The organism is Aeromicrobium sp. CF4.19 (genome assembly GCF_051262555.1).
GTDB lineage: Bacteria > Actinomycetota > Actinomycetes > Propionibacteriales > Nocardioidaceae > Aeromicrobium.
The window spans coordinates 279,921-335,513 of sequence record NZ_JBIMEU010000004.1; the positions used below are offsets into that span (position 1 = coordinate 279,921).

Sequence of the window (55,593 nt, forward strand, 5' to 3'; positions counted from 1 at the left end):
CGGCAGCCAGCCGAGCCCGAAGAAGAAGCCCAGCACCGGCGCGATGCCCACGCCCACGGCGGGGACCGCGTGGATGCGGACCTCACGCTGCAGCACCGGGACGAGCCCCATGAAGACCAGGCCCAGCACGATGACCACGAGGCCGAGCACGACGGAGATCTCACGCCGGTACTGGAACAGCGACTGGCCGATCGCGCCGAACAGGGTGCCCCCGAGGACGAAGACGACACTGAAGCCCAGGACGAACAGCACCGATCCGGCGAGCATCCGACCCCTGCCGGCGGTGTCGAGGTCCTGCACGCCGACACCGGTCACGTAGGAGAGGTAGCCCGGAAGCAGTGGCAGTACGCACGGGGAGAAGAACGACACGAGTCCGGCGACGAGGGCCACGGGAACCGCGATCAGGAGGGATCCGGAACCAGCCGCGTCGGCGAACCAGTCACCCATCGACCCCATCCTCATCCATGCTGTCCATCACGTCGTCCAGCACTCCGGTCAGCGTGGAGAGCCGCAGCTCCGGGTCGATGATGCGTGCGGCGACGCGACCCTCTGCGTCGATCACCCAGGTCGTGGGGATGGCTTGGGACGGCAGGGAGTCGGCGAAGCCCAGCTGCTGGCGGCCGTCGGCGTCGACGATGCTCGGGTACGGCGTGTCCTGCTTGCGCTCGAAGGCCCGCGCGGCGGCCGGGTCGTCGCGCACGAGCAGCCCCAGGAACTGCACGCCCGAGTCGGCGTAGGTGCGGGCGGCCTCGTTGAGCACCGGGGCCTCGGCCCGGCACGGAGGGCACCACGACCCCCACACGTTCACGACGATGGTCTGGCCCTCGTGCTCCTCGCTGGAGATCGGCTCACCCTCCAGGTCCTCACCGGAGAGGACCGGAGCGTCCTCACGGTCCTCCGGCTCGACGTACGTGACGAACCGGCTGCCACTGACGTAGCCGCCCGTGGAGCCCTCGGTCCCGACGCCGGCGCACCCGGCGAGCAGCATCAGGCCGGACAGCACCGCGACCGCGGTGTGGCGTGACGTCACGACTCAGGCGCCGCCGACGAACTTGCCCTTGAGGGCGTCCGGCAGCAGGTCGGCGGCGGGCTCGGCGTAGGAGTAGCCGACGTACTCGTCCCCATCGAAGGTCAGGCTGGTGATGCTGGCCAGGGTGCACTGGCGCCGGCGCGGGTCGTGCACGTAGCGCTTCTGCTCATAGGCCTGGCGGGCGATCCAGACCGGCAGCTGGTGCGACACGATGACGGCCTCGTGCCCACGGGCCAGCTCCCGGGCGTCGGCCACGGCAGCCTGCATGCGCGCCGCGATGTCCCGGTACGGCTCACCCCAGGACGGGCGGAACGGGTTGCGCAGCGTCCACCAGTTCTTGGGGTGCGCGAGTGCCTTGGGCTCGGCGCCGACCGTGCGGCCCTCGAAGAGGTTGTCGGCCTCGATGACCCGGGCGTCGGTGGTCACGGGAGCATCGAGCAGGACCCGCAGGGGCTCGACCGTCTGCTGCGCCCGCTCCAGCGGCGAGGAGACCAGGTGCATGATCTCGTTCTTGGAGAGGTGGTCGGCCGCACGCTTGGCCATCTCGTGGCCGAGGTCGGACAGGAAGTACTCCGGGAGCCGCCCGTAGAGCACGCCCTCGGGGTTGTGGACCTCGCCGTGGCGCATCAGGTGGACGATCGTGCGCTCGCTCATGCGGTGTCCTCCTGGGCTCGGGCGGCGGCCCGTGCGGCGGCGGGCAGGGCCTCGGCCATCCTAGAGAGTGCGTGGTCGTCGTGCGCAGCCGAGACGAACCACGACTCGTAGGCGCTCGGCGGCAGGTAGACACCGGCCTCCAGCATCGCGTGGAAGAACGGGCCGTACCTCCACGCCTGCTGCTGCTGCACGTCCGCGAAGCTGCGAGCCGGGGTGCTGGTGCCCCACAGGACGCTGAACATGTTCCCGGCGGTCTGGATCACGTGCTCGACACCCTCGGCCGCGAGCGCGTCCCCGATGAGCCCCTGCGCCGTGGCCGACCAGGCGTCGATGCTCGCGTAGACGTCGGCGTCGGCCAGGCGCAGGGTGGTCAGGCCGGCCGTCGTGGCCACGGGGTTCCCCGACAACGTCCCGGCCTGGTAGACGGGACCGCTCGGGGCCAGGTGGTCCATCACGTCGGCGCGACCGCCGAAGGCCGCCGCGGGGAAGCCACCGCCCATGACCTTGCCGAAGGTGAGCAGGTCCGGGCGCCAGCCCTCCGCGGCGCCGTCGACGCCCCAGTAGCCCGAGCGGGTGACGCGGAAGCCGGTCATCACCTCGTCGCTGATCATCAGGGCTCCGTGCTCGCGGCAGGTCCGGGCGAGGAGCTCGTTGAAGCCCGGCTCGGGGGCGACGACCCCCATGTTCCCGGCAGCGGCCTCGGTGATGACGCACGCGATCTCGTCGCCCAGCTCGGCGAATGCCGCCGCAACCGCGTCCGGGTCGTTGTAGGGGAGCACGATCACGTCGTTCGTGACGTGGGCAGGCACTCCGGGCGTGCCCGGGATGGCGAGCGTCACCAGGCCCGAGCCGGCCTCGGCGAGCAGGGCGTCGACGTGACCGTGGTAGCACCCGGCGAACTTCACGATCCGGTCTCGGCCGGTGAAGCCGCGAGCCAGCCGGATCGCCGACATGGTCGCCTCGGTGCCCGAGGAGACCAGCCGGACGCTCCGCACCGGGGCGCGACTGACGATCTCCTCGGCCAGCTCCACCTCCGGCAGGCTCGGCGTGCCGAAGGACGTGCCCCGGGAGGCGACGTCCTGCACGGCGGCGATCACCTCGGGGTGGGCGTGGCCGAGCAGCATCGGCCCCCAGGAGCCGACGAGGTCCAGGTAGCGGGTCCCGTCGGCGTCGGTCAGCCACGCCCCGTCGCCCTCCACCATGAAGCGCGGTGTGCCCCCGACGGCACGGAAGGCACGGACCGGGGAGTTGACCCCGCCCGGCGAGACGGCCTTCGCACGGGAGAACCACTGGTCAGAGACAGGTGTGGGGGCAGCCATGCCCCCATTGTCCCAGCCGATGCGTCGGGCGGCCCGACCGCCGTAACCCCGCCCGGGCGACGTCGTTTCCCCGGGTGGGAAGCGGATCGCTTTGCTCGGGGAGCGGTCCGCAGGTAACATGCGTTTACCGTGGCGTGGGTCACGTGCGCCCACGTTGGAGGGAACTCGATGGCAGTCCGAACGCTGAGTCGTTGGCAGAAGGCCAGTGCGCTCGTCCCGATGAGCGTCCTGCTCGTCGCCTGGGGAGCCGCCCTGACCAACTCCGGCCTCGCGACCGCCGACGACCGCGTCAGCTCCGACGAGATCCCCGACGTGCCCAGCACCGCCCTGGAGCAGCCGGCGAGCGTCCAGGACACGCCGGCCGGCATCGACCCCAAGGCCGGCCCCGACGGCGCCGTCGCCACCCTCTCCACCAACGGCATTCCTTCCTCCGCCCTGAGCGCCTACCGCCGCGCGGAGACCCTGCTGGACAAGGCCGACGAGAGCTGCCAGCTCCCGTGGCACCTCGTCGCCGCGATCGGTCGCGTGGAGTCCAACCACGGCCGCTTCGGCGGCAGCGCCCTGAGCTCGGACGGCACCGCCACGCCGGGCATCTACGGCATCCCGCTCGACGGCACCAACAGCACCGCGCGGATCACCGACACCGACGACGGCGCCCTGGACAAGGACCGCGTCTACGACCGTGCGGTCGGCCCCATGCAGTTCATCCCCGGGACGTGGAGTTCCGTGGGCGTCGACGCCGACGGTGACGGCGAGAAGAACCCCCAGAACATCAGCGACGCCGCCACGGCCGCCGGCATCTACCTCTGCTCCGGCGAGGGCGACCTCAGCACCGCCGGTGACGTCTCCACGGCGGTCAAGCGCTACAACCGCTCCGACGAGTACGTCGCCCTGGTCATGGAGATCTCCGAGGCCTACGCCGACGGCGACTTCTCCCAGACCCCGAACGGCACGTCGTCGGGCCCCGTGCTCACCAGCAGCTCGCTCGACCAGACGATGACCCAGGGCGAGCGCAACGATGCCGGCGCGTCGCAGCGCTCGGCCGAGAAGAAGGCAGCGGCTCGGGAGAAGCGTGAGCGCGAGGAGGCCCGATCCGGCGGCTCTGGCAGTGGCAGCGGGTCGTCCACCGGTGGCGGAGGATCGTCCTCCGGCGGCACCGGCGGGGGTGGCTCGACCGGCGGTACTGGCGGATCGGGTGGCTCAGGAGGATCCGACGGCGGTTCCTCTTCAGGTGGTTCAGGCAGCGGAAAGCCCGTGGGGGGCACCGTTCAGAACCTTGTCAAGGACACACCCCTCGCCCCAGTGACCAAGCCGGTCACTGACATCGTGGACCTGCTTCTGGGCTGCAACCTCAAGTATCCCATCGGCCCGAAGTCCAAGATCGACGCTTGCAAGGCCGCCGTCCGCGCCAACAACTGAACTCTCAAATCAGAAGTTGCTCGACGAGCTCGGCGGCCCAGTAGGTCAGCACGATGTCGGCGCCCGCGCGGCGGATGGACGTGATCGACTCCGCGATCGCGCGGTCCCGATCGATCCAGCCGCGCTCGGCGGCCGCCTCGACCATGGCGTACTCACCGGAGACCTGGTAGGCCGCGACGGGGACGGTGACGTGGTCGCGCACGAGCGGCAGCAGGTCCAGGTAGCCCATCGCGGGCTTGACCATGGCGATGTCGGCACCCTCCTGCACGTCGAGAAGCGCCTCCCTCAGCGCCTCGCGGCGATTCGCGGGGTCCTGCTGGTAGGTGCGCCGATCACCCTGCAGGGAGGAGTCCACCGCCTCGCGGAACGGTCCGTAGAACGCCGAGGCGTACTTCGCGGCGTAGGCCAGGATCGCGACGTCCTGGTGGCTCTCGGCGTCCAGCGCCGACCGCACCGCCGCCACCTGACCGTCCATCATCCCGCTCGGACCGACGAGGTGGGCACCGGCCCGAGCCTGTGCCACACCCATCCGGGCGTACAGCTCGAGCGTCGCGTCGTTGTCGACCCGGCCCGCGTCGTCGAGGACTCCACAGTGCCCGTGGTCGGTGAACTCGTCCAGGCACAGGTCCGACATCACCAGCAGGTCGTCGCCGACCTCCTCGCGGGCGTCGGCGATCGCGACGTTGAGGATGCCGTCGGGATCCAGCGCCCCGGAGCCCGTCGGGTCCTTGTGCTCGGGAACGCCGAAGAGCATGACGCCACCGAGCCCCAGCGCCGCGGCCTCCCGGACGGCGTGCCGCGCGCTCTCGCGGCTGTGCTGGACGACACCGGGCATGCTCGAGATCGGGCGCGGCTCGGTCAGGCCCTCGGCCACGAACATCGGCAGCACGAGCTGCCGAGGCTCCACCGAGGTCTCGGCCACCAGGCGTCGCATCGCCGGCGACGAGCGCAGCCGGCGTGGTCGATGGGCGGGGAATCCGGTCATGGCCGCTCTCCGTTCTGTCGCTGAGTGTGACGTTCCGGCCCCGCATCGCTCAATCTCGGGGCCGGAACGTCACACTCAGCGGTGTCGGGGTGTCAGGCTTTGCGGCGCGAGGAGGGCCGCTTGTAGGACGGCTTGGTGACCGGCTCCCCGGCCTCCAGGAACGCCAGCCGGCGAGCAGCCCCGAACTCCGCCAGGGCGTCGGCGAGGACCTCCACCGACGGCTGGTCGGCGAGGACGTCGACCCGCAGCCCGTGCTCCTCGGCCGTCTTGGCCGTGGCCGGCCCGATGCACGCGATGATCGTCGAGGTGTGCGGCTTGCCCGCGATGCCGACGAGGTTGCGCACGGTGGAGCTCGAGGTGAACAGCACGGAGTCGAACTTGCCGCTCTTGATCGCCTCGCGCGTCGGCGCCGGCGGCGGGGCGGCACGGACGGTGCGGTAGGCCGTGACGTCGTCGACCTCCCAGCCCAGCTCGAGCAGACCGGCCACGAGCGTCTCCGTGGCGATGTCGGCCCGGGGCAGGAAGACCCGGTTGATCGGGTCGAGCACCTCGTCGTAGGGCGGCCAGTCGTCCAGCAGCCCCCGCGCCGACTGCTCGCCGCTGGGCAGCAGGTCGGCCTTGATGCCCCAGGTCGCGATGGCCTCGGCGGTCTTGTCGCCGACGGCTGCGATCTTCAGGCCGGAGAAGGCCCGGGCGTCCAGGCCGTACTCCTCGAACTTCTCCCGGACGGCGCGCACGGCGTTGACGCTCGTGAAGGCCACCCACTCATAGCGCCCCTCGACGAGACCGCGGACGGCCTTGTCCATCTGCTGAGGGTTGCGGGGCGGCTCCACCGAGATCGTGGGGACCTCCTCCGAGAGCGCGCCGTAGGAGCGCAGACGGGCCGCCAGGCCGGCCGACTGCTCCTTGGTGCGCGGGACGAGGATGCGCCAGCCGTAGAGCGGCTTCGTCTCGAACCACGAGAGCGTGTCGCGCATCTCGACCACGTCGCCGACGACCGTGATGGCCGGGGAGGCCATGGCCGCGGCCCGGGCGTCGTCGGCGATCGAGCCGAGCGTCGAGACGACGGTGGACTGCTCGGTGGTGGTGCCCACCCGGGTCATCGCCACGGGCGTCTGCGGCGACCGGCCGGCCTCGACCAGCCCGGCCGAGACCTCCCCGATGCGCCCGACGGCCGAGAGCAGCACGAGCGTGTCGTCGCCGGCATAGTCGGGCCAGCTGATCGTGGACTCCCCCACGCTGACGACCCGGAACTGGTGGTTGGTCTTGTTGGTCAGCGGGACGCCGGCGTAGGCCGGGACGGCGTTGACCGAGGAGATGCCCGGGACGATCTCGAAGCCGATGCCGGCCTTGGAGCAGGCGGCGGCCTCCTCCGGGGCGGTGGCGTACGTGAACGGGTCCCCGGAGACCAGTCGGACGACGTGCGCCCCGGTCTTGGCGTGGCGGACCACGAGCCGACCGAGTGCGGCGTGCGTCAAGGCGGAGCCGTCCTCCCCGAAGCCGTCGACGATCTCGGCCTCGGTGGTGACGAGGGCAGCCTGCTCGGGCTGCTCGACGATGACGACGTCGGCCTGGGCCAGCAGCTCAGCCGCCCTGACTGTCAGCAGACTCGCATCTCCCGGGCCGGCACCCACGAAGCTGACGTGGCCCAGGGCCTTCTTCGGCTTCGTGCTGGTTGCGGCGGGAGTCTCACGGGTCGCGGTGGTGGTGCTCACAGTGGTGCTCTTCTTCCTGTTCTGCCGTGGGGTCATGAGGCGCTCTCGGCCCGTGGAAGTCCCACGAGGTCGGCGGCGCCCTCGGCGAGCATCTCGGCAGCGAGACGTTCCCCGATCGCGGCGGGCTCATCGAGCGAGCCTGACGCGGACAGGCGGATGGTGGGCGAGCCGGAGGGGTCTCCGACCACGGCGCGCAGCCAGATCTCGTCGCCGTCGTCTCCCCAGACGACGTCGGCGAGGGCTCCGACGGGCGCACTGCAGCCTGCCTCGAGGGTGGCGAGCAGGCTGCGCTCAGCGGTCACGGCGGCCCGGGTGTCCGGGTCGTCGAGCACGGCGAGCAGGCGAGCGGTCGCGTCGTCGTCGACACGGCACTCACAGGCGAGGGCTCCCTGACCGGGAGCGGGGAGGACCTGGATGGGGTCCAGGGTCTCGGTGGTCTCATCGGCGCGGCCCAGCCGGAGCAGGCCGGCACGAGCCAGCACGACGGCGTCGAGCTCACCGCTGGCGACCTTGCCCAGGCGGGTGTCGACGTTGCCACGGACACCGACGATCTCCAGACCGAGGCCGAGCGCGTTGATCTGCGCCTCACGCCGCGGGGAACCGGTGCCGACGCGCGACCCGGGAGGGAGCTCGCCGAGCGTCAGCCCGTCACGGGCCACGAGGGCGTCGCGCGCGTCCTCCCGCTGTGCGATGGCCGCGAGGGCCAGGCGCGGGTCCTGGGCGGTGGGCAGGTCCTTGAGCGAGTGGACGGCGAAGTCGACGGTGCCGTCGACGACGGCCTCTCGCAGAGCAGCCACGAAGACACCGGTCCCGCCGATGTCCCGCAGGGCGGAGGTCTGGTCACGATCGCCCTCGGTGCTGACGGTCACCAGCTCGACCGGGGTGCCGGTGAGCTCGGTGAGGCGCTCGGCCACGTGCCCGGACTGGGTGGTGGCGAGGGCGCTGGCACGCGTGCCGAGCCGCAGGGGTGACGTCACGCCTTCTCCCTCCCCACCCGGGTCACGGCGTCGACGGCGGCCGGGTCGAGGGCGAAGAGGTCGGAGAGCGCGTCGGCGTAGGTCAGGTTGCCGGGAGCATCCATGAGCTGCTGGACGCGCACGGTCGGGGCGTGGATGAGCTTGTCGGCGACCCGCTTGAGCGCATGGCGGACCTCGGCCACCTGGGTCTCGTCCAGCCCGGAGAGGCGCGAGGAGAGGCGCGCGGTCTCCGCCTCGACGATCTCGGTGGCCATGCCGCGCAGCGCGACGACGGTGGGGGTCACCTGGGAAGCGGACTTGGCGGCGAGGAAGCTGCGGACCTCGTCGTCGACGATGCCGCGAACCTGCTCGACGTCACCGGCGAGCTCGGCGTTCTCCGACCGACCGGCCAGGACCACGAGGTCGACGAGGGTGACGCCCACGAGCTCGGCGACCTCGGGGGCGACGTCGCGCGGCAGGGCGAGGTCGATCAGGACCATCTCACGTCCGCCGGTCGCGGCACGGGCGATCCGCTCGGCGTCGAAGACGTAGCCCGCGGCGCCGGTGCAGCTGATGACGACGTCGGCGGCGGCGAGCTCCACGTCGAGCGACTCCCAACGGACCGCGCTCACGCCGAAGGCGGCGACGAGCTCATAGGCGCGCTGGAACGTGCGGTTGGCCACCATGATGCGGTGCGGGGCGACACCCCGCTCCACCAGCGTGCGCACCGCGAGGTTCGCCATCGTGCCTGCACCAGCCACGAGGTAGCGAGACGTCGGGTCGCCGATGACGGCTCCCGCGGCGTCGAGGCCGGCGGTGACGGTGGAGGGCGCCAGGCGGTCGATGCCGGTCTCGGCATGGCCACGCTTGCCGATGCGCAGCGCCTGCTGGAAGAGGGCGTTGAGCGAGGACCCGACGGTGGACTCGGCCTGACCGGTGTGCAGCGCGGCACGCACCTGCCCCAGGATCTGGCTCTCACCGAGGATCATCGAGTCCAGGCCCGCAGCCACCGCGAACAGGTGGGCGACCGCCGAGTCGTCGTAATGGACGTAGGCGTTCCTGGCCAGCACCTCGCGGTCCAGGCCCGCGTGCTCGCCGAGCAGCAGAGTGACGTCCTCGACCGCCCCGTGGAAGCGCTCGGCCTCGACGTACACCTCGACGCGGTTGCAGGTGGAGATGACGGCGGCCTCGGAGACGGCGTCCGTCTCCAGGGCGCGGTGCGAGAGCTTGACCGCGGCCTCGGTGTCGAGCGAGGCGCGCTCGAGCAGCTCGATGGGGGCGCTGTGGTGGGACATGCCCACGACCAGAATGCTCATCCTGCGACCTCCTCATCAGTGTGGCCGTCGTCGGCCACGCCCTTGCGCTGCTCGTGGTAGGCCAGGATCTGCAGCTCGATCGACAGGTCGACCTTGCGGACCTGGACGTGCTCGGGGACCTGCAGGACGGCCGGGGCGAAGTTCAGGATGCTGGTGACGCCAGCAGCGACGAGCGCGTCCGCCGCCTCCTGGGCCGCCTCACCCGGAGTGGCGACGACGGCGATGGAGATGTCGTGCTCACCGACCACGCGGCCGAGCGCCGTGAAGGGCTCGACCCGCACCCCGGCCAGCTCGGTACCGATCCGCTGGGGATCGGTGTCGACCACCGCCGTGACGTTGATGCCGCGCGAGCCGAAGCCCTGGTAGGTCGACAACGCCGAGCCGAGGTGTCCGGCACCGACGATCACGACGTCCCAGCTCTGGGTCTGGCCCAGCTCACGGGCGATGTGGTAGCGCAGCAGCTCCACGTCGTAGCCGACCCCCCGCGTGCCGTAGGACCCCAGGTACGAGAGGTCCTTGCGCAGCTTGGCGGAGTTCACGCCGGCCGCGGCGGCGAGCTCCCCGGACGAGCACGTCGTGGTCCCGGCGTCGGCGAGCGCGCCAAGAGCCCGCAGGTACACGGGCAGGCGGGCGACGGTGGCATCGGGGACGCCACGGACGGCCTGCCCGTTGCCGGGCGGGTCGGTGCTCAGAAAGGTCACGGTGCTCCATCACGCCGCAACAGGATGGGTCCCTGGTGGACAGTCGCGGCGACACGTCAGTTTACGAGTTTGTGAACGGGTTAACAAAATCGAGACCCGGGCCGGGTGCGACATCTCACAGGTCCCGTGGTAGAGCGCAGCGCCGATCAGGGTTCGAGGGCCTCGCGCAGACGCGCCGGGTCGACCCGCCAGAAGTCGTGCTGCCGGCCGTCGACGAAGGTCACGGGGACCTGGTCGGTGAAGGCCTCGACCAGCTCCGCGGAGCCGGAGATGTCCACCGTCGTCCACGGGTCGCCGGACTCGGCGCACACGGCGGCGACGATGGTCTCGGCCTCCTCGCACAGGTGGCAGCCGGGCCGCGTGTACAGGACGACCCGCGCGTCCTGCGCGTGCGGGACGCGAGGGCGACGCCGTCCGATCATGCGGGAGCCCTCACGTGTCTCCGGTGGCGCCGAGTCCGAGAGCGTCGCTGCGCGCCAAGGCACGCAACCGACCCTTGGCGACCTTGCCCGTGGCCGAGTACGGCAGGTCGTGCACGACGACGATGCGACTGGGCTGCTTGAAGCGGGCCAACCGGGACGTGGCGTGCTCGAGGGCCCGGCTCCGCACGTCGTCGTCCGAGGCGCCCTCGGCCGCCACCACGAACGCCACGACGGCCTCGCCGGTGCGCTCGTCCGGGACGCCGACCACGCCTACCTCCACCACGACGTCGAGCCCGGCGAGGACCTCCTCGACCTCGGAAGGGTAGACGTTGAACCCCGAGACGATCACGAGCTCTCGGAGCCGGTCCACGAGCACGAGCTCCCCGGCGTCGTCGACGTAGCCGACGTCTCCCGTGGGGTACCAGCCGTCGTCGCGCGGGCCGTCGGCCCCGTCCGGCCAGTAGCCGGAGAAGACGTTGTCGCCGCGCACCCAGATCTCCCCCGGGTCCCCGACGGCAGTGTCCCGCGCGCCGTTCTCGACGATGCGGATCTCCACCCCCGGCAGCGGGCGCCCCACTGTTCCCGCCCGTGGTCCCTCGTCGGGGGCACGGTCGGCCATCCCGACGAGGCTGAAGGAGATGACCGGCGCGGTCTCGGTCTGCCCGTAGCCCTGCTCGACGTGGTGCCCAGAGGACTCCCAGAAGGTCCGGGCGAGGTCGGGGTCCAGGGCCGACGCACCGGAGATGACGCGTCGTACGCCGGCGAGCGCCTCCCGCAGGTCGTCACGCCCGGCCCACGCCGCGACCACCGGCGGTGCGATCGGGACGTTGGTGATGCCCTCCTGGGCAACCAGGCGCAGCAGCGACTCGGGGTGGAACCCGTCCACCAGCACCAGACGGGCTCCCTGGCGCACCGCCTGACCCAGCACAGCGTTCAGGCCGTAGACGTGGAACAGCGGCAGCAGGCCGAGGACCACGTCGTCTGCCTGCAGCGGCGCGGGGTGGATCGCGGCAGTCTGCTCGATGTTGCCCAGCAACGCCCGGTGGGTGAGCACCGCCCCGCGCGGCGTGCCACTGGTCCCGGAGGTGTAAAGGATGACGGCTCGCGCCTCGGGGTCCGGGGGAGCGATCGGCGCGCTCGTGGCGGCCTCGGCCAGGAAGGACCCGAAGGCGGTCTCGCCGGCCTCGGGCGCAGTGCCGTCGACCACGACCTGCACGATCGGGCCGGAGTCGGCCGCGGCGGCGGAGCGCACCGCGTCGGCGCCCGTCTCGTCGCACAGCACGAGCCGGACTCCGGCGTCAGCGAGCATCCGTCCGACCTCGGTGGAGGTGGCGCGAGGATTGACCGGCACCGCGACCATGCCTCCACGCAGGACCCCGAAGTAGGCGATGGCGAGATCGATCCGGTTCACCATCACCAGCGCCACCCGGTGCCCGGCCCGCAAGCCCCGGCCGGTCAGGCCGCGTGCGACGGCGTCGACGGCCTCGTCGAGCTCGGACCACGTGAGCTCACGTCGGGCGTCGCGGTGCTCCACGAGAGCCACGGCGTCCGGGCGTTCCCGGGCCGTCCGGCTCAGCACGTCGCTCACGTTCGTCACCCTCACGAGTCAACCACAGGCAGTGGACTCCGGGCAGCGGCTAGTCTCGGACCATGACGAGCGAACGCGTCGGCTCCTCGACGCGGAACCTGCGATCTCGCTCGGTGCTCGCGGGCCAGGCGGCCGCGGCCACCGCGGAGGTCGAGCACGCTCTGGCGCCCCGACCGGACCCCCTCGCCGCGGCCTTCTTCGACGTCGACAACACCCTGATGCAGGGCGCCTCCATCTTCCACTTCGCCCGGGGCCTGCACCGTCGGGAGTTCTTCACCACCTCCGACATCATGCGGGCCGCCTGGCAGCAGATGTACTTCCGTGTGGCCGGTGTGGAGGACCCCGAGCACATCGCCAAGGCTCGCTCGTCGGCCCTCGCCTTCATCGCCGGGCACCGCGTGAGCGAGCTGCAGGAGATCGGCGAGGAGATCTTCGACGAGCAGATGGCCGGGCGCATCTGGCCCGGGACGCGCGCGATCGCGCAGCAGCACCTCGACCGCGGCGAGCGCGTGTGGCTGATCACGGCGGCGCCCGTCGAGGTCGCCAGCGTCATCGCCCGGCGATTGGGCCTGACCGGTGCCCTCGGCACCGTTGCCGAGCACGTCGACGGTGTCTACACCGGTGAGCTCGTCGGCGAGATGCTGCACGGCGAGGGCAAGGCCGTCGCCGTTCGCGCCATCGCCGAGCGAGAGGGCCTGGACCTCGCCCGCTGCTCGGCCTACTCCGACTCCAGCAACGACCTGCCGATGCTCTCCCTCGTCGGGCACCCGTGCGCGGTCAACCCCGATGCCCGGCTGCTCGCCCACGCGAAGGCGAACGGCTGGCAGATCCGCGACTACCGGACCGGCCGCAAGGTCGCCGTCGCCGGCACGAAGGCGGCCGCGACCGGTGTCCTGGCGGTCGGGGCGTGGCAGCTCGCCCGCGCTGCCTCACGGCGCGCACGCTGACCTCGTCCGCTCTGCGGACCTGACCGAACGGCTGACAGCAGGGGCTCCGCAGGGATACGATCCTCACGATCGTGTGAGGGGAGCAATGACGATCAACACGGGAGCACTGCGCGCGGCGCTGCACCACGCGCTGATGACTCCCGACGACGCCGTCCTCGCGATGGCCCTCACGACGACCGGCCCGTCGCGTGGCACTGACTCCGTTGGGCCCGGCTCCGCCCCACCCGACGCCGGTGGCGACCCCGACACGCTGCGCATCCAGGCACTCGTGGACCTCGCCCGCGAGGGCGACACCGAGGCCTTCGGCCAGCTCTACGACCACTACGTCAGTGGCATCTACCGGTTCATCTACTACCGAGTCGGCTCAGCCCACCTCGCCGAGGACCTCACGAGCGAGACGTTCGTGCGCGGCCTGCGCGCCGTCCAGCGCTTCAACTGGCAAGGCAAGGACTTCGGCGCCTGGCTCACGACGATCGCCCGCAACCTCGTGGTCGACCACTTCAAGTCCAGCCGCTCCCGGCTGGAGATCGTCTCCGACGAGATCCCCGAGGGACGAAGCACCGAGGACGGCCCCGAGGACGGGGTCCTGGAGCTGCTCACCAACGAGATCTTGTTCGAGAGCGTCGGGTCCCTGCCCCCGGAGCAGCGAGACTGCATCCTGATGCGCTTCATCCAGGGCCTGAGCATCGCCCAGACCGCTGCCGCCCTGGGCCGCAGCGAAGGCGCCATCAAGCAGCTCCAGCTTCGCGCGGTGCGCAACCTCGCCAAGAAGATTCCCGCGGACCTGCGATGAACCAAGAACGCTGCGACGGCAGCCGTAACCAGAACCTCTCACCGGTCGTTGACCTCGGTAGAAGTCCTGAGAGGAAGACCCCATGATCCGCCGACGTCGCGACGACGCCCACGCCTTCCACGAGGCGTGGGAGCGTGGCCTGCCCGCGCACGGCGAGGTGGCCGACCTCGTGCAGACCGCTGAACAGCTGTGCCTCGGATCGTCGGCCCAGCCGTCGCCGGAGTTCCTCGTGTCGCTGCGCGAGCGAGTCATGGCCGAGGCCGAGACCGTCCTCATCCCCAACCCGGCCGCCTGGCGCGACCCGGCGCCCTCCCAGGACGTCCGCGTCGTGCCGCAGCGTCACCCTGCCCGGCGCCGCCTCGCCGGCCTGACCGCCGCTGCCCTGGCCACCGCCGGCACGGTCTCCCTCGTCTCCACCAGTGCGCAGGCGCTGCCCGGCGAGATGCTCTACCCCGTCAAGACGAGCGTGGAGAGCGTCCAGCTCGCCATGAAGGACGACGGCAACGAGCGCGGTGCCTACCAGCTCGATCGAGCCACCGAGCGGCTCCGGGAGGCCGAGGTCGTCGCGAAGGATGCGCCGTCGGACGACCAGCTGGCCGGTGTCCTGGACACGTTCACCCAGCAGGCTCGGGACGGCTCGGTCGCGATGTTCGACGAGTACGCCCGTTCCGGGGACCCGCAGTCCATCGACCTCGTCAGCGACTTCGCCACCAAGGCGACCCGGACCCTGTCCGGGTTCAGCTCCGACGCCCTGCCGTCCGACGCCAGGGCGGCATGGGAGTCGGCCGCCGAGGCGATCAGCGCGATGGCCCTGGAGTCGACCCGCCTGTGTGGCTCGTGCGACGAGGCGAACGTCGATGACCTGGTGCGGTCCGTCGCGGCAGCCGCTGAGTCCACCGAGCCCGAGCCCGAGCGGCCCGCCTCCGATGAGCAGAGTGCCTCCCGCGACGAGCGCTCGTCCTCACAGCCCCCCGCGACCACCCCTGAGCGCGCCACCCCGCGCCCGACCGGGTCGGCGACGCGCAGCCCCGCGCCGAGCCCCGCCCCCACGCAAGCACCGACGCGCCTGCGCGACGTCACCGATCCCCTGATCGGCGGCCTGCTCGGCGACGACGACCAGGAGGGCCTGGTCCCGGGCCTGCTCGGCGGCCTGCTCGGCGGCGGCCGGTAGCAGCAGCGCGGGCCCGCTCAGAAGTAGGCCCGGTCAGAAGAAGGCATTGCCCCGGTCGACGAGGAGCGCGTACAGCGTCTGCTGGATCGTCTCTCGCACCTGGTCGGTGACGTTGAACAACAGCATCGGGTCGTCAGCCTGCTCCGGCGCGTAGGCATCGGTGCGGATCGGTTCACCGAACTCGATGATCCACTTGCTCGGCAGGGGGATGAGACCCAGCGGGCCGAGCAGCGGGAAGAACGGCGTGATCGGCAGGTACGGCACCCCGAGCAGGCGCGCGAGGGAGGGCACGTTGCCGATGAGCGGGTAGATCTCCTCGGCCCCGACGATCGAGACCGGGACGATGGGGACCTGGGCGCGCATCGCGGACGAGACGAATCCGCCACGGCCGAAGCGCTGGAGCTTGTAGCGCTCCGCGAACGGCTTCCCGATGCCCTTGAAGCCCTCGGGCCACACACCGGCGATCTCGCCGGTCGCCAGGAGCCGTTCGGCGTCCTCGGTGCACGCCAGTGTCGCGCCGACCTTGCGGGCCATCTGGCCGATGAACGGCAGCGCGAAGACCAGGTCGGCACCCAGGGGTCGCAGGTCCCGGCCGCTGTACTTCTTGACGGCGTACCCGGTGACGATGCCGTCGATCGGCACGGTCCCGGAGTGGTTGGCCACCAGCAGCGCCCCGCCCTCGGACGGGATGTTCTCCGCGCCGCGCACCTCCAGCCGGAACCAGCTCTCGGCGAGCGGCTCGACGGCGCCGGTGAGGATCTCGGTGATCTGCGGGTCGAACCCGAACTCGTCCACGTCGTAGTCTCCGGCGATGCGGTGACGCAGCGAGGACAGGAGCGTGGCGAGCCGGTCCTCCCAGTCCGAGCCCAGCACTCGCTGGGCGGCACCGAGGAAGGCCTGCAGCAGCTCCTCCACCGGGATGCCCGGCATCGATGCCGAGCCGGCGGTCCGGGTCTCGCGGGCCGCCTCCTCGGCGGCCGCGGCAGCGGCGGCAGTCGCGTCGTCGTCCGTGACGGCCCGCAGGCGCGGACCAGCGCCGGCTGCGGTTCTCGTGGTCGAAGCCGATCCGGGGCTCGCTCGCTTCTTGGTCGCCGTCGACTTCTTCTTCGCTCCTGCCGTCGAGGCGCCGGTGGACTTCTTGGGCGTCGCGGTTCCCGTCTCGGTCTTCTTGCGCGGTGCAGCCTTCTTGGGCGGCGCCTTCTTGGCTGCCGCCCCCGAGACCAACGAGCGGGACGTCGACGACGGGGACGAGCCCCGGCTGCCGCGGCCGGCCTCGCCGGTGGAGCCGATCGTGCGGCGATCATCGCTCATGCCGTGGCCCCGATCCCTGAGAGGATGCCCGGCCGCACGCGGCGGCGGTACTCCTCGAAGGTGTCCTCGGTGGTGTGCTGGGGGTCGTACCCGAAGATGTCCCGCAGCGCCGTGGTGTCCAGGACGCGACCGTAGGTGAGCAGACGGTGCAGGTCCGGGGAGAGGTCGCCGCCCATGACCCGGGTCACCCGAGCCGCTGCCGAGGCGAAGCCGAGCGACGGCAGGGGCAACATCGGCTTGGCGAGGCGCCGCGCGGCCTGCGACAGCAGGACCACGCCGTCCCCGGCGAGGTTGAACGTGCCGGGACGATCGTGGGTGACGGACTCGGTGAGCACGGCCAGGGCATCGTCGAGGTGACAGAACTGGAGCCGAGGGTCGAAGCCGAAGGCCATGGGCAGCAGCGGGTTCTGGAAGTAGTCGCGCAATGGCGTCTCGATGTCGGGGTGCAGCACCTGGGCGGCACGAACCGTGGTGATCAGGACGTCAGGACGGCGGCGGGAGAAGCCCCGGACGTAGGACTCGACCTCGACCACGTCCTTGGGAAAGCCGCTGCGCGTCCCACCTCGAGACGACAGCGACTCCGTGAACATCGCCGGGTCACGCGGCGACGACCCGTACACGGCCGCCGAGGATCCGACGACGAGCTTGGTCACGATGCTGGAGCGCTGGCACGCCGCGAGGAGCTGCATCGTCCCGATGACGTTGCGCTCCTTGGTCCCCGCACGCTCTCGGGCGGGCGGGGCGACGTCGAGGTGCACCACCGTGTCGACGTCCTCGACGGCCATCACCTTGGCAATGACGGGCGTGCGAATGTCGGCGCGCACGAACTTGACCCCACCGAGGTCCCCTTCGGGAGGTCTCAGGTCGATGCCGACGACGCGGCTGATCCCGAGGGCTTCGCCGCGCTCGGCGAGATGCCTGGAGAAACGCGCGGCGAACGAGCCGGCGACACCCGTGACGAGGACGACCCGGCCCATGGGCCTACTTGCCGAGCTTGCGGCGCTGGACCCGCGTGCGCTTGAGCATCTTGCGGTGCTTCTTCTTCGACATCCGCTTGCGACGCTTCTTGATGACTGAACCCACAGGAGACCCTTTGCAGTGCGTTGTACGACAGAAGTCCCAGCCTAGCGGGCTGGGCCACGCCGTCGGTCAGCCGGCCTCGAAGAACGACTTCTCGAGGTACCTCTCGACGGCCCCCTCCGGGACCCTGAAGCTGCGACCGACACGGATGGCCTCGAGCTCGCCGGCGTGGACGAGTCGATACACGGTCATCTTCGACACCCGCATCTGCGCGGCCACCTCAGCCACGGTCAGGAACGTCGCTCCCGCTGCCATGCGCACACCTGCTTCCTCAAGGGCACGCGCGCTCCCCGGCTTCCCCACCGGGGAGTGAACGCGCGTGCTTGGTGTTGACCCTAGTGCCTCGTGGGGCACGAGGGATAGGTTTTGCCCACCCAACGGACGCCTGGGGTTCACCCGGCCGCACGGGCGCGGGGCCAGCGGACCTCGTGGCTCAGAGTGTGGGGTCGATGCCCCACGACGGGAAGCACTCCACCCGGGCGGCCTGGATCGATCGGTCCAGCCAGCTGGCGGGGTCGAAGCCGAGCTCCCAGGGTCGGTAACCGGCCGAGCGGCCGTCGCCCATGCGGTGCGGGGGGTCCGTCCCGCGCAGTCGGTGCACCTCGGCGCGCCAGTCGTCGGGCGTCGCCGTCGCAGGATCAACGTCGACGTCGGCCACGACAGCGAGCAGGTGCGTCCAGGCACGCGGCACCACGTCCGTGACGGCGTAGCCGCCACCACCGGTGACCACCCACCGTCCACCGGCCACCTCCTCGGCGAGGTCGCGCAGAGCCTTGTACGTCGCCAGCTGGCCATCAACGCTGAGCATGAGGTTGGTCAGCGGATCGTCCATGTGGGAGTCGCAGCCGTGCTGGGTGATGAGCACGTCGGGCTGGAACTCGCGCAGCACCTGCGGCACGACGGCGTGGAAGGCGCGCAGCCAGCCCGCGTCGGAGGTGCCCGGGGGCAGGGCGACGTTGACGGCCGACCCCTCGGCTCCCGGCCCACCCGTCTCTGTGGACCAGCCCGTGCCCGGGAACAACGACTGCGGACCTTCGTGCACCGAGATGGTCAGGACGCGCGGGTCGTCGTAGAACATCTGCTGAACGCCATCGCCGTGGTGGGCGTCGACGTCGACGTAGGCGACCTTCTGGGCACCGTTCGCGAGGAGCCAGGCGATGGCGACACCGATGTCGTTGTAGATGCAGAACCCGCTGGCCTGGCCGGGCATGGCGTGGTGCAGGCCACCGGCGATGTTGACGGCTCGACGGTTCTCCCCGGTCCAGACACGACGCGCGGCCTCGACGGTCGCGCCCGCGATGAGCGTGGAGGCCTCGTGCATGCCGGCGAAGACCGGGTTGTCCTCGGTGCCCAGACCGATCGACGGGTCGGCGTGGGTGGGGTGGCTGGAGAGCTTGCGCACCCGCTCGACGTAGCCGGACGTGTGCACGGCGAGCAGCTCCTCGTCGGTGCACGGATCGGCGCCGACGACGTCCAGGTGGTCCAGGACACCCAGGCCACGGGCCAGTGCCATCGTCAGCTCGACCCGCACGGGCGCCATCGGGTGGGTCTGGCCGAAGTTGTAGGCGGTGAGCCGGTCGTCGAAGACCAGGCACGCTCTCTCGGGCATGAGCGTCAGCCTACGGTCACCGGCGTGGCGGGGCTCACGCACCCGCAGTCAGGAACCGGAGAGCTCCGCCGAACGTCGTGCGGCGGCGCGGACGCCTGCTGCCACGCCTGCACCGACGCCTCTCTCGTCGAAGGTCTCGATGGCGGCTGCCGTCGTGCCGTTCGGCGAGGTGACCCTGCGCCGCAGCTCGGCGGGCGTGTCCTCGGAGGTCGCGAGGAGCTTGGCCGCCCCGACGAGCGTCTGGGTCGCCAGGGCTCGGGCGGTGGCCTCGTCCAGACCGGCCTCGACGCCGCCGGTGATCATCGCCTCGGCGAGGTAGAAGACGTAGGCGGGCCCGGACCCGGACACTGCCGTGAGGGCATCCTGCTGCCCCTCGGGCACGACGACGACCTCGCCGCCGGTGGAGAGCAGATCGACCACGACGTCGAGCTGCGCTGCGGGACACGCGGCCCCGGCGGAGACCCCGAACATGCCCTCCCCGACCACGGCCGGGGTGTTGGGCATCGCGCGGACGACCGCGACGCCGTCCGGGACTGCGGCCTCGATGGTGTCCGTGCGGACGCCGGCCGCGAGCGAGACCACCACGGCCGACGGCTCGAGAGACCCGGCGACCTCCGCGAGCACCGAGGCGACGTCCTGCGGCTTGACCACCACCAGGACGACGTCGGCGCCCACGACCGCGGCGGCGGAGTCCAGGACCTCGACCCCGTGTTTCTCGCGGAGCTCTCGGGCCCGCTCGGGGAACTTCTCAGCGACCACGACGTCGTCGTGACCGGCGGAGCGGATGGCCGACAACAGGGTCTCGCCCATCACGCCACCCCCCAGGACAGCGATGCGCAGCGACATGGCAGCCAGCCTAACGTCCACGCGAACCTGGGCGGCCCCATGCAGCGCGGACGAGGCGCGCTCGGGCAGAGCTCTCCCCGGGGTGTCAGCTCTGGTGTCTGAAGCGGTCGTGCAGGCGAGGTCGGCGTCGGGGGTCGAGCGTGGGTGGCGGGACGAGGGCGGGGTGTCCGCGAGTGTTGAAGGTGATGTCCCAGCCGTCGGCGTGCAGGATGCGGTGGTGGTGGGGACAGAGCAGGACGCCGTCCTGAAGGTCGGTGCCTCCACCGTCGGCCCAGGTGCGTCTGGCGTGGTGGGCGACGCACCAGCCGGGTGGTCGATCACATCCGGGAAACACACATCCGCGGTCGCGCAGGGCGAGGCCTTGGCGCTGATGCAGCGTGAACAGTCGTCGATCGCGTCCCAGGTCCAGTGGGAGCGACTCACCGCCGAGGACCGCGGGCAGGAGCCGGTGTTCACAGGCCATGCGCCGGGCCTGGCCGGCGGAGACACGTTCTCCGGTGGAGAGGGTCGCCACCTTGAGTTGTTCGAGCAGGCTCTGGTGGTCGAGGTTGATGGTCAGGATGGGGCCGAGGTTGTTGGTCTCGGGGAGCTTCTCGGTGGGCAGGAGCTCGCACAGGTAGGTGAAGGCCCAGCCCTGACGCGTCCGGTAGCTCGGTCGCTCGTCCAGGAGCACCTCGCCGGTCCTGCGGGACAGGCTGGAGGGTCCGGTGATCTCCACCTGTGGTGCGCACAGGGCGTCCATCGCCACGCGGAGCTGGGCGGCTTGGGCTTCGGGGATGGTGAATCCGCCTTTGACCAGCCCGTCCACGGCCGACCCCATCCAGAACTCGGCGTTGTCCCAGGCTCGCTTCTCCCGCGCCGCGACCAGGTCGTTCTCCGCAGCATCCAGGTCGGACTCATCGGAGTCGGTCTCGCTATCGGTGGTGGTGAGGAAGTGGCCCACGACCCGGTCGGCGTGACGCTCGAACAGCTTCAGGTCCATCCGGGGTGCGTCCTCGACGAGCTGCGTCTCACACGCCTCACGCTGGGCGGCGGTGACGGTCTTCGGGAGCTGGTCCAGGGCCCGGCCGATCGCCTTCACCTGACGAGCGGACAGTTGACCTTTGGCCATCGCCTGGTGGGTCTGAGGGGTCGTGGTGATCCGCTTGGCCTGCTTGACCGTCGCATCAGCACCACGACGATCGCCACCGAAGTCACCAGCGATCAAGGAGCCGGTCGAGGAAGCGCCTTCACGGCGCGCCTCACCCGAGGACTCCACCGCCGCGACAGCCGAGAGCTTCAACGCCACCACCCGGGCCTCGAGCCGGGCCAACGACGCCGCCGCCTCGCGCTGACGCCCCCCGGACAACCCGACGAACCCGCCGACGCCGACCGAGTCCAGCAGCGCATGCACCCGCGCGAGCGTCGCGACCGCGTCACCAGCGGTGACGGGCTGCTGCTCCAGCAGGGGTGCGGCCATCGGGCTCTGCCTCCAACATCTTCTATCGAGTAGATGTTCCCATCATAGAACCCACCACCGACACCCACCAAAGACACGAGACCGACCTGTGGACGAGCCTTCCGGTGGCCTGCTGAGGAGTCCGGGGAGTCATCGCTCGGACCGGGCGCCTAGGGTCGGCGGGTGCGTCTGAGGCCCGACCCGTTCATCGTCATCCTGCTGCTCGCAGCGGTCGTGGCCACGTTCCTGCCGGCCACCGGGACGGCGTTCGAGGCGCTGCGCGTGGTGATGGCGATCGCCATCGGGCTGCTGTTCTTCCTCTACGGGGCCCGGCTCTCCACGGCCGAGACCGTGGCCGGGCTGCGGAACTGGCGCCTGCAGCTGGTGATCCTGCTGACGACGTTCGCGGTCTTCCCGGCCCTCGGGCTGCTCACCGGCCTGCTGCCGGCCTCGGTCCTCACCCCCGGCCTCGCGGCCGGCGTGCTGCTGGTGTGCGCCGTGCCGTCGACCATCCAGGGCTGCGTCGTCTACACGCGCATCGCCGGTGGCACCACCGCGGCGGCCATCGTGAGCGCCTCGCTGTCCAACCTGGTCGGCGTCTTCCTGACCCCGGCACTCGTAGCCCTGCTGATGACCGCCGAGGCCCGGGTCGACGCCGGGGCGGTCCTGCGGATCGTGCTGCAGCTGCTCGCCCCCTTCGTGCTGGGCCAGCTCGTGCGGCCGCTCGTCGGCGCGTGGGTCGAGCGGCACGACGTCCGCCTGCGGCGCTTCGACCGCTCCAGCATCGTCCTCGTCGTCTACGTCGCGTTCAGCGAGGGCGCCCAGGCCGACGTCTGGGACTCCGTCTCGCTCGTCGACGCCCTGGTCGTGACGGTGGTGTGCGTGGCGCTCTACGTCGCTGTCGTCGGCTGGATCCTGGGCGTCGGGCGGGTGCTCCGGCTGTCTCGGGGCGACCGGGTCGCGATGCTCTTCTGCGGCTCCAGCAAGAGCCTCGCGAGTGGGCTCCCGATGGCCACGGTGCTGTTCTCCGGAAGCGACGTCGCGCTGCTGGTCCTGCCGCTCATGCTGTACCACCAGATGCAGATCGTGGCCGGAGGCGTGATCGCGGGCCGGCTCGGGCGAGGCGGCGCGGGAGTCAGCGCCGGTGGTCCGTGACGGCCGGTCTCGAGGACCGGGTCAGCGGGACGTGTGCAGGCGCGTGAAGGCGAGCGCCTCCAGGATGTCGGTCTCCCGGGCCGACTGGTCGGCTGCCCGGCGGGTGTTGATCTCCACCACCACGTCGCCGGAGTAGGGGGAGTCCGCGACGAGCCGCAGGAACTCCGCGCACGGCTGCGACCCGCGCCCCGGCACCATGTGCTCGTCCTTGGGTGAGCCCATCGAGTCGGCGATGTGCACGTGCGCGAGGCGGTCCCCGAGCTCGCGTGCCATCTGGACCGGGTCGTCACCGGCCGTCGCGCTGTGCGAGAGATCCAGCGTCACGTGGGCGTAGTCCTCGTCGACCGGGTTCCAGTCGGGCAGGTAGGCGTGGAACTCCCGCTTGCCGGTGCGCCAGGGGTACATGTTCTCCACCGCGAAGACGACGTCGTGCTGACGCTCCAGGTCGGCGATGCCCTCCACGAAGCCCCGCGCGTAGTCGCGCTGCCACCGGAACGGCGGGTGGACGACGACCACGTCGGCGCCCACGTCGTCGGCCATCTCCGCGCTGCGATGCAGCTTTCCCCAGGGGTCGGTCCCCCACACCCGCTGCGTCAGCAGCAGCGTCGGAGCGTGCACGGACACGATCGGGATCTCGTGGAACTCCGAGAGCGACCGGCAGGCAGCGGGGTCGATGCTGACCTCGTCGATGCCGACCATGACCTCCACGCCCTCATAGCCCAACCGGGAGGCGGCCTCGAAGCCGCTCGCCGTCGTGCCGGGGTAGACCGACGACGTCGAGAGCGCGATGCGCAGCTGGCTGCGCTGCGGTTCATCCATCATCGGTCGGGAGGGCGTCCAGCTGCTGCAGGAGCACGCCCTCGCGCAGCGCCCACGGACAGATCTCCAGCTCGGACAGGTCGAACAGGTCCATCGCCGCCTCGGCCACGATCGCTCCCGCGACCATCTGGTGCGCCCGGTCGGCGGAGACCCCGGGCAGCCTGGCGATGTCATCGAGGTCGAGGTGCCTGAGCTCGGCGATGAGTGGCACGAGGTCCTTGCGCCGCAGGACCCGCTTCACGAAGCGCCCCTCGTTCGAGGGCGCCGCCCCGCCCATCCGCGCGAGCGAGCGGAAGGTCTTGCTCGTGGCCACCGCGTGGTCGAAGGCACCGCCGCGCAGGACGGCCCCGGCGTCCTCGGCCAGCACCGTCCGGACGTGCTTGCGCAGCTCGTCGTGCGGGCGTCCGGCGTCCAGCCACTCGCGGGTCAGTCGGCCTGCGCCCAGCGGCACGGACCGCGCCACCTCCGGGTGCTCGTCCGGGCCGACGGCAAGCTCCAGGGACCCGCCGCCGATGTCCAGCACGCCGAGCCGGCCCGAGGACCAGCCGAACCAGCGACGCACCGCGAGGAAGGTCAGCCGTGCCTCGTCCTCCCCCGGCAGCACCTGGACGTCGACGTCACTCGCCTCACGCACCGCCCTCAGCACCGCGTCGGCGTTGACGGCGTCGCGCACGGCGGACGTGGCGAAGGCGACGACCCGGGAGCATCCGCGCTCCTCGGCCTCTTCCTTGGCCTGGACGACGTACTTGACCAGGCGGGCGATGCCGTCGTCGGTGACCCGCTGGTCGGCGTCGAGGTGCTCGGCCAGCCTCAGCGGCTCCTTGAAGGAGGCCGCCGGCATCGGCGGACCGCCGCGGTAGGCATCGACGATCAGGAGGTGCCCGGTGTTCGACCCGATGTCGAGGACGCCCATGCGCATGCCGCCATCCTCCCACGGGTGGCCGAGCCCGCCGTCCTACAGTGGTCAGATGCCAGAGATCGACCTCGGGTTCCCTCGCTCATGGGTGGAGTTCGTCAATCCCGACGACGAGGGAGAGGTCTTCCGCTGCGACCTCACGTGGCTGACGTCGCGCTGGACGTGCATCTTCGGCGCCGGGTGCCCGGGCATCTACGCCTCCAGCCCGGACGCGGGGTGCTGCACGCTGGGTGCGCACTTCGCCGACGACGACGACCACGAGCGCGTGGCGGCCGCCGTCGAGCGGCTCACCCCGGAGCGCTGGGAACGCCATGACGAGGGCACCGGGGACGAGGGCTGGACCGAGACCGACGATGACGACGAGCTCAAGACGCGCGCCGTCGACGGCGCCTGCATCTTCCACAACTCCCGCGGGTTCGCCGGCGGGTACGGGTGCGCGCTGCACGGCCTCGCCCTCGCCGAGGGAGTCGAGCCGCTGACCCTCAAGCCCGACGTGTGCTGGCAGCTGCCGCTGCGTCGACAGTTCCGCGACGTCGAGCGCGGCGACGGGACCAGCTACCAGGAGGTTCAGATCGGCGAGTACACACGGGCCGGCTGGGGCCCGGGTGGCGCGGACCTCGACTGGTACTGCTCGTCCAACACCGAGGCGCACGTGGCACCCGAGCCCCTGTACCTGACCAACCGCGCCGAGCTCGTCGCGCTCATGGGCGAGGCCGGCTACGCCGAGCTGGAGCGTCAGTGCGAGGCGCACCTGGACGCCGGTGCCCCCAACACCCACCCGGCGAGCGCCCCATGAGCACGTCACTCGTGCGGCGCGTCGGAACCGACCCCCGGGGACTGCCGCGCATCGGCGTCTGGCAAGAATGGCGTATGCACCTCGACCACCTCTCCTTCGCTGCCGGGCCGGCCGGCCTCACGGCCACGACCGACGACCTCGAGAAGCTTCTCGGTGCACCGTTCCTCGACGGTGGGGCCCACCCGCGCTTCGGCACGCGCAACATGATCCTCCCGTTGCAGAACCGCCAGTACCTCGAGGTCGTGGAGGTGCTGGACCACCCAGCCGCCGACAAGGCGGCGTTCGGTCAGGTCGTGCGCCAGCGCTCGGAGGCGGGCGGCGGCTGGATGGCCTGGTGCGTGTCGGTCGAGGACATGTCCGAGGTCGAGCACCGCATCGGCCGACACGCCGTCCCCGGCAATCGTCGGCGTCCCGACGGCTTCAACCTGCAGTGGCGCCAGATCGGCACCAGCAGCATGAAGGTGGACCCCCAGCTGCCCTACGTCACCTGCTGGGACATCGATGCCGCCGAGCACCCGTCGCAGATGGCCGAGTCCGACATCAGCCTCGTCGCCCTGCAGATGGCCGGCTCGCCGCAGCGTCTCTCGGACTGGCTCGGCGAGACCGCCGTGGACGCCTTGGAGCAGATCACGGTGGAGTGGGTCGCCCCCCACGCGCAGCCGGGCGTCATGGCGGTGACCTTCCGCACCCCCGAGGGCGAGATCACCATCTGACCACTCAGTCGGGCAGCGGACCGGACGGGTCGGGTGTTCCCTCGGACCGTCTCGGCCACGCGCCGCCGATCGCGACGATGCCCAGGGCCAGGAGGGCCAGCTCGACCCACGGGAGGCCACGCTCGGGGTCGGTGTCCATCATGGCGCTGGTGAGGGCCTGGCCCGCCGCCCCGAGCAGCCCACCGGCCGCCAGCAGCGCGAGCGCCGCCACGCACACCACCAGGCACGCCCTCAGGTCCCGGCGGGGGCCGGGAGCCCGGTGCGACGCCACGGCCACCACCGCAGCGGCGGCTGCGGCGACTGACGCGACCATCAGGAGCGGGGTCTGCAGCTCACCCTGCACGACGTGCCAGGCGAGGTCGTAACCGAGCCCGGCGCCCAGCAGCAGCGTGGCCACCAGGCCGACCCTTCGTCGCGTGCGTCCGACCTCGTCCATGGACCCATCGTGGCAGCAGGCCGGCGTGTCGGCCCCGACACCTAGGCTGGGGCCATGTCCGCGAAGACCAAGGCCGCCCGCCCCGTCTACGCGTGCGCGGAGTGCGGCTGGACCACCTCCAAGTGGGTCGGTCGCTGCGGGGAGTGCCAGGCCTGGGGCACCGTCGACGTCAAGGCCGCCGACCGCTCCACCGGCCGCACCGCCGCGGCGCCGGTCAGCACCAGGGCGCTGCCGATCACCGAGGTCACCGTCACCGACGCCGCGTCGGTGCCCTCGGGCATCGGCGAGCTCGATCGCGTCCTCGGTGGCGGGGTCGTCCCCGGTGGCGTGCTGCTGCTGGCGGGCGAGCCGGGCGTCGGCAAGTCGACGCTGCTGCTGGAGCTCGCCGCCCAGTGGGCCAGGCAGGGACGTCGCACGCTCTACGTCTCCGGCGAGGAGTCCGCAGCCCAGGTGCGACTGCGGGCCGAGCGCACCAACGCCGTGCACGAGGACCTCTACCTGGCCGCCGAGACCGACCTCGGCGCCCTGCTCACGCACGTGGAGCAGGTCGAGCCGAGCCTGCTGGTGGTCGACTCCGTGCAGACGATCGGCTCGGCCGACGTCGAGGGCGTCCCCGGGGGTGTCACGCAGGTGCGTGAGGTCGCCTCGGCGGTCATCCAGCGGGCCAAGAGCGCCAACATCGCCACGCTGCTCGTCGGGCACGTGACCAAGGACGGCTCGGTCGCCGGACCCCGTGTGCTGGAGCACCTCGTCGACGTCGTGCTGCAGTTCGAGGGTGATCGCACCTCGCGGCTGAGGCTGCTGCGCGCGGCCAAGAACCGCTTCGGACCGGTCGACGAGATCGGCTGCTTCGACCTCGCCGATGCCGGACTCGTGGAGGTGCCCGACCCCACCGGCCTGTTCGTCTCCCGGCACGAGTCCCCCGTCGCGGGGACGTGCCTCACGGTGACGATGGAGGGCCGTCGCCCCCTCCTGGCCGAGGTCCAGGCCCTCGCCGTCGGCACCAACGCGCCGTCCCCCCGGCGGACGTCCAGCGGCCTGGACGCCGCCCGCGTCGCGATGATCCTCGCCGTCCTCACCAAGCACTGCTCGATGGACTTCTCCAAGCACGACGTCTACTCCGCCTCCGTCGGCGGGGCGCGCCTGGTCGAGCCCGCCCTCGACCTCGCCGTCCTCGTCGCGGCAGCCACGGCACACTCCGACCGCGCCGTGCCCGCGGGGCTCGTGGTCCTGGGGGAGGTCGGGCTGGCGGGTGAGGTGCGCCCCGTGCGGCACCTCGCCGACCGGCTCCGTGAAGCAGCGCGGCTGGGCGTCACCCACGCCATCGTCCCCGCCCGGTCCGAGGTGGGCCAGACCCCTGCGTCGATGCAGGTCTGCGAGGTCGGCGACGTGGGAGCGGCGGTACGCGCCCTGCATGGGCTCGCGAGCAGCAACCGTTGACGGACGTGCCCTCGATCCCGCGCCCCTAGACTGTCGCCATGGCAGCCAAGAACGACCTGCGCTCGACGCTGGCGACCGTCGCCCCCGGCACCGACCTGCGCGAGGGCCTGGAACGGATCCTTCGCGGCCGCACCGGTGCACTGATCGTCGTCGGTCAGGACTCCCTCGTGGACTCCATCTCCTCCGGCGGCTTCGTGCTGGACGTGCCGTTCACCGCCACCGGCCTGCGGGAGCTCGCCAAGATGGACGGGGCGATCATCGTCGACGCGGGCATCGAGCGGATCCTGCGGGCCGGTGTCCACCTGATGCCGGACCCGACCATCCGTACCGAGGAGACGGGCACCCGGCACCGCACGGCCGATCGCGTCGCCCGCCAGACGGGGCTGCCGGTCATCTCGGTCTCGGCGTCGATGCACATCATCGCGCTCTACCTCGATGAGCACCGTCACGTCATGGAGGACGCCGGCGCGATCATCGGCCGGGCCAACCAGGCCATCGCGACGCTCGAGCGCTACCGACACCGCCTCGACGAGGTCACCGAGGCGCTCTCGGCGCTGGAGATCGAGGACCTCGTGACCGTCCGAGACGTCGCGGCGGTGGCCCAGCGCCTGGAGATGGTCAGCCGGATCGCGGCCGAGATCGAGACCTACGTCCTCGAGCTGGGCACGGACGGACGGCTGCTCGCCCTGCAGCTGGAGGAGCTGATCGGCGGCGTGGACTCCGACCGGGAGCTGCTCGTCCGCGACTACATGCCCGGAGGACGGCGCCGCCGGACGGTGGAGTCGCTGCTGGCCGACCTGGCGGCCATCGACTCCTCCGCGCTGGTGGAGCTCGGGGTCATGGCCCAGGCGATGCGTATCGGGGCGGACACCTCCCTGGACAGCCCACTGGCCCCCCGCGGCTACCGTCTGCTCTCACGGATCCCGCGCCTTCCCGGCACGGTCGTCGAGCGCATCATCACGCACTTCGGCACGCTGCAGAAGCTGCTCGGAGCCAGCGTCGACGACCTGCAGGCCGTGGACGGCGTCGGAGAGCTGCGCGCCCGTGGAGTCCGGGAAGGTCTGTCGCGCCTGGCCGAGTCGAGCATCCTCGAGCGCTACGTCTGACGTCGACTCCACGCCGCGAGGAGCCTCTGAGCGTTCTCCTCGGGGCTCTGCGTGCCGTCAAGCTCCAGGTCATAGCGCAGGAACGTGTGCACCGTGGCCAGGTCCTGTCGCGCATCGCCGACGCGGCGGTCACCACGAGCCCGCTCGCGTCGTTGCAGTTCCGGCAGCGGGACGTGCAACCCAACCCAGAAGACGTCCGCGCCGTCGAGGACGTCCACCAGGCGGTCACGCCCGGCCGTGTCCTCGACGATGTAGTCGCACAGGACATCGACACCGGCGTCCAGGAAGCCCCGCAGTCCACGCATGAAGCCGTCGACCACACGTGGTCGCAGCACCGACCAGTCGCGGGGGCGACCCGAGGCATCCCGCGCGAGGGCGTCGCCGAAGAAGACGGTGTCGAGGCTGTGGTGCAGGAATGCCCGCGGCAGTGTCGACTGGGCGGCGCGGCACAGGATGCTCTTGCCAGCGCTCGAGGCGCCGTTCACAAGGATCAGGGACCCGGTGCTCACGCGTCGTCCGCGGTGTCCTCGGGCTCGGGCTCCTCGTCGCCTTCGGGCTCGTCCTTCGGCTCCGGCTTCTTCTCGGCCGGCTTCTCGGCCAGCCGGAAGGTGGTCTTGCCGGGCTCGCCGCCGAGGGTGCCGATGCGCAGTGCGTACTTGCCCGGCGAGGCCCACCCCTCGTCCTTGGCGCACACCGGTCCGGAGCCTCGGCCCGACCATGTCGCCGTCGCGACCGTCGACCACCGCGGGCTGAGGGCCACCGGATCATCGATGAGAGCGGCGGTCGTGCACACCTCGGAGTCCCAGACCGCCGTGTCGCCGACGGCGACGAGGGCGGCGACGTCGCCCGCCTTCGGCGTGAAGGTGCAGGGCTTGCTGGCCGTCGTGGAGATCACGAGCTGGATGGTCACCGTCGCCTCGACCGTCTGGTCCGGCGGCACCTGGGGCGACATCCGAATCGACTCCGGGTCGCAGGCCTCCTCGCCCGTCGCCAGCGTGACGGTCGTGTCGTCCGGGGTCCCGGTCTCCTCCTCCTGCGCGGCCGGGGTCGGCTCCTGTGACGCAGGGGCGGTGGCGCTGGCACGGGGGGCGGGGGCCTCGGACTCGCCCCCTGCCGGCCACAGCGTGATCGTGCCCCACGCGAGAGCCAGGACACCGGCCAGGACGAGGAAACGCCGGCGCCAGTACACCTCGGCTGGCAGACGTCGGGGGCTCACCCTCCCACGCTAGCCGGGCGCGCGCCCCGACTAGGCTCGACGCGCCATGACCGCCCCCTCGACCGACACCGTCGCTCGTCTGCACGAGGACGTGCTGGCCTGGTTCGAGCAGTCCGCCCGCGACCTGCCCTGGCGCGGTGTGGACGATGCCTGGGCCGTCCTGGTCTCCGAGCTGATGCTGCAGCAGACGCCCGTCTCCCGGGTGCTCCCGGTGTTCGAGGCCTGGATGCGGCGATGGCCCACCCCGGCGGACCTCGCGGCCGAGCCGTCGGGCGAGGCCGTGCGTGCGTGGGGGCGCCTGGGGTACCCGCGGCGCGCGCAGCGCCTGCACGCGGCGGCCGTCGCCATCACGCAGGACCACGGCGGACGCGTCCCCGACGACCACGCGGAGCTGCTGGCCCTGCCCGGCGTGGGCGAGTACACCGCCGCAGCCGTCGCCTCCTTCGCGTTCGGCCAGCGGCACGTCGTCATGGACACCAACGTCCGCCGGGTGCTGGCCCGCGTGTTGGAAGGCGTGCAGCATCCCGCGCGATCGGTGACGGCGGCCGAGCGGCAACTCGCCACGGCCGTGCTTCCCGACCACGACGCGCATCGTTGGGCGGCCGGGACGATGGAGCTCGGCGCCCTGGTCTGCACGGCCCGGTCGCCACGATGCGATGCGTGCCCCGTGGCGTGGGCGTGCCGGTGGCGGGCAGCCGGGTATCCCGAGCACGACGGCCCCCCACGTCGGGGCCAAGCCTGGGCGGGCACCGATCGGCAGTGCCGGGGCCGGCTCATGGCCGTCCTGCGGGAGGCCGACGGGCCGCTGCCCAAGGCCGCGCTCGACGCGGCGTGGGACGAGGAGGTCCAACGGGAACGCTGCCTCGACGGCCTCCTCGACGAGGGCCTGGTCACCGTCCACCGCGACGGGACGTTCACCCTGTAGGGCCGTTCCCGGGGTCGTCGGCCGGTCAGTGGAAGCCGTCGGCGAGGGCATCGAGGTGCTCTCGCAGGGCGTCGAGGCGGGCAGCATCCCAGCCCGGCGGATCGAGCGTCTCGTGCCAGGCCACCAGGGGCAGCGTCCCGTACCGGTGGCCCAGCCCCTCCCCGAAGGCCGTGCCGACGGCCTGGTCGGCACTCACCTGCAGGAAGGTGGTGACCGGTCGCCAGGAGAGCGTGGACTTCACGCGGGGGTCCAGTGGCTCCTCCAGCCAGTCCGGCCGGCTCCACGCCAGCGAGGGCTCCCACCACACGATGGGGTCGTCGGCGTACTGCAGGAAGGCATGCGTCCCCGGCGTGCCCGACAGCTCGGTGTCCCGCCCGGCGAAGACCACCTCCGGCAGCGTCGCGACCGTCGGCCGGATCTCCAGGGATCCCGGCTCGCGACGTCGCTCGGCCTCGCGCCGCAGGTCCGACATCGGGGGCGTGCCCACCCAGACGGCCCCGTCGGTGCGACGAACCATGTCGTCGAGGTTGGCGAAGGCGCCCGTCCCGCCGTAGGACCCCAGGCTCTCCCCCGCGACGAGCAGCTGCGGTCGGCGCTCCCGGGGCATCGACTCCAAGCGACTGGACACGGCGGTGAGCAGGGCAGCAGCGCTCTCGACCGCGGCCGTCTGCTCCGACAGGTAGGCGACGGGGCTCGGCAGGTGGGAGTACTGCATCGCCACCGTGGCCGTGTCTCCCGCATGGAAGTACTCCACCGGCTGCACGATCTGCTCGTTGACCCAGCCGGTGCCGGTGGGCGTGACCAGCAGGAGGACCTCGCGGTCGAAGCCGCCGGTGCGTTCCAGCTCGCGCACCGCGAGGTCGGCGCGGGCGGTGTAGGAGTCCGCGGAGGCGCGGCCGACGAACACCCGCACGGGGTCCGCGACGTCGGTCCCTGCGTACCGCTCCAGGGCGGCCGGGTCGGGAGCGCGGGCGATGAACCGCCGACCCTCGCGCCCGAGCGACCACCAGCTCAGCGCCGAGTCCTCCCCGCCGGAGAGCAGCGGCGAGGTCGGCGCAGCGGGCTCGTCATCACCCACGTCCGCGTCCGCGCTCTCGCGGGTGGCGTTGATGCCGTCCATGAACCGTGAGTACGCCACCTCGTTGACCGCCAGGGTGACGACGAGCGCGGTGAGCACCACGCTCACCCCGCCCCCGACCGACCACGGGACCAGCCGCGAGACGCCCCAGAAGATCCGCCCGTACACCAGGCGACAGCCCCAGGTCAGCAGGGCACCCGCGACGAGGACCCCGAGCACCACCACGACCACCCCGGCGTACAGGAACCGGTCCGTGTCGTCGTAGCCGAGCGTCTGCCACTCGGCCTGCCGACCGGGCAGGCTCAGCAGCAGCAGGACCGGCACGGCCGCGACCCCGACCCATCCGGTGACCCGCCTGACCTTGACGAGCCGGTCACGATGCAGCGGCCCCAGGACGCCGGTGGCCCGCAGCAGACGACCCGGCAGGCACCCGAGGAGGTAGACCACCAGCACGCTGACACCACTGATGACGCCCTGCCAGACCCACGAGCGCGGCAGCAACGACGGCGTGAGGGACTGCTGGTACGCCACGAGGGCCAGCACGATGCCCACCGTGCTGCGCCGGGTCCAGAACTCGCTCACCGCACGGGCGACCCTCGTCACGGCCCGATCGTAGTACCGGCGTGGTCCACGCTCGAGGGATCGACGCCGCCGGACCCGGCGGCGACACGGTCTCAGGGACCGGGCGTGCCGGGCTCCGTGCCACGTCGTCGCCCCACGACCAGGGCGACGACGGCGGTCACCAAGCCGGCTAGCACCAGCAGCGCGCCGACGATCCGGAATGGCTTGGGCGAGCTGTTGTGCTCGGAGATCTCCTCCCAGCTCTCCTGGGAGATGTTGCAGTCCTTCTCCTCGTCCACGAAGCCCGAGGACGGGACGTCGTCAGGGACGCACTCCGACTCCGGCGGGCCCGGCTGCAGCACGATGGACAGGGCTCCGAGCACCACGAGGGCAGCGGCGACGGCGAGCAGCAGGTTCTTCTTCACCAGGTGATCGAACCACAGACGTGACGAGGCCGGGACCCGATGTCGGGTCCCGGCCTCGTCATGGTCGGCGAGCTACTCGCCTGAGCCTGCCTCGACCGCGAGCGGGTCGGTGCCCTCGGTGAGCTCGAGGTCGGCCTTGGGCGTGCCCTTGAAGGTGAAGTACGCCTCCTTGCCCTCGCCCTCGACGTCCACGAGCACGATCTCGCCGGGGCGAACCTCGCCGAAGAGCATCTTCTCGGCCAGCGTGTCCTCGATCTCGCGCTGGACGGTGCGCCGCAGCGGGCGTGCACCGAGCACGGGGTCGAAGCCACGCTTGGCGAGCAGTCCCTTGGCCGCGGGCGTGAGCTCGATGCCCATGTCCTTGTCCTTGAGGCGGGACTCCAGCGAGCTGATCATCAGGTCGACCATCTCGACGATCTCGTCCTGCGTGAGCGGCGGGAACACCACGATCTCGTCGACACGGTTGAGGAACTCCGGGCGGAAGTGCTGCTTGAGGTCCTCGGAGACCTTGGCCTTCATCTTCTCGTAGGACCCCGCGACGTCGTCGGCCTGGCTGAAGCCGAGGTTGACGCCCTTGGAGATGTCCCGGGTGCCGAGGTTGGTCGTCATGATGATGACGGTGTTCTTGAAGTCGATCACCCGGCCCTGGGCGTCGGTGAGCCGACCTTCCTCCAGGATCTGCAACAGGGAGTTGAAGATGTCGGGGTGGGCCTTCTCGATCTCGTCGAACAGCACGACGCTGAAGGGCTTGCGCCGCACCTTCTCGGTGAGCTGGCCGCCCTCCTCGTAGCCGACGTAGCCGGGAGGAGAGCCGAACAGCCGCGAGACAGTGTGCTTCTCGCTGTACTCGCTCATGTCGAGCTGGATGAGCGCGTCGTCCTCGCCGAACAGGAAGTTGGCGAGAGTCTTGGAGAGCCACGTCTTGCCGACGCCGGACGGGCCGGCGAAGATGAACGACCCGCCGGGACGGCGCGGATCCTTCAGGCCGGCGCGCGTGCGCCGGATGGCCCGGCTGAGCGCCTTGATGGCCTCGTTCTGACCGATGACCCGCTTGCTGAGCTCGGCCTCCATGTTGAGCAGGCGGCCGGACTCCTCCTCGCTGAGCTTGACGATCGGGATGCCGGTGGCCAGGGCGAGGACCTCGGCGATGAGCTCCTCGTCCACGACGGCCACGACGTCCATGTCGCCGGCGCGCCACTGCTTCTCACGCTCGGCCTTGGCCAGGATGAGCTTCTTCTCCTCGTCGCGCAGCGAGGCGGCGGCCTCGAAGTCCTGCGCGTCGATGGCACCCTCCTTGCGGCGGCGGACGTCGGCGATCTTCTCGTCGAACTCCTTGAGGTCCGGCGGAGCCGTCATCCGTCGGATGCGCAGCCTGGAGCCGGCCTCGTCGACGAGGTCGATGGCCTTGTCCGGCAGGAAGCGGTCCGAGACGTAGCGATCGGCGAGCGTCGCCGCGGCGACCAGGGCGTCGTCGGTGATCGTGACGCGGTGGTGCGCCTCGTAGCGGTCGCGCAGGCCCTTGAGCATCTCGATCGTGTGGGCGATCGAGGGCTCGGGCACCTGGATGGGCTGGAAGCGGCGCTCGAGGGCGGCGTCCTTCTCGAAGTGCTTGCGGTACTCATCGAGCGTCGTGGCACCGATGGTCTGCAGCTCGCCGCGGGCCAGCATCGGCTTGAGGATGCTGGCGGCGTCGATCGCGCCCTCGGCGGCACCCGCACCCACCAGGGTGTGGATCTCGTCGATGAACAGGACGATGTCGCCGCGGGTGCGGATCTCCTTGAGGACCTTCTTCAGGCGCTCCTCGAAGTCGCCGCGGTAGCGCGAGCCGGCCACGAGCGCGCCGAGGTCGAGCGTGTAGATGTGCTTGTCCTTGAGCGTCTCGGGGACGTCGCCCTTGACGATGTCCTGGGCCAGGCCCTCCACCACGGTCGTCTTGCCGACGCCGGGCTCGCCGATGAGCACGGGGTTGTTCTTGGTGCGTCGGCTCAGGACCTGCATGACCCGTTCGATCTGCGCCTCGCGGCCGATGACCGGGTCGAGCTTGCCCTCGCGTGCGGCCTGGGTGAGGTTGCGGCCGAACTGGTCCAGGACGGCCGACGTGCTGGGCTGGCTCTCCGCAGGCGCACCGGAGGTCTCGGCCTCCTTGCCCTGGAAGCCGCTGACCAGCTGGATGACCTGCTGGCGCACGCGGTTCAGGTCCGCGCCGAGCTTGACGAGCACCTGGGCGGCGACGCCCTCGCCCTCGCGGATCAGGCCGAGCAGGATGTGCTCGGTGCCGATGTAGTTGTGGCCGAGCTGCAGCGCCTCGCGCAGGCTGAGCTCGAGGACCTTCTTGGCGCGCGGCGTGAACGGGATGTGCCCGCTGGGCGCCTGCTGGCCCTGGCCGATGATGTCCTCGACCTGGCCGCGGACGGCCTCCAGGGAGATGTCCAGGCTCTCGAGCGCCTTCGCAGCGACGCCCTCGCCCTCGTGGATCAGGCCGAGGAGGATGTGCTCGGTGCCGATGTAGTTGTGGCTGAGCATGCGCGCCTCTTCTTGGGCGAGCACGACGACGCGCCGGGCGCGGTCGGTGAACCTCTCGAACATGGGGCCCCCTTGATCGGGTGTGTTCTCTTCAGTCTAGATGCGGGGCGGTCGTTGCACTCGCGGCGCCCACATCTGATCCAACTGGACGGCACCCTGTGCTGTTCCGGTGTTCACCCTGGGCGTAATGCGACCGTCAGGTCGATGCCGCCGCCGGGCGTCGTCCCGACAGGTTCAGGGTGGCTGCGGAGCCGACCAGGACGACCGCCGAGATCGACGCGACGACGACCACCGTCGTGGTGCCGTTGGTCGCGCCCGTGACCGTGATGCCGACGAGCGCCCACGTCCCCGCAGCGGCGAAGGCGGGGACGCCCCGCGCGGCGACGGTCAGGACGAGCAGGACCACGACGGCCACCACGAGCACGGCGACCTGCCACGGGAGGTCGCTGGCCTCGACGGCACCGAGGTCGACCAGGGCGGTCGAGACGTTGAGGAAGAACGCGGCGGTCACCCAGCCGGCGTAGAGGCCGACGGCGCCGCGGGTGAGGGAGGCGAACCAGTCCCGCGCCATCGGTGTCCTCCCCACGGTCAGGACGCCGACGACGGCAGCCAGCAGCATGAGCAAGAGCGCCGCAGCCGTGGACGTGCTGCTGTCCAGGGCGGCCAGCACGATCCAGAGCGCACCGCCCAGGTAGAGCGCGAGCTGGGCGACCTGGAGCCGACGCGGGACGCCCTCGGTCCCGCGCACCAGCACGGCCACCGCCTGTGCGATGGCGAGCGTGTAGATGACGCCCCAGATGGAGAACGCCCACCCGACCGGGGTGATCAGCAGCTCGGGCCCCGACCCTCCGCCCGGCGAGCTGCCCGGGCCGTTGATGGTGACGACGGGTGCCACCACCTGCAGGACCGAGGCCGCGAGCACCGCCCAGGCCAGGGGCCGCGTGCCCTGCTGCTGTGCTCGGAACATCGTCGGCGTCATGCTGCGAACGTACCCAAGAGCCGAAGGCTCACTCGTCCTTGCGTCGGCCGTCACGAAGGGCGGTGAGTCAGTGGTCCTAACGGGACCGGGGCGGTGAGTCGGTGGTCCTACCGGGACCGGGGCGGTGAGCAGGTGGTCTTCTGACACGCCATTCCACGACCAGGTCACCGCCCGCGGGGGCGAGGGGCGCGGGGGCGAAGGGGCGGGGCGGGGGGATCTGGCCCTCTGCGGCCGCGCGACGTCTGCCGGCGTCGCTCAGGCCTCGCGGCGGCTGAGCGGGAAGAGGATCGCCTCGCGGATGCCGATGCCCTGCAGCAGCATGACGAGCCGGTCCACTCCCAGGCCCATGCCGCCCGCGGGGGGCATGCCGAACTCCAGCGCTCGCAGGAAGTCCTCGTCGACGTCCATGGCCTCGGGGTCGCCCGCCGCTGCGAGGCGAGCCTGCTCCTCCAGCCGCTCGCGCTGGACGACCGGGTCGTTGAGCTCGGAGTAGGCCGGCGCCAGCTCGACTCCGTTGATGATGAGGTCCCACGCCTCCACCAGCCCGGGCGTCGTGCGGTGCTTCTTCGCCAGTGGCCGCACCGCCTCCGGGTAGTCGCACACGAAGGTCGGCGCCAGCAGGGTGTGCTCGACGAGCTTCTCGAACAGCTCCAGCACCACCTCGCCCTCGGCCCAGTGGTCACGGAGCGCGACGTCGTGACGCTCGGCCAGAGCCGTCAGCTCGGAGAGCGGCGTGTCGACGGTGACCGTCGTGCCCACGGCCTCGCTCACCAGCTCGTGCACCGTCGCTCGGCGCCACGGCTGCTCCAGGTCGATGTCCGTCCCGTCGCGGCCGGGCACCACCGTCCTGCCGACGGCGCGCGCGGCGTCGAGGACGAGGTCGCGGACGAGGTCGGCCATCGTGTCGTAGGAGCCGTAGGCCTCGTAGACCTCCAGCATCATGAACTCGGGGTTGTGGGTGTTGTCGACGCCCTCGTTGCGGAAGGTCTTGCCGATCTCGTAGACCCGGTCGATGCCACCGACGAGGGCTCGCTTGAGGTGCAGCTCGATGGCGATGCGCAGCAGCGCACCCTCGTCGAACGCGTTGACGTGGGTGCTGAACGGACGGGCCGCGGCGCCGCCGTTGGTGTGCTGCAGGACGGGCGTCTCGACCTCGACGTAGTCGCGCTCGTCCAGCGTGCGTCGCAGGGACTGCAGGACCTTGGCCTTGACGCGGACGTTCTCCCGCGCCTGCGGCCGGACGATGAGGTCGACGTAGCGCAGCCGGGCACGGGCCTCGTCGGAGAGCGGGTTGTGCTCGTTGGGCAGCGGGCGCAGCGTCTTGGCGGCGAGCTGCCACGAGGACGCGAGGACGCTGAGCTCGCCGCGCCGTGAGGTGATGACCTCGCCGGTGACCGCCAGGTGGTCGCCGATGTCGACCTGCGCCTTCAGGGCCTCCAGGGACTCCTGCCCGACGCCGTCGAGCGAGACCATCGCCTGCAGCGTCGTGCCGTCGCCCTCGCGCAGGGCGACGAAGACGAGCTTGCCCTGCCCGCGACGGAAGATGACGCGACCGGCCACCGTGACGACGTCACCGCTGTGGTGGTCCGGGCCGAGCGCCTCGGCGTCGTAGGCGTCGACGACGGCTCGCAGGGTGTGGGTCCGACCGACCTCGACCGGGTACGGCTCCGCACCGGAGTCGATGATCTGCTGACGCTTCTCCCGACGGATGCGCAGCTGCTCGGGCAGGTCGTCCTCGGGGGTCTCGCGCTCGGTGGTCACGTCACCATTCTTCCAACCCTGCCGAGCGGCGTCGCCACCAGTGCCGTATCGGTGTGCCGCGACCAAGGAACGGCCCGCCGCGCTGTGGACTGACGATGACAACACCCGTTGCGGACCTGACCGGAATATTCGCGGTCCCCCACACGGTTGGTCCTCCTGGACGGCCTTCCGCCGCACACCGACCTACGCGAGGATGCTGCCGTGGACGACCAGGGAATCCGTCGCGGGCGGCTGCGAGGAGCGCTCGCGGGCGCCGAGACCGAGCAGGCCGGAGCGTTGCTGCTGCTCGCCGCCACCCTCGCCGCCATCCTGTGGGCCAACCTGGGGTCCGGCTACGACGCGTTCTGGGCCACCGAGACCCGCATCGGCGTCGGCGACTGGAGCATGGGCCTCGACCTCTACCACCTGGTCAACGACGCGCTGATGGCGTTCTTCTTCTTCGCCGTGGGACTGGAGGTCAAGCGTGAGCTGACCATCGGGGAGCTGACGGACCGGTCGCGGGCGGTGGTGCCCGCAGCCGCCGCCGTGGCCGGCCTCGTGGTCCCCGCCCTGATCTTCCTGCTGGTCGCGCGTGACTCCGGACAGGCCCAGGCCTGGGGCGTCGTCATCTCCACGGACACCGCGTTCCTCGTCGGCGCGCTCGCGGTCATCCGCCCGGCCCACCCCTCACGGCTGCGCATCTTCCTGCTGACGCTCGCCGTCGTCGACGACATCGGCGCCCTCGGTGCCATCGCGATCTTCTACACCGACGACCTGCGGGTCACGCCGCTCATGGTCGCCCTCGCGGCCCTGGTCCTCATCGCGCTGGTCCGGATGCTGCCGTACGGCCGCGGGCCCCTGTACGCCGGTCTCGCGGTCGTCGTGTGGTTCGGGCTGCACGAGGCGGGCGTCCACGCCACGCTGGCGGGCGTCGCCGTGGCGCTGATCATCCCGGTGGCCGAGCCTCGACGGGGCGACGTCGAGCGCGTCGTCGAGCTCACGCGCGTCTTCCGGCAGTCCCCCAACCCGCGCTACGCCGCCGCGGCCGGGCGCCAGCTGCGCGAGTCGATCTCCATCAACGAACGGCTGCAGCAGTCCTTCGCCCCCTACATCGCGTTCGCCATCCTGCCCGTCTTCGCGCTGGCCAACGCCGGCGTCGTCCTCGACGCCGAGACCCTGGAGCGCGCGGCTGCGTCCTCGCTGACCTGGGGCATCATCGCCGGGCTGGCCGGCGGCAAGGTCGTGGGCATCACGCTGGCCACGATCGCCGTGCAGCGCAGCGGGGTGGGGGTCCTCGCCCCGGGGCTCACCATCGGGCGGGTCGCCGGCGGTGCGGCGCTCTCGGGCATCGGCTTCACCATCTCCCTGCTCATCGTCGGCATCGCGATCGACGATCCGGCCGCCCAGGACGAGGCGCGGGTCGGCGTGCTGGCGGCCTCCGTGCTGTCGTTCGCCATCGGCTGGCTGGTCCTGTCGGCACTCGACCGCCGACGTCCTGTCACGCCGCCTGGCAGGACCCTGCTGCGACCGTTCGACCCCTCGCGCGACCACTTCAAGGGACGAGGCGACGCTCCGCTCGTCCTCGTGGAGTACGGCGACTTCGAGTGCTCCTTCTGCAGCCGGGCCACGGGCTCCATCGACGAGGTGCGCGCACACTTCGGCGACGAGCTGGTGTGGGGCTGGCGGCACCTCCCGCTGGAGGGCGTGCACCCGCACTCAGAGCTCGCCGCCAAGGCGGCCGAGGCCGCGTACCTGCAGGACCGCCTGTTCGACTACGTCGCGGTGCTGTGGGCCCACCAGGATCAGCTGGAGCGGCTCGACCTGTTGCGCTACGCCGACGAGCTGGGGCTGGACCTCGACCGCTTCGAGGAGGACATGGACTCCGAGCGCGTCGACCGGCGCGTCCGGGACGACCTCGACGACGCCGACCTGATGGACGTCAGCGGCACACCCACGTTCTTCGTCAACGGCATCCGCCACGAGGGGCAGTTCGACGCACGGACGCTCATCGCCGCTCTCGAGGCCACCCGCCCCTGACGCTCGCGAGTCACTCCCGAGCCGTCGTGAGTCAGTCGGACCGACTCGCGGTCGGGTGGGAGTGACTCGCGGGGCCGCCGGAGTGACTCGCGAGGGCTTCCCGGGTGGCCGAGTACGGCAGACTCGCTCCGTGAGCCAGCGCAACGAACGTCCGATGCAGGTCAGCGACGACGTGATCGTCGCCGCGGAGCCGGAGGTCGTCTTCGCGGAGGTGGCCGACCCCTCCCAGATGGGACGGTGGAGCCCGGAGAACCGCGGTGCCACCATCGCGACGGCCGGCGGCCCTGCGCCCGTCGGCACGGTGTTCGTCGGACAGAACAAGCGCGGCCGGGCGCGCTGGTCCACCCAGTGCGTCGTCACGGCCTCCGAGCCCGGGCGCCGCTTCACCTTCGACGTCCGGCGCATCGGGGTGGGCCGCTTCCTGGTGCCGGCCGCCATCGCCTCCTGGGAGTACACCTTCGAGCCGGTCGAGGGCGGCACCCGGGTCACCGAGACCTGGCGGGACAACCGGCACTGGTCCGACGCCCGGGCAGCACGATTCGACCGCATCGTGACGGGCGGGAGGCTCTTCCACGAGTTCCAGGCCCGCAACATCCGTCGCACGCTCGACCGCCTAGCGGCCGACCTGGAGGTCTGAGCCGGCCGATCGCCCTGACCGACGTCGCCCGGTTCTCGGCCGATCAGACACCGATCACGAGTCACCCTCGGCCCAGGAGGCCCCGCTCGTAGGCCACGGCCACCGCGGCGGCTCGGTCCTTCACGCCGAGCTTGTCGTAGGCGTGGGCGAGGTGCGTCTTGACCGTCGCCTCGCTGACGAAGAGCGAGGCGGCGATCTCCCGGTTGGACCTGCCCTTGGCCACGAGCGCGAGGATCTCCTGCTCGCGACCGCTGAGTGCATCGGAGCTCGACCGCACCCGGGACACGACGCGCGTCGCCACCGCGGGCGACAGCACCGACTCCCCCGCGGCCGCGGCCCTGATCGCCGAGAACAGCTCGTCCCTCGGGGCGTCCTTGAGCAGGTAGCCCGTCGCACCGGCGTCGAGCGCGGCCATGATGTCCCGGTCGGTGTCGTAGGTCGTGAGCACCAGCACGTGCGCGCGGGCGCCGCGGCGACCGAGCTCGGCGATCGCCTCCACCCCGCTGCCGCCGGCCATCCGCAGGTCCATCAGGACGACGTCGGGATCGAGGGAGCCGACCAGCCGCACCGCCTCCACGCCGTCGGCCGCCTCGCCCACGACGTGGAAGTCGTCCGAGGCCTCGCACATTCCCCGCAGCCCGTCGCGCACCACCGGGTGGTCGTCGACGAGCAGCAGCCTGACCGGCCCGCTCATGTGCCACCGCCGGGCGAGACGACCGGGACCCGGAGGGAAACTGCCGTTCCCTGCCCGGGCTCGGACTCCACGACGAGCTCACCGGCCACCCGAGCGGCGCGCGTGCTCATCCCCGGGATGCCGAAGCCGCTGGTCCCGTTCGGACGAGTGTTCGAGGGGTCGAACCCGGAGCCGTCGTCGCGCACGTCGAGCAGGAGCTCACCGTCCAGAAACGAGACGGTGACGCCCACGCGACCCGCATCGGCATGCCTGGCGACGTTGGTCAGGGCCTCCTGGGCGATGCGGACGACGGCCGCCTCCACGTGCTGGTGCAGCAGGGCGGGGTCACCCGTCACCAGCAGCTCGGCACGGGTCTCCTGGTCGGCCACGAAGTCCTCCACGACGATCTGCAGCGCACGTTCCAGACCGGCCCCCTCCAGCGACGACGGCACAAGCCCCTGCACCGACCGTCGCGCTTCTCCGAGGGCGGACCGGGCCAGGTCCGCGGCACGCCGACGGTGGGCACGGGCTGCCCTGGCGTCGGGAGCGTCGTCGGCCGCCTGCAGCTGGGTGACGATGCCGGTGAGGCCCTGCGCGATGGTGTCGTGGATCTCCAGGGCCAGTCGCTCCCGCTCCTCGTGGATGCCGGACTCCCGTGCCTGCACGAGCAGCTCCTCCTGCAACCGGGCGTTCTCGTCGAGGGCGTCCTGCAGGCGGGTGTTGGCGTGCTCGAGCTCGACGATGGTGGCGTCGCGCCGGGCCGCCTCGTCCTCCTCCTGCAGGGTCATGGCCCCGAACAGCGCGACGAGTCCGGCGTTGAGCACGAACAACCCGGCGAAGGCGAGGGCCTGGGTGGTGTCCTGGGGCGGGAAGCCCCCGGACTGAGACCCGGCCATCGTGATCGCGACCGGGATGGTCGCCGGGACGATCCAGCGTCGCGGAACGTAGGAGCCAGCGTCGAAGTAGCCGACGGTCGCGAACACCGCGAAGAACGGGTTCAGCCAGGCCAGCACGAAGGCGATCGCTGTACGGACGCTGAAGTAGAGCGCGCCCCCGACACCACTCATCGGGCGGCCCCAACGTCGTTCGACCCACAGGAGGTGCAGGACCAGTGCGGCGCCCGACAGCGCCACGCACCAGGCGAATCGACCCCAGTCGCCGAAGAGTGGCGCGGAGATGGCACCGAGCGCGAGCGCGAGCGCGAGCAGGACGACGGGCCCGCGACGCTGGACGATGCCCCACGTCCGGCTGGTCGACGTCGCGACTGCCCCGCCCGCGTCGACGGCTCCGGAATCGTCGGTCACGCTGTCGCCCACCGGTCGGCTCCTCTCACTCCCACCGGAAGTATCGCGCAGCGACGGCGCCGGTGACGACCGCCCAGGCGGCCACCACGAGCACGTGCGTGACGGAGGGCCAGTCGCCCTGGGCCGTGGCATCGAGGGCGAGAGCCGCGGCTCCGAAGGGCGTCCACGCGACGATGTCGGCGAGCAGGCCCGGCATCGCCGACACCGGGAGCCAGAGACCAGCGGTGAACATGAGCGGGAAGAGCAGCACCGTACCCAGGGTCGTGGCGAGCTTGGCAGTGGGCGCCAGGCCGCTGATCAGCCCACCGATCGCGAGGCTTGCCGCCAGCACCAGCAGCATCACGAGCGTGAAGCCGGCCAGGTTCTCCGGCAGGTCGACGTCGAAGGCGACGACCGCCACCACGATGGCCAGGACGCTGCCGAGCAGGGCCGCCACCCCGTGCAGGACGTACTGGGCCAGGAGCAGGTCTCGCGGCCGGGCCGGGGTGGTGGACAGCCGGCGCAGCACGCGTTGCTCGCGGTACGCCGCCACCACCGTCGGCATCGTGGCGATCGCCGCGAACAGCATGGCGACCAGCGGCATGATCGAGACGTACAGCGAGATCACCGAGCCCCCGGTGACCTCGTCGACCTCGCGGAAGTCGGGGATCAGGCCGAGGATGCCGAGCAGGAGCGGCGGGAAGAGGACGATCCAGAACAAGGCCGCCGGTTCCCTCGTGAAGAGCCGGAACTCGGTGCGCAGCACGGTGATGGTGGTGGAGGTCATGATCAGGACACCTCGGCTTCTGTGTCGTCCAGGGATGCGGCGTCCTCGGGCTCGCCGGTGGCGGTGAGGTCCAGGAAGGCGTTGTCGAGCGTGGAGTCCTCGACCCGCAGCCGGGTGGGCTCGACGCCACGCGCCCGCAGCAGCTCCAGGACCTGCAGGACCGCAGGATCGGTGAGGTTCAGCTCGACCCTGTCGCCCTCACGGGCTCGCACGTCGCTGACGCCCTCGATGAGGGTGAGTGCGTCCGGGGGCACCGGCGAGGACGGCGTGAAGCTCATGGTCGTGGGGGCCCCGGTCTGGCCGATGATGTCGCGCGGGGTGCCCTCCGCGACGATGCGGCCCTCGGAGATGAGGACGAGCCGGTCGCACAGGTGCTGGGCCTCCTCCATGAAGTGCGTGACGAGGACGACCGTCGCTCCACCGTCGCGCGCCTCCTCCACGACCTCCCACACGCCGCGGCGCGATCGCGGGTCCAGGCCGGTCGTGAGCTCGTCGAGCAACGCGATGCGGGGGCGGCCCACGAGCGCGAGGGCGACGGCGAGGCGCTGCTTCTGGCCGCCGGAGAGGTCGTCGTAGCGGTCGTCGAGCTTGGCACCGATGCCGAGCCGCTCGGCCAGGGCGACGCCGTCGACCGGTGCGGCATGGAACGAGGCGTACAGCGCGAGCGCCTCCCGGACGGTCAGCTTGGCCTGCAGTCCTGCCTGCTGCAGCTGGACACCGACGAACGACGTCAACGCGCGCCGGTCGGCGACGGGATCCAGCCCGTCCACCCGGACGGAGCCCGCGTCCGGGCGCCGCAGGCCGGCGATGCACTCCACGGTCGTCGTCTTCCCGGACCCGTTCGGTCCGAGGACCCCGATCACCTCACCTTCGGCGACGTCCAGGGACAGGTGGTCCACCGCGACGGTGGAGCCGTAGGTCTTGCGCAGGTCGCGCACCTCGATGACTGGCATGTCCCCAGCCTCGGCCACGCGGTCCGCGCCCGGCATCCACCGATCGGCTGGACTTCGCGCCCGATCGGTCAGCGCCCGATGCTCAGTGGTTCTTCTCGTGGACCAGGCGCAGACCGCTGAGGGTGAGCCATGGGTCCCGGGCGGTGACGGTGGAGCAGTGGTCGAGGATGACGTCGGCGTAGGACCCGGTGGCGATGACGGCGACGTCCTCCGTCGCGACTCCGAGCGACGCGATGGCCCGGTGGACGATGCCGTCGACCAGTCCCGCGAAGCCGAAGACCGCTCCGGCCTGCACCGCCTCCACGGTGTTCTTGCCGATCACGTCGCGCGGCTCGGCCAGCTCGACCGCCCGCAGCTGGGCACCCCGGCGGGCGAGGGCGTCCAGTGACAGCTCGACGGCCGGGGCGATGGCTCCGCCGAGGTAGCGATTCCGCTCGTCGACGACGTCGAAGATCGTGGCCGTGCCGTTCATGTCCACCACGATCGCCGGGCCGCCGTAGAGCTCGGCCGCCGCGAGCGCGTTGACGATCCGATCGGCACCGACCTCACGAGGGTTGTCGGTGTGGATGGCCACGCCGGTCTTGACCCCGGGGCCGACGACCGAGACCGGGACCCCGCTGAAGTAGCGCTCCAGCATGGCGCGCAGCTCCAGCTGGATCGACGGGACGGTGCAGCACATGGCCACCGCATCGACGACCCCGAGCTCGGCGGATCGCACGAACCCGAGCGCCAGCAGGTACCACTCGTCCGCGGTCCTCGCCGGATCGGAGGAGACCGTCCAGTGCTCGAGGAGCTTCTCGCCCTCGAACACCCCGATCACCGACCGGCTGTTGCCGACATCGAGCGTCAGGAGGCTCACGGCCCGGTCACGGCCAGCGGGTTCACCGTGAGGTCCCCGCGCACGAGGTCGGACTCCTGCGCCATGCCCGGCAGCACCTCGGCCGGGTCAGACCCCGAGCCGATGATGGTGTTGTGACGGTCCACGAAGACGACCCGCGGCGAGAACTCGCGAGCCTCCTCATCGGCCATCTGGCCGTAGGCGATGAGGATGACGAGGTCGCCGGGGTGCACGAGTCGGGCGGCGGCACCGTTGATCCCGATGACGCCAGAGCCGCGCTCGCCAGCGATCGTGTAGGTCTGCAGGCGAGCGCCGTTGTCGATGTCGACGATGTGCACGAGCTCGCCGGGCAGCAGGTTCGCGGCATCGAGCAGGTCCTCGTCGACAGTCACGGACCCGACGTAGTGCAGGTCCGCCTGGGTGACGGTCGCTCGGTGGATCTTGGACGTCATCATGGTGCGCAGCATGGTCAGGCTCCTTCGCCGGCGGGACGGTTCTCGAGAGGGTGGGGGTCGACGGGGTGCGGGACGAGGCCGACGTTGTCAAGGAGACGCGGAGTGCCGACGCGCGCGGCGACGAGCAGCCTGGCCTCCTGCCCCGGCACGGGTGCACCGAGGTCGGAGTCGGTGAGGGTGAGGTAGTCGGGGGCGACACCGTCGGCGTCGAGCACGGCGCGGGCAGCAGTCAGGACGGCCTCGACGCCGTCCGGGGCTGCGGCCACGCCAGCGGACAGGGCTCGCGACAGCACCGCTGCACGCTGCCGCTCCTCGGGGCCGAGGTAGACGTTGCGCGAGCTCATGGCCAGGCCGTCGGCCTCGCGGACGATCGGGCAGCCCTCCACCTGCACGCCCAGATGGAGCTCGCTCGCCATCTGCCGGATCAGGACCAGCTGCTGGTAGTCCTTCTCGCCGAAGACCGCGACGTCGGGCCTGACGAGCCCGAACAGCTTGGCCACGACCGTCAGCACGCCGCGGAAGTGCGTCGGTCGCCGCTCACCCTCGAGCACCTGACCGAGCGGGCCCGGGTCGACGGTGACCGTGGCGCCCGGTCCGGCGGGATACACGGTCTCGACGTCCGGCGCGAGGACGACGTCCACCCCGGCCTCGTCGCACCGCTCGAGGTCGGCGTCCATCGTGCGGGGGTAGGCGTCGAAGTCCTCGCCGGGGGCGAACTGCGTGGGATTCACGAAGATGGAGGCCACGAGGGTGTCCGCGAGCGCCCGTGCGTGCTTCATGAGCTGCACGTGGCCGTCGTGCAGGGCTCCCATGGTGGGCACGAGCGCCACGGTCCCCCCGCTGCGGAGCGCGGCGAGATCGGCGGACGTGCGGACGACGACCGGCACGTCAGCCCTGGGCCGTCTGGGGGGCCGTCTGGGGGGCCGTCTGGGGAGCGGACCCTGCCCGGCCGACGGGCGCCTCGGTCGCCGTGGCCTCACGCACGGCGTCGGCCGTCGACGCGTCGAGACGGCCGTCGGCCTCGGCCCGCTCCGCAGTGGCCCGGGCCAGGGCGACGTAGGAGTCCCGCGTCGCGCGCGGGGCGGTGGTGAGGGCCTCGACGTGCGCCCGGACGGTGGTGACGTCCCCGCGGGCCACCGGTCCGGTGAGCGCTGCGTCGCCGAGCTCGAGCACGTTGGCCAGGGCGGCCTCGAGAAGGGGGCGCAGGACGTCGGCGGCCTGCTCGCCCGTGGTCGGTCCACCGACGCCACGCAGCAGCTCCAGCGACTGGGAGACGAGCGTCACCAGGTGGTTGGCGCCGTGGGCGAGGGCTGCGTGGTACTGCGCGCGGTCGTCCTCGTCGACCCACAGGGCCGTCCCACCGAGGGTGCGGACCAGGTCGGCGACGACGTCACGCTCGCCGTCGCCGGCCGTGAGCCCCCAGACGCACGTGCGGTCCAGGTCGGCGGGGCCCCCGGTGAACGTCATGGCCGGGTGCAGCGCCACGGGGCGTGCGCCCTGCCGGGTGAGCGCCTCCAGTGCCCCGAGGCCGTGACGACCACTGGTGTGTGCCACGACGGTCCCCGGACGCACGGCACCGGCGCCAGCGAGCTCCTCGGCAACTGCGACGAGAGCGTCGTCGGGGACGGCCAGCACGAGCACGTCGCACGTCGCCGCGACCTGCGCCGGGGAGAGCACGTCGACACCGGGCAGCATGGTCGCGGCCCGCAGTCGCGAGGAGGTCGAACGGGAGCTCACCCCGACGATGTGATGGCCGGCGGAACGCAGTCGGGCGCCGATGACGGTGCCGACGCGGCCGGCTCCGACGACGCCCACGGTGGGACGCTGCATGGTGGTTGCCTCTCGTTCCAGTCCCGCGAGCGGGTACCAGACAATGTGACGTCTTCACTGTATCTCGACCGCGCACCCCGCAGGACGCCGAGTGCCTCACCTCACACTCCGCGCGTAGGGTCGAAGCATGGGGAGCGAACCGACGGAGCTGGACCGCCTGAGCGACCAGTGGATCGAGACGATGCTGGAGCTCGGTCCGGAGCTGCACGTCGAGCTCGGACGGCCCGGACGCGAGGGGGAGTACTCCGACTTCTCCCCCGACGGTCACTCCGCCGCGGCCGGAGCCGCGCAGTCGATGCTGGCGCGGGTCGACGCGACGTCGGCGGTCGATCCCGACGACGCCGTGACCCGCAGCGAGCTCCTGCGCGTGCTGGGGCTGGCCGTCGAGCAGCACGATGCAGGGCTCTGGCGACGCGACCTCAACGTCATCGCGTCACCTCCGCAGCACATGCGCGACATCTTCGACCTCATGCCCACCGACACCGACGAGCACTGGCAGGCCGTCGCGACGCGGCTGGCCAACCTGCCGGCCGCGATGGACGGCTACGTCACCTCCCTGCGCTCAGGCGTGTCCGCCGGGGACACGCCGGCGATCCGGCAGGTGCAGGAGGTGGCCGAGCAGGCACGCCGCCTCACCGGTGACACGTCCTTCTTTGCCTCGCTCGTGGCCCGCGCCGACGGCCGGCCGGCGTCGCTGCGACGCGACCTCAGCCGAGGAGCCACGCTCGCCCGCGAGGCCCACGCTCACCTCGTCGACGTCCTGCTCACCGAGGTGGCTCCGGCGGCACGCACCGAGGACGCCGTGGGACGCGACCACTACGCCTTGGCGTCGCGCGGGTTCATCGGCGCGACCGTGGACCTGGACGAGACCTATGAGTGGGGTCTGGACGAGCTCGCCCGCATGGTGGCCGAGCAGGAGGCCGTCGCCGAGCAGATCGCCCCCGGGGCCGGGGTCGCCGGCGCCATCGCGGCGCTCGATGCCGCCGACACCCACGCGCTGCACGGGACCGAGGCACTCCAGCGGTGGATGCAGGAGACGAGCGACCGCGCCATCGCCGAGCTGTCCGGAACGTTCGACATCCCCGAGGAGCTGCGGCGCCTCGAGTGCTGCATCGCGCCCACGCAGGAGGGCGGCATCTACTACACGGCGCCGAGCGAGGACTTCTCCCGCCCCGGTCGGATGTGGTGGAGCGTCCCGGAGGGCATCACGCGGTTCGACACGTGGCGCGAGCTCACGACCGTCTACCACGAGGGCGTGCCGGGCCACCACCTCCAGCTGGGGACGGCGATCCACCCCGACGCCGGCCTCAACGCATGGCGCGCGCTCAACTGGAACTCCGGTCACGGTGAGGGCTGGGCCCTGTACGCGGAGCGGCTGATGGCCGACCTCGGCTACCTCGACGACCCGGCGGACCGCCTGGGCATGCTGGACGGACAGCGCATGCGCGCGGCTCGCGTCGTGCTGGACATCGGCGTCCACCTCGGCAAGCCGCACCCCGACGGCGACGGCCCGTGGACCGGCGAGCGCGCCTTCGAGTTCATGGGGCGGCACGTCTCGATGAACGCCCCGTTCGTGCGCTTCGAGGTGCTGCGCTATCTCGGCTGGGCCGGCCAGGCCCCGTCCTACAAGGTCGGCCAGCGCATCTGGGAGCAGCTGCGCGACGCGTGGGTCGCCCGGCACGGGACCGACCTTCGGGAGTTCCACCGTCGGGCCCTGGCGCACGGCAGCATCGGGCTGGAGACGCTGCGCGACACCTTGCTCCCCGACCCCGGAGTGCACCAGGATTCGAGGCACTGACCTGCTGAGTGTGTCCCCCGCTCGCAGAGCTCGCGGGAGGTACCCCCAGTCTCCGACCCAGATCTGCCCGATTCGGGGCCACGACGTCACACTCAGCGACGTCACGCTCAGCGGGTCAGGTCGTGCGGGAGGCGCCGGGCGGAGGATCGTCGTCCTCGGGCAGTCGTAGCGACCGCTCGAGCCACAGTCCCGCCGCGATGACGGCGATGCTCGCGAGCCCGGCCGCTCCTGACTGCAGGACCCGCTCACGGCCCAGCGCGGTGTCGAGGTCCTCCAGGTAGGACAGCGCGAAGCCGCCGTAGGCACCCAGGAACAGGGCGCCCGCGGTGATGCCCGCCTTGGCGAGAGCGAGCAACCGGATGCCCAGCTCGCTGGACATCTGCCGCTTGTCGTCGCGCAGGTTGCGCCACGTGCCGCGGGCGACGGAGGCCAGGCCGAAGGCGAGGCCGGCCAGGGCGAGCGCGGCGACCCAGCCGGGACGAGGCGGAACGACGTCGAGCCGGGTCGTGACCGCACGCACCGAGCTGCCGACCAGGAGCCCGATGCCCGTGACGCCCGCCACCTGCAGTGCCGTGGTGTGCCGGACGTTCTTCACGAGAGTCCTCTCAGGACATGAGGTCAGAGCATGATCTCGAGGTCCCCCCGACGCGTGACACCCGTGGTGTCGACACCGCCGATGAGGTCTGCCACGAAGCCCTGGCCCGGGATCTCGCCCTCGGGGTCGATCTCCAGCCAGGGGACGAGCACGAAGCCGCGCTCGTGGGCGCGCGGGTGCGGGAGCTGGAGCGTCTCGTCGTCGGCGAGCCGGTCGCCCACGACGATGAGGTCGACGTCGAGCGTGCGGGGAGCGTTCGGCTCGGAGCGCTCGCGGCCGAATGCGTCCTCGATGGCGAGGGCGCGGTCCAGCAGCGTGTGGACCGTCAGCGTGGTGTCGATCAGCACGACGGCGTTGAGGAACGACTCGGCGTCGTCCGGGCCGCCGACGGCCTCGGTCTCATAGACCGAGGAGACCGCGACGATCGTGACCTCGGGGGTGTCCTCGAGGGCCGCGACGGCGCCTTGGAGCCGGTTGAGCCGCTCACCGAGGTTCGACCCGATGGCGATGACCGCCTGGCGGATCGGGCGCATGCCACCGGTCATCGTGTCCGCGTCCAGCACGTACGGCGTGGGCGATTCGGTCACTGCTTGCTCCGCTCTATGGTCACGCTGACGTCCTGGAACGTCACGGTGATGGGGGCTTCTGGCTTGTGCACGGTCACGCTCGCCCACTGCACGGGCGGGTGCGACAGGCACAAGTCCACCATACGGAGGGCGAGGGACTCAACGAGGTCCACCGGCTCCCCGACGATGACGTCGTGGATCTGCTGGGAGAGCACGCCGTAGTCGACGGTGGCCTCCAGCGCGTCGTTCTCACCCGCACCGGTGAGGTCCAGGCCGACGGCGACGTCGACGACGAACTCCTGGCCGTCGCGGCGCTCGTGGTCGAAGACGCCGTGGTTCCCGCGCGCCCGGATGCCGCGCAGGTCGATGCGGTCCAGTCCTGTCGGGATCATGGCGCCTCGTCCTCCTCGACGACGTCGACGGCCTCGAGCACCGGGGAGGCGTGCCGCGACCAGAACCTCCACGGCTCGTCCGCACCCGCCCGCACCAGGACGCTCGTGCAGACCGCCTTGCCGCCGGAGAAGGAGTCGGCCGACTCCGTGCCCTCTCCGGAGAGGATGTTCTCGGTGCAGGTGACCACCGCGACGTCCCCCTCACCGGTACCTTCGGGGCCTCGCGGCGTCCCCGGCAGCACGCTCACCGCGACATCGGTGAGGAAGAACTGGATGTAGTCGACGTTGGCCATGAGCAGCACCCAGGACCGCAGGACGGCATCGGTGCCGATGAGCGGCTCGGCGCCCGGGTGGACGCACGTCGTGCTGGGGGCGTCTGCCCACAACGACTCCATGAGCTCCAGGTCGCCGGTCTCGACGGCGTCGTAGAACGCGCGGTGGCTGGCGAGGACGTCGCTCATGGCAAGCCCTCCGGGGTGCTGCGGATCTCCTGCGCGAGGCGGGCGACGACGCGCACCGCATCGACGGAGCGCAGCGGGTCGTGCACCCGGACGCACCAGGCGCCTGCAGCGGCAGCCAGGGTCGTGAGGGCTGCGGTGGCGTCCTCTCGGGCGGTCACGGGGCGGTGACCGTCGTCGTCCCCGAGCAGCTCGCCCAGGAAGCGCTTGCGACTGGCCGCGACGAGCAACGGGTGACCCAGGCTCGCGAACGTGTCCAGGCCGGCCAGGACCGTCCAGTTCTGCTCGCCGGTCTTGGAGAACCCCAGGCCGGGGTCGACGACGACGTGCTCGGGCGCGATCCCGGCCTCGAGCGCCGCGTCCACCTGGGCCCGCAGCTCTCGCACGACGTCGCCGACGACGTCGTCGTACTGCGTGAGGTCCTGCATGCGATCAGCGTGGCCGCGCCAGTGCATGAGCACCACCGGGGCACCCGTGCGCGCCACCAGGGGGATCATCTCGGGATCCGCCCGGCCGCCCGAGACGTCGTTGACCAGCACCGCTCCGGCGTCCAGCGCGGCGGCCGCGACGTCGGCCCGCATGGTGTCGACCGAGACGTCGACGCCCTGACCCGCGAGCCTGCGGACCACTGGCAGCACGCGCTCGCGCTCCTGCTCGGCGTCGATGCGCATGGCGCCGGGCCGGGTCGACTCCCCGCCGACGTCGACCAGGTCCGCACCCTGCTCCGCGAGCTCGAGACCGTGCTCGGCCGCAGCACCCGGGTCGATCCAGAGACCACCGTCGGAGAAGGAGTCCGGCGTGACGTTGACGACGCCCATGACCCGGCAGCGTCCGATCGGCCGCAGCAGCGTCGCCGTGGAGCTCACGGCCGGCTCCGACCGGCGGTGATGAGCCCCATCGCCTCGGCGCGCGTCGCCGGGTCCCGCAGCTGGCCACGCACCGCACTGGTGATGGTGCTCGCGCCGCCCTTGCGCACGCCTCGCATCGTCATGCACAGGTGCTCGGCCTCGATGACGACGATCACGCCGCGCGGCTGGAGCACCTCGATGAGCGCGTCGGCGATCTGGGTGGTGAGCCGCTCCTGGACCTGGGGACGTCGGGCGAAGACGTCGACCAGCCGGGCCAGCTTGGACAAGCCGGTGACGTGGCCCTCCTCGCGAGGGATGTACCCCACGTGCGCGACGCCCGTGAACGGCACGAGGTGGTGCTCGCACAACGACCACAGCTCGATGTCCTTGACGAGGACGAGCTCGTCGTGGCCGACGTCGAACGTCGCCGAGAGCACCTCGTGGGCGTCCTGGTCCATCCCGGCCAGGAGCTCGGCGTAGGAGCGGGCCACGCGGGCCGGGGTGTCCCTGAGCCCATCACGATCGGGATCCTCCCCCACGGCGAGGAGGAGTTCCCTGATGGCTGCCTCGGCACGCGGCAGGTCGACGCTCATGGGCTTGTTCTCACGGCCTGGGATCGCTCGTGGGGTCATCCGGCGGAGTGCCGGGCGAGCCGGATCCGGGGTCACCGCCGCCGGTGTCGGGCGACGGTGGCTCGGGGGCCGGGTCGGCCTGGGGAGCCGGGGCGTCGGGGCCGGCGTCCGGGCCGATCGTGAGACCCACCGGCTCCTGGGCCCTCGTCCGGGCACTCTCGGGGACGTCGACGGGGGGCACCGGGGAGGGCGACCTGGTCTGCGACCCGGTCCACGCGGGACGCACCTCGCGCCGACGCAGCGGCTCGAAGATGCGGGCGACCTCGCCCTTGTCCAGCGTCTCCACCTCCATCAGCTCCACCACGAGGGAGTCGAGGACGTCGCGGTTCTCCTCCAGGATGTCGAAGGCCTCCTGGTGGGCGCGCAGGATGAATGCCGCGATCTCCTCGTCGACGGCCGACGCGACCGCCTCGGAGTAGTTGCGACTGTGCCCGATGTCGCGGCCCAGGAACGGCTGGGAGTTGTCCTCGCCGAGCTTCACGGCACCCAGCCGCTCGCTCATGCCGTACTGGGTCACCATGGCGCGAGCCAGGTTGGTGGCCTTCTCGATGTCGTTGCCGGCGCCGGTCGTCGGGTTGTGGAAGACGAGCTCCTCAGCGGCACGACCACCCAGCATGTAGGCGAGCTTGTCCTGCAGCTCGGCCCGCGTCTGGCTGTACTTGTCCTCCTCGGGCAGCACCATCGTGTAGCCGAGCGCACGGCCGCGCGGCAGGATCGTGATCTTGTGGACAGGGTCGCTCTGCGGCAGTGCCGCGGCGACGAGGGCGTGGCCGCCCTCGTGGTAGGCCGTCACCAGCCGCTCCCGCTCGTTCATCAGCATCGTGCGCTTCTGCGGCCCCGCCATGACCCTGTCGATCGCCTCGTCCAGCGCGGCGTCGTCGATGACCTTGGCGCTGTTGCGCGCGGTGAGCAGTGCAGCCTCGTTGAGGACGTTGGCGAGATCGGCGCCGCTGAACCCCGGCGTGCGCCGCGCGACGCTCACCATGTCGACGTCGGGCCCGATCGGCTTGCCACGAGCGTGGACGGACAGGATCGTCTCGCGGCCCTTGAGGTCCGGGGCCTCGACGCCGATCTGGCGGTCGAACCGGCCCGGGCGCAGCAAAGCCGGATCGAGGACGTCGGGACGGTTCGTCGCCGCGATGAGGATGACCCCGCCGCGTACGTCGAAGCCGTCCATCTCCACGAGCAGCTGGTTGAGGGTCTGCTCCCGCTCGTCGTGCCCACCGCCCATGCCGGTGCCGCGGTGGCGTCCGACGGCGTCGATCTCGTCGATGAAGACGATGGCCGGGGCGTTCTCCTTGGCCTGCTCGAACAGGTCACGCACGCGGCTCGCGCCCACGCCGACGAACATCTCGACGAAGTCCGAGCCGGAGATGGAGTAGAACGGGACGCCGGCCTCACCGGCGACGGCACGGGCCAGCAACGTCTTGCCGGTGCCGGGCGGGCCGTACAGCAGCACCCCCTTGGGGATCTTCGCGCCGACGGCCTGGAACTTGGCCGGCTCCTGCAGGAACTCCTTGATCTCGCCGAGCTCCTCGATCGCCTCGTCGCAGCCCGCCACGTCGGTGAACGTCGTCTGCGGGGTGTCCTTGGTCATCAGCTTGGCCTTGGACTTGGCGAACTTCATGACGCCGCCGCCACCACCCTGGAAGCGCATCAGGATGTAGATGAACAGGCCGATGAACAGCAGGATCGGCAGGAAGCCGAGCAGGAACTGGGTCAGCACCGACGTCTGCGGGACCTCGACGTTGTAGGAGCCGAGCTCCTTGGCGCGGACCTCTCGTTCGGCCTGCTGGACCAGGCGGCTGCCCTGGTCGCCGAGCCACTTGGCGCGGACCTCGGTGTCGTCGTCCAGGGTGGCGCGGATCTCCTGGTCACCTTCGACGAAGGTGATCTCCTGGACCTGGCCCTCGTCGAGGTAGCCGACGAGGGTGGCGGTCTTGATCTCGCTGTGGCTGTCCCCCGACCCCGAGAGACGCAGCGCCAGGATCACCCCGAGGGCGATGAGGACGATCCACATCCAGGGACCGCGAAACAGGCTCTTGGCATTCATAGGCGCAGGCGTACTGCCCACCCTCCTCGGGTGCTCGGCAAAGACAAGGGAACGCTACACGCACGATGGTCGCGCGTGAGGCGGGCGTTCGGCCTCACGACGCCAACGAGCGCCCCGCCCCGAGGGTTCCCCGACGGCACCACGGTCCGGGGTCGAGTGCCGGTCAGGAGTACACGTGCGGGGCGAGGGTGCCGATGCAGCGCAGGTTGCGGTACTGCTCGGCGAAGTCGAGGCCGTAGCCGACGACGAAGGCGTTGGGGATGTCGAAGCCCACGTAGGTGACGTCGACCTCCATCCGCAGTGCGTCGGGCTTGCGCAGCAGGGTGGCGATCTCGACGGACGCCGGTCCGCGCGAGCGCAGGTTCGCCACCAGCCACGAGAGTGTGAGACCCGTGTCGATGATGTCCTCGACGATGAGCACGTGGCGACCGCTGATGTCGGTGTCCAGGTCCTTGAGGATCCGGACGACACCGGACGACGTCGTCCCGGAGCCGTAGGAGGAGACCGCCATCCAGTCCATCTCGACGTGGCGGCCCAGGCTGCGGGCGAGGTCGGCCATGACCATCACGGCGCCCTTCAGCACGCCGACCAGGAGCAGGTCCTTGCCGTCGTAGTCGCGCTCGATGTCGG

General features: G+C 71.4%; 57 protein-coding genes (2 of these 57 running past the window's edge). 13 read left to right on the plus strand and 44 right to left on the minus strand.

What is annotated here, in order from left to right:
* The 4 genes in view from ACHAAC_RS11280 to hemL are tightly spaced (at most 3 nt apart) and all read right to left on the minus strand, a layout consistent with a single transcriptional unit that may run on beyond the window.
* A protein-coding gene (locus ACHAAC_RS11280; protein WP_435716324.1) for a cytochrome c biogenesis CcdA family protein crosses the window boundary here: on the minus strand, positions 1-447 show its 5' portion. The gene continues 300 nt to the left of window position 1, outside the view; only the first 447 of its 747 coding nucleotides appear in the window; its start codon is at positions 445-447; its stop codon lies beyond the left edge, outside the window.
* Positions 440-1,030 (minus strand): TlpA family protein disulfide reductase, encoded by a 591-nt coding sequence (locus tag ACHAAC_RS11285; protein ID WP_435716325.1) that lies wholly within the window; start codon positions 1,028-1,030, stop codon positions 440-442. Before ACHAAC_RS11285 ends, ACHAAC_RS11280 begins: the two co-directional genes overlap by 8 nt.
* A 3-nt stretch (positions 1,031-1,033) precedes the next feature.
* Complete coding sequence (locus ACHAAC_RS11290) at positions 1,034-1,684, minus strand: histidine phosphatase family protein (protein WP_435716326.1); 651 nt, start codon at positions 1,682-1,684, stop codon at positions 1,034-1,036.
* Positions 1,681-3,003, minus strand: a complete 1,323-nt coding sequence (hemL, locus tag ACHAAC_RS11295) for a glutamate-1-semialdehyde 2,1-aminomutase (RefSeq protein ID WP_435716327.1) — start codon at positions 3,001-3,003, stop codon at positions 1,681-1,683. Before hemL ends, ACHAAC_RS11290 begins: the two co-directional genes overlap by 4 nt.
* 168 nt (positions 3,004-3,171) lie before the next feature.
* Between hemL and ACHAAC_RS11300 the strand changes: the two genes are divergently transcribed.
* Positions 3,172-4,422: a lytic transglycosylase domain-containing protein gene (locus tag ACHAAC_RS11300; protein WP_435716328.1), complete on the plus strand. Its 1,251-nt coding sequence runs from the start codon at positions 3,172-3,174 to the stop codon at positions 4,420-4,422.
* A 4-nt stretch (positions 4,423-4,426) separates the two neighbouring features.
* Here ACHAAC_RS11300 and hemB read toward each other — a convergent pair whose 3' ends face one another.
* The 7 genes from hemB to ACHAAC_RS11335 all read right to left on the minus strand — a co-directional run bounded on the left by hemB (position 4,427) and on the right by ACHAAC_RS11335 (position 12,105).
* Positions 4,427-5,407 carry a porphobilinogen synthase gene (hemB, locus tag ACHAAC_RS11305; RefSeq protein ID WP_435716329.1) on the minus strand — a complete coding sequence of 327 codons (981 nt, stop codon included), beginning with the start codon at positions 5,405-5,407 and terminating at the stop codon, positions 4,427-4,429.
* A 92-nt stretch (positions 5,408-5,499) separates the two neighbouring features.
* Positions 5,500-7,158, minus strand: coding sequence for a uroporphyrinogen-III synthase (locus ACHAAC_RS11310; protein ID WP_435716330.1), 1,659 nt, complete (start codon positions 7,156-7,158; stop codon positions 5,500-5,502).
* On the minus strand, positions 7,155-8,099 hold the full coding sequence (hemC, locus tag ACHAAC_RS11315) for a hydroxymethylbilane synthase (protein ID WP_435716331.1): 945 nt from the start codon (positions 8,097-8,099) through the stop codon (positions 7,155-7,157). Before hemC ends, ACHAAC_RS11310 begins: the two co-directional genes overlap by 4 nt.
* On the minus strand, positions 8,096-9,394 hold the full coding sequence (locus tag ACHAAC_RS11320) for a glutamyl-tRNA reductase (protein WP_435716332.1): 1,299 nt from the start codon (positions 9,392-9,394) through the stop codon (positions 8,096-8,098). The genes hemC and ACHAAC_RS11320 overlap by 4 nt, the downstream gene beginning before the upstream one ends.
* A complete protein-coding gene (locus ACHAAC_RS11325) occupies positions 9,391-10,095 on the minus strand; it encodes a redox-sensing transcriptional repressor Rex (RefSeq protein ID WP_435716333.1) in 705 nt (234 codons plus the stop codon). The genes ACHAAC_RS11320 and ACHAAC_RS11325 overlap by 4 nt, the downstream gene beginning before the upstream one ends.
* A gap of 146 nt (positions 10,096-10,241) precedes the next feature.
* The gene (locus ACHAAC_RS11330) at positions 10,242-10,517 is read right to left on the minus strand and encodes a glutaredoxin family protein (RefSeq protein ID WP_435716334.1); all 276 of its coding nucleotides are present in this window, start codon (positions 10,515-10,517) and stop codon (positions 10,242-10,244) included.
* 10 nt (positions 10,518-10,527) lie between these two features.
* Positions 10,528-12,105 carry a class I adenylate-forming enzyme family protein gene (locus tag ACHAAC_RS11335; protein ID WP_435716335.1) on the minus strand — a complete coding sequence of 526 codons (1,578 nt, stop codon included), beginning with the start codon at positions 12,103-12,105 and terminating at the stop codon, positions 10,528-10,530.
* A 62-nt stretch (positions 12,106-12,167) separates the two neighbouring features.
* Between ACHAAC_RS11335 and ACHAAC_RS11340 the strand changes: the two genes are divergently transcribed.
* From ACHAAC_RS11340 to ACHAAC_RS11350, 3 genes are all read left to right on the plus strand, one after another.
* Positions 12,168-13,052 (plus strand): HAD family hydrolase, encoded by an 885-nt coding sequence (locus ACHAAC_RS11340; RefSeq protein WP_435716336.1) that lies wholly within the window; start codon positions 12,168-12,170, stop codon positions 13,050-13,052.
* An 85-nt stretch (positions 13,053-13,137) separates the two neighbouring features.
* Positions 13,138-13,845: a sigma-70 family RNA polymerase sigma factor gene (locus ACHAAC_RS11345; RefSeq protein WP_435716337.1), complete on the plus strand. Its 708-nt coding sequence runs from the start codon at positions 13,138-13,140 to the stop codon at positions 13,843-13,845.
* Between the two features lie 82 nt (positions 13,846-13,927).
* Positions 13,928-15,016, plus strand: a complete 1,089-nt coding sequence (locus ACHAAC_RS11350) for a DUF5667 domain-containing protein (protein ID WP_435716338.1) — start codon at positions 13,928-13,930, stop codon at positions 15,014-15,016.
* A gap of 33 nt (positions 15,017-15,049) precedes the next feature.
* Here ACHAAC_RS11350 and ACHAAC_RS11355 read toward each other — a convergent pair whose 3' ends face one another.
* From ACHAAC_RS11355 to ACHAAC_RS11385, 7 genes are all read right to left on the minus strand, one after another.
* Positions 15,050-16,327 carry a lysophospholipid acyltransferase family protein gene (locus ACHAAC_RS11355; RefSeq protein ID WP_435716339.1) on the minus strand — a complete coding sequence of 426 codons (1,278 nt, stop codon included), beginning with the start codon at positions 16,325-16,327 and terminating at the stop codon, positions 15,050-15,052.
* Positions 16,324-17,304 (minus strand): NAD-dependent epimerase/dehydratase family protein, encoded by a 981-nt coding sequence (locus tag ACHAAC_RS11360; RefSeq protein WP_435716340.1) that lies wholly within the window; start codon positions 17,302-17,304, stop codon positions 16,324-16,326. The genes ACHAAC_RS11355 and ACHAAC_RS11360 overlap by 4 nt, the downstream gene beginning before the upstream one ends.
* A gap of 4 nt (positions 17,305-17,308) precedes the next feature.
* Positions 17,309-17,410 (minus strand): 30S ribosomal protein bS22, encoded by a 102-nt coding sequence (locus ACHAAC_RS11365; protein WP_012359487.1) that lies wholly within the window; start codon positions 17,408-17,410, stop codon positions 17,309-17,311.
* A gap of 66 nt (positions 17,411-17,476) precedes the next feature.
* A complete protein-coding gene (locus tag ACHAAC_RS11370) occupies positions 17,477-17,662 on the minus strand; it encodes a helix-turn-helix domain-containing protein (protein WP_435716341.1) in 186 nt (61 codons plus the stop codon).
* Positions 17,663-17,840: 178 nt separating this feature from the next.
* Positions 17,841-19,016 (minus strand): acetoin utilization protein AcuC, encoded by a 1,176-nt coding sequence (locus tag ACHAAC_RS11375; RefSeq protein ID WP_435716342.1) that lies wholly within the window; start codon positions 19,014-19,016, stop codon positions 17,841-17,843.
* 48 nt (positions 19,017-19,064) lie between these two features.
* Positions 19,065-19,862: a pyrroline-5-carboxylate reductase gene (gene proC / locus ACHAAC_RS11380; protein WP_435716343.1), complete on the minus strand. Its 798-nt coding sequence runs from the start codon at positions 19,860-19,862 to the stop codon at positions 19,065-19,067.
* Positions 19,863-19,947: 85 nt separating this feature from the next.
* Positions 19,948-21,321 carry a DUF222 domain-containing protein gene (locus tag ACHAAC_RS11385; RefSeq protein ID WP_435716344.1) on the minus strand — a complete coding sequence of 458 codons (1,374 nt, stop codon included), beginning with the start codon at positions 21,319-21,321 and terminating at the stop codon, positions 19,948-19,950.
* 162 nt (positions 21,322-21,483) lie between these two features.
* Between ACHAAC_RS11385 and ACHAAC_RS11390 the strand changes: the two genes are divergently transcribed.
* Positions 21,484-22,455 (plus strand): bile acid:sodium symporter family protein, encoded by a 972-nt coding sequence (locus ACHAAC_RS11390; protein ID WP_435716345.1) that lies wholly within the window; start codon positions 21,484-21,486, stop codon positions 22,453-22,455.
* 21 nt (positions 22,456-22,476) lie between these two features.
* On the opposite strand, the gene ACHAAC_RS11395 is transcribed toward ACHAAC_RS11390, so the two are convergent.
* Positions 22,477-23,277, minus strand: a complete 801-nt coding sequence (locus tag ACHAAC_RS11395) for a sugar phosphate isomerase/epimerase family protein (protein WP_435716346.1) — start codon at positions 23,275-23,277, stop codon at positions 22,477-22,479.
* Positions 23,267-24,193, minus strand: coding sequence for a Ppx/GppA phosphatase family protein (locus ACHAAC_RS11400; RefSeq protein ID WP_435716347.1), 927 nt, complete (start codon positions 24,191-24,193; stop codon positions 23,267-23,269). Before ACHAAC_RS11400 ends, ACHAAC_RS11395 begins: the two co-directional genes overlap by 11 nt.
* 49 nt (positions 24,194-24,242) lie before the next feature.
* Here ACHAAC_RS11400 and ACHAAC_RS11405 point away from each other — a divergent pair, with 49 nt between their 5' ends.
* A complete protein-coding gene (locus ACHAAC_RS11405) occupies positions 24,243-24,986 on the plus strand; it encodes a hypothetical protein (RefSeq protein ID WP_435716348.1) in 744 nt (247 codons plus the stop codon).
* A gap of 74 nt (positions 24,987-25,060) precedes the next feature.
* Complete coding sequence (locus ACHAAC_RS11410; RefSeq protein ID WP_435716406.1) at positions 25,061-25,699, plus strand: VOC family protein; 639 nt, start codon at positions 25,061-25,063, stop codon at positions 25,697-25,699.
* 4 nt (positions 25,700-25,703) lie between these two features.
* Here the strand turns inward: ACHAAC_RS11410 and ACHAAC_RS11415 are convergent, their stop codons facing one another.
* Entirely contained in the window at positions 25,704-26,135 is a 432-nt protein-coding gene (locus tag ACHAAC_RS11415; RefSeq protein WP_435716349.1) for a hypothetical protein, read from the minus strand.
* Between the two features lie 54 nt (positions 26,136-26,189).
* Here ACHAAC_RS11415 and radA point away from each other — a divergent pair, with 54 nt between their 5' ends.
* Together radA and disA are read left to right on the plus strand one after the other, a co-directional pair.
* The gene (gene radA / locus ACHAAC_RS11420) at positions 26,190-27,575 is read left to right on the plus strand and encodes a DNA repair protein RadA (protein ID WP_435716350.1); all 1,386 of its coding nucleotides are present in this window, start codon (positions 26,190-26,192) and stop codon (positions 27,573-27,575) included.
* Between the two features lie 38 nt (positions 27,576-27,613).
* On the plus strand, positions 27,614-28,681 hold the full coding sequence (gene disA / locus ACHAAC_RS11425; protein WP_435716351.1) for a DNA integrity scanning diadenylate cyclase DisA: 1,068 nt from the start codon (positions 27,614-27,616) through the stop codon (positions 28,679-28,681).
* Here the strand turns inward: disA and ACHAAC_RS11430 are convergent.
* Complete coding sequence (locus ACHAAC_RS11430) at positions 28,672-29,190, minus strand: phosphotransferase-like protein (protein WP_435716352.1); 519 nt, start codon at positions 29,188-29,190, stop codon at positions 28,672-28,674. The genes disA and ACHAAC_RS11430 overlap by 10 nt on opposite strands.
* The gene (locus tag ACHAAC_RS11435; RefSeq protein ID WP_435716353.1) at positions 29,187-29,897 is read right to left on the minus strand and encodes a hypothetical protein; all 711 of its coding nucleotides are present in this window, start codon (positions 29,895-29,897) and stop codon (positions 29,187-29,189) included. The genes ACHAAC_RS11430 and ACHAAC_RS11435 overlap by 4 nt, the downstream gene beginning before the upstream one ends.
* A 46-nt stretch (positions 29,898-29,943) precedes the next feature.
* Here ACHAAC_RS11435 and ACHAAC_RS11440 point away from each other — a divergent pair, with 46 nt between their 5' ends.
* Positions 29,944-30,822, plus strand: coding sequence for an A/G-specific adenine glycosylase (locus ACHAAC_RS11440; protein WP_435716354.1), 879 nt, complete (start codon positions 29,944-29,946; stop codon positions 30,820-30,822).
* A 25-nt stretch (positions 30,823-30,847) separates the two neighbouring features.
* Here ACHAAC_RS11440 and ACHAAC_RS11445 read toward each other — a convergent pair whose 3' ends face one another.
* The 5 genes from ACHAAC_RS11445 to lysS form a co-directional block, all read right to left on the minus strand.
* Positions 30,848-32,503 carry an alpha/beta-hydrolase family protein gene (locus tag ACHAAC_RS11445; protein ID WP_435716355.1) on the minus strand — a complete coding sequence of 552 codons (1,656 nt, stop codon included), beginning with the start codon at positions 32,501-32,503 and terminating at the stop codon, positions 30,848-30,850.
* A 71-nt stretch (positions 32,504-32,574) separates the two neighbouring features.
* Positions 32,575-32,886 carry a hypothetical protein gene (locus ACHAAC_RS11450; protein ID WP_435716356.1) on the minus strand — a complete coding sequence of 104 codons (312 nt, stop codon included), beginning with the start codon at positions 32,884-32,886 and terminating at the stop codon, positions 32,575-32,577.
* 72 nt (positions 32,887-32,958) lie between these two features.
* Positions 32,959-35,472 carry an ATP-dependent Clp protease ATP-binding subunit gene (locus ACHAAC_RS11455; protein ID WP_435716357.1) on the minus strand — a complete coding sequence of 838 codons (2,514 nt, stop codon included), beginning with the start codon at positions 35,470-35,472 and terminating at the stop codon, positions 32,959-32,961.
* 133 nt (positions 35,473-35,605) lie between these two features.
* Entirely contained in the window at positions 35,606-36,388 is a 783-nt protein-coding gene (locus ACHAAC_RS11460; protein WP_435716358.1) for a hypothetical protein, read from the minus strand.
* A gap of 255 nt (positions 36,389-36,643) precedes the next feature.
* Positions 36,644-38,149, minus strand: a complete 1,506-nt coding sequence (gene lysS / locus ACHAAC_RS11465; protein ID WP_435716359.1) for a lysine--tRNA ligase — start codon at positions 38,147-38,149, stop codon at positions 36,644-36,646.
* 201 nt (positions 38,150-38,350) lie between these two features.
* On the opposite strand from lysS, the gene nhaA reads away from it, so the two are divergent.
* A complete protein-coding gene (nhaA, locus tag ACHAAC_RS11470; RefSeq protein ID WP_435716360.1) occupies positions 38,351-40,165 on the plus strand; it encodes a Na+/H+ antiporter NhaA in 1,815 nt (604 codons plus the stop codon).
* 130 nt (positions 40,166-40,295) lie between these two features.
* Positions 40,296-40,802 (plus strand): SRPBCC family protein, encoded by a 507-nt coding sequence (locus ACHAAC_RS11475; RefSeq protein ID WP_435716361.1) that lies wholly within the window; start codon positions 40,296-40,298, stop codon positions 40,800-40,802.
* 61 nt (positions 40,803-40,863) lie between these two features.
* Here ACHAAC_RS11475 and ACHAAC_RS11480 read toward each other — a convergent pair whose 3' ends face one another.
* The 8 genes from ACHAAC_RS11480 to ACHAAC_RS11515 all read right to left on the minus strand — a co-directional run bounded on the left by ACHAAC_RS11480 (position 40,864) and on the right by ACHAAC_RS11515 (position 47,621).
* A complete protein-coding gene (locus ACHAAC_RS11480) occupies positions 40,864-41,496 on the minus strand; it encodes a response regulator (protein WP_435716362.1) in 633 nt (210 codons plus the stop codon).
* Positions 41,493-42,791: a sensor histidine kinase gene (locus tag ACHAAC_RS11485; RefSeq protein ID WP_435716363.1), complete on the minus strand. Its 1,299-nt coding sequence runs from the start codon at positions 42,789-42,791 to the stop codon at positions 41,493-41,495. The genes ACHAAC_RS11480 and ACHAAC_RS11485 overlap by 4 nt, the downstream gene beginning before the upstream one ends.
* 13 nt (positions 42,792-42,804) lie before the next feature.
* Positions 42,805-43,545: an ABC transporter permease gene (locus tag ACHAAC_RS11490; RefSeq protein WP_435716364.1), complete on the minus strand. Its 741-nt coding sequence runs from the start codon at positions 43,543-43,545 to the stop codon at positions 42,805-42,807.
* A gap of 2 nt (positions 43,546-43,547) precedes the next feature.
* Positions 43,548-44,498 carry an ABC transporter ATP-binding protein gene (locus ACHAAC_RS11495; RefSeq protein ID WP_435716365.1) on the minus strand — a complete coding sequence of 317 codons (951 nt, stop codon included), beginning with the start codon at positions 44,496-44,498 and terminating at the stop codon, positions 43,548-43,550.
* A gap of 82 nt (positions 44,499-44,580) precedes the next feature.
* On the minus strand, positions 44,581-45,357 hold the full coding sequence (locus ACHAAC_RS11500; protein WP_435716366.1) for a type III pantothenate kinase: 777 nt from the start codon (positions 45,355-45,357) through the stop codon (positions 44,581-44,583).
* Positions 45,354-45,803, minus strand: coding sequence for an aspartate 1-decarboxylase (gene panD / locus ACHAAC_RS11505; protein ID WP_435716367.1), 450 nt, complete (start codon positions 45,801-45,803; stop codon positions 45,354-45,356). The genes ACHAAC_RS11500 and panD overlap by 4 nt, the downstream gene beginning before the upstream one ends.
* A 2-nt stretch (positions 45,804-45,805) precedes the next feature.
* Positions 45,806-46,678 (minus strand): pantoate--beta-alanine ligase, encoded by an 873-nt coding sequence (gene panC, locus ACHAAC_RS11510; RefSeq protein WP_435716368.1) that lies wholly within the window; start codon positions 46,676-46,678, stop codon positions 45,806-45,808.
* Between the two features lies 1 nt (position 46,679).
* The gene (locus ACHAAC_RS11515; RefSeq protein ID WP_435716369.1) at positions 46,680-47,621 is read right to left on the minus strand and encodes a Rossmann-like and DUF2520 domain-containing protein; all 942 of its coding nucleotides are present in this window, start codon (positions 47,619-47,621) and stop codon (positions 46,680-46,682) included.
* A gap of 127 nt (positions 47,622-47,748) precedes the next feature.
* Between ACHAAC_RS11515 and ACHAAC_RS11520 the strand changes: the two genes are divergently transcribed.
* Positions 47,749-49,419 carry a DUF885 domain-containing protein gene (locus ACHAAC_RS11520; protein WP_435716370.1) on the plus strand — a complete coding sequence of 557 codons (1,671 nt, stop codon included), beginning with the start codon at positions 47,749-47,751 and terminating at the stop codon, positions 49,417-49,419.
* Between the two features lie 115 nt (positions 49,420-49,534).
* On the opposite strand, the gene ACHAAC_RS11525 is transcribed toward ACHAAC_RS11520, so the two are convergent.
* From ACHAAC_RS11525 to hpt, 8 genes are all read right to left on the minus strand, one after another.
* Positions 49,535-50,014, minus strand: coding sequence for a DUF3180 domain-containing protein (locus tag ACHAAC_RS11525; RefSeq protein ID WP_435716371.1), 480 nt, complete (start codon positions 50,012-50,014; stop codon positions 49,535-49,537).
* A 23-nt stretch (positions 50,015-50,037) separates the two neighbouring features.
* A complete protein-coding gene (gene folK / locus ACHAAC_RS11530; protein ID WP_435716372.1) occupies positions 50,038-50,601 on the minus strand; it encodes a 2-amino-4-hydroxy-6-hydroxymethyldihydropteridine diphosphokinase in 564 nt (187 codons plus the stop codon).
* Positions 50,598-50,972: a dihydroneopterin aldolase gene (gene folB, locus ACHAAC_RS11535; protein ID WP_435716373.1), complete on the minus strand. Its 375-nt coding sequence runs from the start codon at positions 50,970-50,972 to the stop codon at positions 50,598-50,600. The genes folK and folB overlap by 4 nt, the downstream gene beginning before the upstream one ends.
* Positions 50,969-51,433: a nuclear transport factor 2 family protein gene (locus ACHAAC_RS11540; RefSeq protein ID WP_435716374.1), complete on the minus strand. Its 465-nt coding sequence runs from the start codon at positions 51,431-51,433 to the stop codon at positions 50,969-50,971. Before ACHAAC_RS11540 ends, folB begins: the two co-directional genes overlap by 4 nt.
* On the minus strand, positions 51,430-52,296 hold the full coding sequence (gene folP, locus ACHAAC_RS11545) for a dihydropteroate synthase (RefSeq protein ID WP_435716375.1): 867 nt from the start codon (positions 52,294-52,296) through the stop codon (positions 51,430-51,432). The genes ACHAAC_RS11540 and folP overlap by 4 nt, the downstream gene beginning before the upstream one ends.
* On the minus strand, positions 52,293-52,871 hold the full coding sequence (gene folE, locus ACHAAC_RS11550; protein WP_435716376.1) for a GTP cyclohydrolase I FolE: 579 nt from the start codon (positions 52,869-52,871) through the stop codon (positions 52,293-52,295). Before folE ends, folP begins: the two co-directional genes overlap by 4 nt.
* A 10-nt stretch (positions 52,872-52,881) precedes the next feature.
* Positions 52,882-54,963, minus strand: a complete 2,082-nt coding sequence (gene ftsH, locus ACHAAC_RS11555; RefSeq protein WP_435716377.1) for an ATP-dependent zinc metalloprotease FtsH — start codon at positions 54,961-54,963, stop codon at positions 52,882-52,884.
* A gap of 163 nt (positions 54,964-55,126) precedes the next feature.
* On the minus strand, positions 55,127-55,593 hold the 3' portion of the coding sequence (hpt, locus tag ACHAAC_RS11560) for a hypoxanthine phosphoribosyltransferase (protein ID WP_435716378.1). The gene runs 91 nt beyond the window's last position; only the last 467 of its 558 coding nucleotides appear in the window; its start codon lies beyond the right edge, outside the window; it ends in the stop codon at positions 55,127-55,129.

Excerpts from the sequence above, each read along its gene's own strand:
- ACHAAC_RS11290 (WP_435716326.1), bottom strand. The coding sequence starts at position 1,684 with ATGAGCGAGCGCACGATCGTCCACCTGATGCGCCACGGCGAGGTCCAC.
- hemL (WP_435716327.1), bottom strand. The coding sequence starts at position 3,003 with ATGGCTGCCCCCACACCTGTCTCTGACCAGTGGTTCTCCCGTGCGAAG.
- ACHAAC_RS11300 (WP_435716328.1), top strand. The coding sequence starts at position 3,172 with ATGGCAGTCCGAACGCTGAGTCGTTGGCAGAAGGCCAGTGCGCTCGTC.
- hemB (WP_435716329.1), bottom strand. The coding sequence starts at position 5,407 with ATGACCGGATTCCCCGCCCATCGACCACGCCGGCTGCGCTCGTCGCCG.
- ACHAAC_RS11310 (WP_435716330.1), bottom strand. The coding sequence starts at position 7,158 with ATGACCCCACGGCAGAACAGGAAGAAGAGCACCACTGTGAGCACCACC.
- ACHAAC_RS11320 (WP_435716332.1), bottom strand. The coding sequence starts at position 9,394 with ATGAGCATTCTGGTCGTGGGCATGTCCCACCACAGCGCCCCCATCGAG.
- ACHAAC_RS11330 (WP_435716334.1), bottom strand. The coding sequence starts at position 10,517 with ATGATCGGACGGCGTCGCCCTCGCGTCCCGCACGCGCAGGACGCGCGG.
- ACHAAC_RS11340 (WP_435716336.1), top strand. The coding sequence starts at position 12,168 with ATGACGAGCGAACGCGTCGGCTCCTCGACGCGGAACCTGCGATCTCGC.
- ACHAAC_RS11345 (WP_435716337.1), top strand. The coding sequence starts at position 13,138 with ATGACGATCAACACGGGAGCACTGCGCGCGGCGCTGCACCACGCGCTG.
- ACHAAC_RS11350 (WP_435716338.1), top strand. The coding sequence starts at position 13,928 with ATGATCCGCCGACGTCGCGACGACGCCCACGCCTTCCACGAGGCGTGG.
- ACHAAC_RS11355 (WP_435716339.1), bottom strand. The coding sequence starts at position 16,327 with ATGAGCGATGATCGCCGCACGATCGGCTCCACCGGCGAGGCCGGCCGC.
- ACHAAC_RS11360 (WP_435716340.1), bottom strand. The coding sequence starts at position 17,304 with ATGGGCCGGGTCGTCCTCGTCACGGGTGTCGCCGGCTCGTTCGCCGCG.
- ACHAAC_RS11370 (WP_435716341.1), bottom strand. The coding sequence starts at position 17,662 with ATGGCAGCGGGAGCGACGTTCCTGACCGTGGCTGAGGTGGCCGCGCAG.
- ACHAAC_RS11375 (WP_435716342.1), bottom strand. The coding sequence starts at position 19,016 with ATGCCCGAGAGAGCGTGCCTGGTCTTCGACGACCGGCTCACCGCCTAC.
- proC (WP_435716343.1), bottom strand. The coding sequence starts at position 19,862 with ATGTCGCTGCGCATCGCTGTCCTGGGGGGTGGCGTGATGGGCGAGACC.
- ACHAAC_RS11385 (WP_435716344.1), bottom strand. The coding sequence starts at position 21,321 with ATGGCCGCACCCCTGCTGGAGCAGCAGCCCGTCACCGCTGGTGACGCG.
- ACHAAC_RS11395 (WP_435716346.1), bottom strand. The coding sequence starts at position 23,277 with ATGATGGATGAACCGCAGCGCAGCCAGCTGCGCATCGCGCTCTCGACG.
- ACHAAC_RS11400 (WP_435716347.1), bottom strand. The coding sequence starts at position 24,193 with ATGCGCATGGGCGTCCTCGACATCGGGTCGAACACCGGGCACCTCCTG.
- ACHAAC_RS11405 (WP_435716348.1), top strand. The coding sequence starts at position 24,243 with ATGCCAGAGATCGACCTCGGGTTCCCTCGCTCATGGGTGGAGTTCGTC.
- ACHAAC_RS11410 (WP_435716406.1), top strand. The coding sequence starts at position 25,061 with ATGCACCTCGACCACCTCTCCTTCGCTGCCGGGCCGGCCGGCCTCACG.
- ACHAAC_RS11415 (WP_435716349.1), bottom strand. The coding sequence starts at position 26,135 with ATGGACGAGGTCGGACGCACGCGACGAAGGGTCGGCCTGGTGGCCACG.
- radA (WP_435716350.1), top strand. The coding sequence starts at position 26,190 with ATGTCCGCGAAGACCAAGGCCGCCCGCCCCGTCTACGCGTGCGCGGAG.
- disA (WP_435716351.1), top strand. The coding sequence starts at position 27,614 with ATGGCAGCCAAGAACGACCTGCGCTCGACGCTGGCGACCGTCGCCCCC.
- ACHAAC_RS11440 (WP_435716354.1), top strand. The coding sequence starts at position 29,944 with ATGACCGCCCCCTCGACCGACACCGTCGCTCGTCTGCACGAGGACGTG.
- ACHAAC_RS11455 (WP_435716357.1), bottom strand. The coding sequence starts at position 35,472 with ATGTTCGAGAGGTTCACCGACCGCGCCCGGCGCGTCGTCGTGCTCGCC.
- ACHAAC_RS11460 (WP_435716358.1), bottom strand. The coding sequence starts at position 36,388 with ATGACGCCGACGATGTTCCGAGCACAGCAGCAGGGCACGCGGCCCCTG.
- ACHAAC_RS11480 (WP_435716362.1), bottom strand. The coding sequence starts at position 41,496 with ATGAGCGGGCCGGTCAGGCTGCTGCTCGTCGACGACCACCCGGTGGTG.
- ACHAAC_RS11490 (WP_435716364.1), bottom strand. The coding sequence starts at position 43,545 with ATGACCTCCACCACCATCACCGTGCTGCGCACCGAGTTCCGGCTCTTC.
- ACHAAC_RS11495 (WP_435716365.1), bottom strand. The coding sequence starts at position 44,498 with ATGCCAGTCATCGAGGTGCGCGACCTGCGCAAGACCTACGGCTCCACC.
- panD (WP_435716367.1), bottom strand. The coding sequence starts at position 45,803 with ATGCTGCGCACCATGATGACGTCCAAGATCCACCGAGCGACCGTCACC.
- ACHAAC_RS11515 (WP_435716369.1), bottom strand. The coding sequence starts at position 47,621 with ATGCAGCGTCCCACCGTGGGCGTCGTCGGAGCCGGCCGCGTCGGCACC.
- ACHAAC_RS11520 (WP_435716370.1), top strand. The coding sequence starts at position 47,749 with ATGGGGAGCGAACCGACGGAGCTGGACCGCCTGAGCGACCAGTGGATC.
- folB (WP_435716373.1), bottom strand. The coding sequence starts at position 50,972 with ATGATCCCGACAGGACTGGACCGCATCGACCTGCGCGGCATCCGGGCG.
- ACHAAC_RS11540 (WP_435716374.1), bottom strand. The coding sequence starts at position 51,433 with ATGAGCGACGTCCTCGCCAGCCACCGCGCGTTCTACGACGCCGTCGAG.
- folE (WP_435716376.1), bottom strand. The coding sequence starts at position 52,871 with ATGAGCGTCGACCTGCCGCGTGCCGAGGCAGCCATCAGGGAACTCCTC.
- ftsH (WP_435716377.1), bottom strand. The coding sequence starts at position 54,963 with ATGAATGCCAAGAGCCTGTTTCGCGGTCCCTGGATGTGGATCGTCCTC.